Raw genomic sequence first — 54,537 nt, 5'->3', positions numbered from 1 at the left:
TTGTCGGCGACGAATCCGGCCGGCGGCCCGCCGACGCTGATGAGAATGCCGTGGAAGGCGCCGAACCGCTCCCGCGCGGCGGCGATCAGCCGGGCCGGCGCCTCGGGATCGGCGTTGTCGACGGCGACGCCGACGGCGTCCGGTCCCAGCTCGGCCGCCGCGGCGACGGCGCGCTTCTCGTCCCGGCCGGTCACGACCACCTTCGCGCCGTCGGCGACGAGCTCGCGCGCGGTGGCGTGGCCCAGCCCGCGCGTGGCACCGGTGACGACGAACACCCGGTCCTTCAGTCCAAGATCCATGGCCCCTATCCTGCCCCCTCCTCCCCGAAGAGGGCGAGGGCGGTGTTCACCAGGCCGATGTGACTGAACGCCTGCGGGAAGTTGCCGAGCTGCCGGCCCGCCACCGGGTCGTACTCCTCGGACAGCAGCCCCACGTCGTTGCAGAGCCCGACGAGCCGTTCGAACAGCTCCCGGGCCTCTTTTGTACGGCCCGTCATGTGCAGGGCGTCCGCGAGCCAGAACGAGCACACCAGGAAGGTGCCCTCGCCGCCGGGCAGGCCGTCGACGACCGTCTCCTCGGCGCTGTAGCGGCGCAGGAAGCCGCCGTGGTCCAGTTCGTCGCGGATCGCGTCCACGGTGCCGACCACCCGGGGGTCGTCCGGCGGCAGGAAGCCCACGCGCGGGATGACCAGCAGCGCCGCGTCGATTTCGCGGGAGCCGTAGTACTGCGTGAACGTGTTGCGCTCGGGGTCGTAGCCGCGCTCGCACACCTCGCGGTGCACCTCGTCGCGCAGGGCGCGCCAGGCGTCCAGGTCGCCGTCCAGTTCCGGGTAGTGCTCCGCCGCGCGTACCGCCCGGTCCGCGGCCACCCACACCATCACCTTGGAGTGGACGAACTGACGGCGGCCCCCGCGCATCTCCCACAACCCCTCGTCCGGCTGCCGCCACGCCGTGCACAGGAAGTCCATGAGGGCGACCTGGAGCGCCCACATGTCCGGCTGGGAGGGCAGGCCCGAACTCCGAGCCAGTGACAGCGAGTCCATGACCTCGCCGTACACGTCCAGCTGAAGCTGCCGCACGGCGTCGTTGCCGATCCGTACGGGGCCGGTGCCGGCGAAGCCGGACAGCCACGGCAGCTCGATCTCCGGCAGCCGCCGCTCGCCCGCCAGGCCGTACATGATCTGCAGGTCGGACGGGTCGCCCGCGACCGCGCGCAGCAGCCAGTTGCGCCAGGACTCGGCCTCCTCCTGGTATCCGGCCGCCAGGAGCGCGCCGAGGGTGAGGGTGGAGTCGCGCAGCCAGCAGTAGCGGTAGTCCCAGTTGCGCACCCCGCCCAGCTCCTCGGGGAGGGAGGTGGTGGCGGAGGCGACGATGCCGCCGGTGGGGGCGTAGGTGAGCGCCTTCAGGGTGATCAGGGAGCGCACGACGGTGTCCCGGTAGGGGCCGTCGTAACGGCAGCGGGAGGCCCAGGCCCGCCAGTCCGAGAGGCTGGCGTGCAGCGACTCGTACGGGTCGACGAGCGGCGGGCGCGGCTCGTGGGAGGGGTGCCAGGTGAGCACGAACGCCACCTTCTCGCCCTCGGCGACGGTGAACTCCGCGTACGTGCAGTGGTCCTCGCCCCAGGTGCGCACCTCCGGTTCGCTGCGCAGCCACACCGAGTCCGGGCCCGCCACGGCGACCCGATGGCCGTCCGTGCGGCGCATCCACGGGGTGATCGAGCCGTAGTCGAAGCGCAGCCGGAGCGTGCTGCGCACGGTCACCTCGCCGCGCAGGCCCTCGACGATGCGGACGAGGTCGGGGGCGCGGTCCCGCTGCGGCATCAGGTCGGTGACGCGCACCGCGCCCTCGTCGGTCTCCCACTCGGTGTCCAGGACGAGGGTGTCGGTCCGGTAGGCGCGCCGGGTGCAGCGGTCGGCGCCCGCGGGGGCGATGCGCCAGTGACCGTTCTCCTCGTCGCCGAGCAGCCTGGCGAAGCAGGCGGCCGAGTCGAAGCGGGGCAGGCACAGCCAGTCGACGGAGCCGTCCGTGCCGATCAGGGCAGCGGTCTGCTCGTCGCCGATGAGCGCGTAGTCCTCGATACGGGGGTGCACGCAAGTGCGGGTTCCCCCGGGGCCGGTGGGGCAATCAGGGCTGGGGCCGGGGGAGTGACGCGCCCGCCGTGGGCCCGGTCTCGGAGAAGATCACGCCGGGGTCGGCCGGAGCCTGGTTGAGGACCCACAGGCCGATCAGGGTGGCCAGGGCGAACACGACCATGACGAGGACGGCGAGGACGAGCCGGCGCCGGCGCTCCCGGCGCAGCCATTCGCCGCGCGCCGTGCGATAGGCGTCGGGCGCCGCCTGCACCCCGTCGGCGAGTGCGGAGAGCGCCTCGCGCAGCTCCCGCTCCGTGCGGTCGGGACCGGTACCACGCGACCCGGTCGCGTCTCGATGGGTCATCGCCGGGCCTCCATCGCCTGGGTCAGGGCGGCGAGGCCGCGTGCCGTATGGGTCTTGACGGATCCGCAGGAGATGCCCATCGCCGCGGCGATCTCGCTCTCCTTCAGTCCGAGCCAGTGCCGCAGCACCAGCGCCTCGCGCTGCCGGGCGGGCAACTGCTGGAGCGCGTCGATCAGGACGCGCTGGTCGTCGTGGAGCAGCGCGGTGCTCTCGGCGGAGGCGACGAGCTCCTCCGCGGGCTTCTCCACGTGCTTGCGGGCCACTTGGAGGTGCCGTATCCGCATCCGCGTCAGATTGCACACCGTGGAGCGCAGATACGCCTCCGCCGCCTCGATGTCCCGCAGGCGCCGCCACTTCCGGTAGATCTGGTAGTAGGCCTCCGCGACCACGTTCTCGGGGTCGTCGGCGCCGAGCAGGACGGCGAGACGCAGCATCGAGGAGTAGTGCAGCTCGAACAGACGGGCCAGTGCGGCCTCGCGCTCCAGGTCGGCCGGGTCGCTCACCGCGGGGGCCAGGGGCGGCACGGCCGGTACCGGAGCCTCTGTTTCGCGTCTCAGGTGCTGTCTCACGGGTTGTTCGCTCCCGTCTCGGGGCGCCGCCTGACGCTCAGGCGTGACGGCAGGTCGGTGAGGTCGGCGCCGCGCGGGACGCCGAGGCGTTGGAGCACCGCGGTCCCGGCCACGGCGACGGTCAGGTTGAGGAGCAGGGCGGCGAGCCCGGCGTAGATCTCCGGCCCGGAGCCGAGGGCCACGATCGACGAGAATCCCTCCCGTACGACCATGTAGGTCCCCGCCACCATGCCCACCGCCCACCCGGCGAGCAGTGCCCGCGGATGCAGCCGCCCGGTGAACAGCCCCACGGCGACGGCCGGGAAGATCTGCAGGATCCAGACTCCGCCGAGCAGTTGGAGGTTGATGGCGTCCTGGTCGCGCAGCCCGAACACGAACGCCACCGCGCCCACCTTCGCGGTCAGCGACACCGCCTTGGCGATGCGCACCTGCCGCTTGGGCGTGGCCGTCGGATGGACGTACTCGACGTACACGTTGCGCACGAAGCTCGTGGCGGCCGCGATCGACATCACCGCCGCCGGTACCAGCGCGCCGACGGTGATCGCCCCGAAGACCAGCCCGGCCAGCGGGCCCGGCATCAGCCGGTCGACCAGCATCGGTACGGCGGCCTCGGCGCCGCCCGCCGGGGCGCGTACGCCGGTCGCCAGGGCCGCGATGCCGAGGAAGCCGAACAGGGCGAGCAGCCCGGTCCAGGCCGGCAGCGCCACGGAGACCTTGCGCAGGGTCTGCGGGCTGTCGGCGGCGAAACCGGCGGTGAGCACGTGCGGGTACATCAGCAGGGCGAGCGCCGAGCCGAGGGCGAGGGTGGCGTAGGCGGGCTGCTGCTCGGGGGTGAGGAGCAGGGCCGGGCCGCCGAGGCGTTCGGCCGCACCGTCGAAGACGGCGCCCGGGCCGCCGAGCCGGTAGAGGACCAGCCAGGTCACCGCGGTCAGCGAGACGAAGACGGCCACGGCCTTGAGCGCGGAGATGACGGTGGGGGCGCGCAACCCGTGTCGGTAGGTGGCGACGGCCAGCCCCGCGAACAGCGCCACCATCACCAGATCACCGGCCGCGCCCCGCGGATACACGCCCCCCGCCGCCAGCACCGCCCGTATGCCGAGCAGTTGCAGCGCGAGATAGGGCATCGTCGCGAGGATCCCGGTCAGCGCGACCACCAGGGCCAGCGGCGCCGAGCCGTACCGGCCCCGCACGAAGTCGGCCGCGGTGACGTAGCCGTGCGTGCGGGCCACGGTCCACAGGCGGCTCAGCAGCACGAAGGCGATCGGGCAGACGATCACGGTGTACGGCACCGCGAAGAAGGCGGGCGCGCCGCTGCCGTAGGCCAGGCCCGGTATGGCGGCGAAGGTGTACGCGGTGAAGATCGTGCCGCCGAGCAGCAGCCAGGTCCACACCGGGCCGAGGCTGCGGTCGGCCAGCGCCCAGCCCTCCAGGGACGGCAGCCGGTCGCTCGGGTGCAGGCGCCGCGCCGTGACGGCGAGCAGCGACGCTCCGCCGATCACGGCGAGAAACGTCGCTGTCATGGCGCCATCGGCCATGGGTCACCGTCCTTGGTGTGCCTGTGCCTGTGCCTGTGCCCTCGCGCGAGAGTTGCGCGAGCGGCCGGAAAGGATGACACGGAACCGGCGGGAAATTTCCTGGAAACTCGCTGTCAACCGGATCCCGTGGATGGGCAACTCTTGCACGAACCCACAGCGAGCGGGAGAGGAGCACAGGTCATGGCACGGACCGGTCATCACCGGCTACGGCGCGTCGCGATCGCCGTACTGCTTCTCGCGCCCGCCGCAGGTCTGCTGTGGGTTCCCTGGTACGCCGGTGCCGAGCCGCGGCTGGCCGGGACGCCGTTCTTCTACTGGTACCAGCTCGCCTGGGTGCCGGGGTGCGGCCTCTGCCTGCTCGCCGCTTACGCGCTGTCGGACCGGCGTCGAGATCGACATCGACATCGACACAGCTGAGCCGCACGCCCCGTTCCGTCGCACGCCTGTTCAGATCAGGAGCCGTCATGCCCACGTCAGCCACGCCCGAAAGCGGCCGCAGTACGCCCGAGAGACCGCGCATGTCCCCGAAGTCGGTGGCGATCTGGACCACCGTGGCCCTGGCCGGCGCCCTCGGCTGGGCCGTGCTCGCCCTGTCCCGGGGCGAGGAGATCTCCGCCGTCTGGCTGGTCGTGGCGGCCCTCGGCTCGTATGCGATCGCCTACCGCTTCTACTCCCGGTTCATCGCCCGCCGTGTCCTCCAGGTCGACGACACCCGTGCCACCCCGGCCGAACGTCTTGAGGACGGCGTCGACTACCACCCCACCGACAAGCGGGTGCTGTTCGGCCACCACTTCGCGGCGATCGCCGGCGCCGGACCGCTGGTCGGCCCGGTCCTCGCCGCGCAGATGGGCTATCTGCCGGGCACGATCTGGATCGTCGTGGGCGTGATCTTCGCCGGCGCGGTGCAGGACATGATCGTCCTGTTCCTCTCGATGCGCCGGGACGGAAAGAGCCTCGGCCAGATGGCCCGGGACGAGATCGGCAAGGTGGGTGGAGCGGCCGCGCTGATCGGCGTCTTCGCCATCATGATCATCCTGCTGGCGGTCCTGGCGATGGTCGTCGTCAACGCGCTGGCGGAGTCAGCGTGGGGCACCTTCTCGGTCTCCATGACCATCCCCATCGCCCTCTTCATGGGCTTCTACCTGCGCTACCTGCGCCCCGGCCGGGTCGTGGAGACCAGCTTCATCGGCGTGGGCCTGCTGCTGCTCGCGATCCTCGGCGGCGGCTGGATCCAGGACTCCTCGCTCGCCGAGTACTTCGTCTGGAGCCCGGAGACCCTGGTGTTCTGCCTGGTGGGCTACGGCTTCTTCGCGTCCGTGCTGCCGGTGTGGATGCTGCTGGCCCCGCGTGACTACCTCTCCACCTTCATGAAGGTCGGCACCATTGCCCTGATGGCCGTCGGCGTGGTGATCGCCGCCCCGAACCTCAAGGCCGAGCCCGTCACCGAGTTCGCCTCGACCGGCGCCGGACCGGTCTTCGCCGGTTCCCTCTTCCCCTTCCTCTTCATCACCATCGCCTGCGGCGCCCTGTCCGGCTTCCACGCCCTGGTCTCCTCCGGCACCACGCCGAAGCTGATCCAGAAGGAGTCCCAGGTCCGGATGATCGGCTACGGCTCCATGCTCACGGAGTCCTTCGTCGCCGTCATGGCCCTGATCGCCGCCTGCGTCCTGGAACCGGGCCTGTTCTACGCCATGAACTCCCCGGCCGCCCTGCTCGGCCCGACCGTGGAAACCGCCTCCGAAGCGGTGAAGAACCTCGGCTTCACCATCACCCCCGAACAGCTCACCGCAGCCGCCAAGGCGGTCGAGGAGGAGACGCTGGTCGGCCGCACCGGCGGCGCCCCCACCCTCGCCGTGGGCATGTCGGAGATCTTCGCCGCGGTGTTCGGCGGCGCCGGGATGAAGGCCTTCTGGTACCACTTCGCGATCATGTTCGAGGCGCTGTTCATCCTCACCACCGTGGACGCCGGCACCCGCGTCGGCCGCTTCATGCTCCAGGACATGCTCGGAAACGTCTGGAAGCCGATCGGCCGCGTCACCTGGAAGCCGGGCATCTGGATCACCAGCGCCCTGGTCGTCGGTGCCTGGGGGTACTTCCTCTACGCCGGTGTCACCGACCCCCTCGGCGGCATCAAGCAGCTGTTCCCGCTGTTCGGCATCGCCAACCAACTGCTGGCCGCCGTCGCCCTCGCCGTCACCACCACCGTCCTGATCAAGTCCGGCAAACTGCGCTGGGCGTGGGTCACCGGCATCCCGCTGGCCTGGGACGTGGCCGTCACCTACACCGCGGGCTGGCAGAAGATCTTCTCGGACAACCCGGCGATCGGCTTCTTCGCCCTGCGGGACAAGTACGCGCAGGCGATCGAGGAGGGGCAGTTGCTGCCGGGCGCCACGAACATGGACGACATGCACACCATCGTCCTCAACAACACGGTCGACGGCGTGATCATGGCCGTCTTCCTCCTGCTGGTCCTCACGGTCCTGGTCAACTGCGCCGTGGTCTGCGTCCGCGCCGTCCGCGCCCCCGAGCCCCTGCCGACGACCGAGGCGCCGTACGTCGAGTCCCGCATCGACGTGCCCGAGCGGGAGGACGAGCCGCTGGCGGGGGCCCGGTCATGAGGGCGGTGCGGTGGGTGCGGTGGTACGTGCGGGAGCTGATGCGCGTACTGAGCCTCCTGCACCGGGAGGACCACCCCGAGGGCCGCTGCTGCTGACGCCCGCGGGCAGACGCGGGAGGCGCGTGCAGCGGACGTACCCGCGGGGCGCGGGCAACCGCGCGACCGGCCACCTGCTTCCCGCGGCCACGCTACACAGGGGCCGGTGTCGTCTCCGTCTCCTGCGCTGCCGCCGCCTGAGCCCGCTCCCGGGCCTCGCGGCGGGCCAGGACGAACCAGCCGACCGGGACGCCGACTGCGAACAGCCACCACTGGACGGCGTACGCGTAGTTCAGCGCCGCGTCCTCGTTGCCGGGCCTGCCGAGCTGCTCCGGGGTGCCGCCCTTGGGCTCGGGCTCCGTCTGCACGAGGTAGCCGCCGAGCACGCGGGCGTCCAGGCGGCGCGCCTCCTGCTCGCTGTTGATCAGCATGATCTGGCGGTCCGGCAGGCCTTCGAGGTTCTTGATGCCGCTGGCCGAGGTCGTCTCGTCGGGCATCAGCCGACCGGTGACGGTGATCTCGCCGCTCGGCGGTGCGGGAATCTTCGGGAACGCCGTCTGGCTCGGGCCGTCCGCGGGGATCCAGCCCCGGTTGACCAGCAGCACCCTGCCGTCGGTGAGGACGAACGGGGTCAGGACGTGGAAGCCCACCTCGTCGTCGGAGTTGGTGCGACGCCGGACGACGACCTCGTCGTCGGTGTCGAAGTGCCCCTGGGCGGTGACGGTGCGGTACCGCTCGGCGCTGGTGACGGTGTGGCCCGGCGAGGTCAGCTTCTCCACGGGGACCGGCGGTGCGGCGAGCGCCTCGGAGACCAGCTGGTTGCGGGCGGTGCGCTCCTCGTAGCGGTGCATCTGCCAGAAGCCCAGCCTGATCATCGTGGGGATGAGGAGGAGGGCGACCAGCGTGAGGATCACCCACTGCCGGGACAACAGGAAGCGGTACACCCCACGACCGTACAACTCGGACCGTGGGGTGTTCGCACAGGGGTGTGGTCAGACGCGGTCGACGATGCCCACCTTTCCCTCCGCGCGGGCGCAGTGGGCGCCGCAGTACCAGTGGCCCTCGACCTCGACGCCCTGGCCGATGATCTGCACCCGGCAGTGCTCGCAGATGGGGGCCATGCGGTGGATCGCGCAGGAGAAGCAGTCGAAGACATGCACCGCGCCCTGCGCGTGCACCTCGAAGGTCATGCCGTAGTTGTTGCCGCATACTTCGCAAGTCGCCATGCGCCACAGGGTGAGGTGTCCGCGCGGTGCGGGCGCGGCGCGGGCGGGCGAGTCGCGGCGCAAATCACCCGTCCGTACGGTCATCCCTCCGACGCCGGCTCCACATCGCGCAGGAGCTGCCCGAAGGCCGCCTCGTCGACGACCGGGGTGCCGTACTGCCGGGCCTTGACCACCTTGGAGGTGCCGGAGTCGGGGTCGTTGGTGACGAGCAGGCTGGTCAGCCGGGAGATGCTGGTCGCGACATGCAGCCCGGCCTCGGTCGCCCGGTCCTCCAGGAGGTCGCGCTCCACCGAGGTGTCGCCGGAGAACGCGACCCGCATGCCCTGCTTGAGTCGTTTGCCCTCTTCGTACCGGCCCGGGTTGGGATAGGGGCAGGCGGGGCGTTTGCGGGAGGGGCGCCAACTGGTCGGCCGGTAGCCGCCGTAGCCTCCCTGCTGCCGGGGCACGGCCAGGTCCGTCCACTCGGTCAGCGGCCGGCACTCGTGCAGCGGCAGCCGGACGCTCCGCGCGGCCGCGGCGTGCAGACTGGGCCGGAACGCCTCCGCCAGCACGCGCGCGTCGTCCAGCGCGTGGTGCGCCCGCTGCTGTACGACGCCGAAGTGCGCCGCCAGCGACTCCAGCTTGTGGTTGGGCAGCGGCAGGCCCAGCTCCTTGGAGAGCGCGATGGTGCACAGCCGCTGCCGCACCGGGGCCTCGCGCTTCGCGCGCGCGTACTCGCGGGCGATCATCTGCCAGTCGAAGACGGCGTTGTGCGCGACGAGCACCCGGTCCGCCAGGCGGGCGGAGAACTCCTCGGCGATGTCCGCGAAGAGGGGCGCGCCCTCCAGGACGTCGCTCGTCAGACCGTGGATCCACACCGGGCCCGGGTCGCGCTCCGGGTTGACCGTCGTGTACCAGTGGTCCTCGACCTCGCCGTGCGCGTCCAGCCGGTAGACGGCCGCGGAGATGATCCGGTCGTCCCGGGCCAGTCCGGTGGTCTCCACGTCAACGACCGCGTATCCCTCCGGATACGCGGTCGGCCACCCGGTGGGGGAGGGCGCTGCGGTCGTGTGGTCATCGAGCATGGTCCATGAGGATACGGGCCGGGACTGACAGCCCTGTCCCGTGGGCCCGGGTCGGTGTTCCGTCAGGTACCCTGCCGCGCCCGTCCGTTCGAGTGTCTGTGGGACCCGCACGTCAAGTTCCTTCCCGCGCGGGCGGGTACGCGGTGCGATCCTCCGGGGTGTGACGGAACCTGCGCATGACGAGACGCACGGCGGCGCGCTGGGGGAGCGGCTGAACTGGCTGCGGGCGGCCGTGCTCGGCGCGAACGACGGCATCGTGTCCACCGCCGGACTGGTCGTCGGCGTGGCGGGCGCGACCGGCGAACGCTCGGCCCTGCTGACGGCGGGCCTCGCCGGGCTGCTCGCCGGATCGATGTCGATGGCGGTGGGCGAGTACGTCTCCGTCTCCACCCAGCGCGACTCGGAGAAGGCCGCCCTGGCGCTGGAGAAGCGGGAGTTGAGCGAGCGGCCGGAGGCGGAGCTGGCGGAGCTCGTCGAACTCCTCCACGGGCGCGGCCTGTCCCGGGACATCGCCCGGGAGGCGGCCGAGCAGCTCACCGCGCGGGACGCGCTCAGGGCGCACGCGCGCGTGGAGCTCGGCATCGACCCGGACGCACTGACGAACCCGTGGCACGCGGCGTGGGCGAGCTTTCTGGCGTTCACGGCGGGCGCCCTGCTGCCGCTGCTGGCGATCGTCCTGCCCCCGGTCTCGGCCCGCGTCCCCGTCACGGTCGCCTCGGTCCTGGCGGCCCTCGTCCTGACGGGCTGGTCCGGCGCCCGCCTGGGAGCCGCCGCCCCGGGGCGCGCGGTGCTGCGGAACGTGGCCGGCGGGGCGCTGGCCATGGCGGTCACGTACGGTGTGGGGTCCTTGCTGGGGGCGGTGGGCGTTTAGTCGGCGGCGGTTGGTGGAGATCGCCAACAAGTAAGCGCGTACCGCCGGTAATACTTGTGAGTAACAACGTCTAGCCGCAGCCGACCAGCGGTTCTACGGTGCCCCCATGCCGAACCTGCCCGATGTCGTGCTGTGGTCGATACCCGCCTTCGTCCTGCTCACCGTGATCGAGATGATCAGCGTCCGTCTCCATCCCGACGAGGAGGCAGCGGGCTACGAGGCGAAGGACGCCGCGACCAGCGTCGGCATGGGGCTCGGAAGTCTCGCCTTCGACCTTCTCTGGAAGATCCCCATCGTCGCGATCTACACGGCGATCTACGAACTCACGCCCCTGCGGGTGCCCGTCCTGTGGTGGACCATCCCGCTGATGCTCCTCGCGCAGGACTTCTTCTACTACTGGTCCCACCGCGGCCACCACGTCATCCGCCTCCTGTGGGCCTGCCACGTAGTCCACCACTCCAGCCGGAAGTTCAACCTCACCACCGCGCTGCGCCAGCCCTGGACGTCCCTGACCGTCTGGCCGTTCTACGTCCCCCTCATCGCCTGCGGCGTGCACCCGGCAGCCCTCGCGTTCTGCTCCTCGGCCAACCTCGTCTACCAGTTCTGGATCCACACCGAGCGCATCGACAGGATGCCGCGCTGGTTCGAGTTCGTCCTCAACACGCCCTCCCACCACCGCGTCCACCACGCCTCCCAGGGCGGCTACCTCGACCGCAACTTCGGCGGCATCCTCATCGTCTGGGACCGGCTCTTCCGCTCCTTCGTCGCCGAGACCGAGCGTCCGGTCTTCGGACTGACCAAGAACATCGACACGTACAACCCGCTGAAGGTCGCCACCCACGAATACGTCTCCCTCGCCAAGGACCTGAAGAAAGCGCGCGGTTGGCGCCAGTGGGCCGGGCACCTCTTCCGCGGGCCGGGCTGGCAGCCCGCGCCGGAGCCGGTGAAGGAGACTCTGTCGGCGTGACCACCAGACGCGCTCTGCTCCTCGCCCTCGGCCTCGCCACCGCCGTCGACCTCGGCTGCCTCGCGGCCGACTACGACCCCGGGCACTTCGTCGCCAAGCCGCTGCTGATGCCGCTGCTGGCCGCCTGGGCTGCCCTGTCCGGCGCGCCCCGACTCCTCGTCGTCGCCCTCCTGTTCGGCTGGGGCGGCGACACCCTGCTGCTGTTCGACGCCGAGCCCGCCTTCCTCGCCGGGATGGCCTCCTTCGCGGCCGGGCACGTCTGCTACCTCGCCCTCGTCCGCACGCGCGGCCGGGCCGACGCGCACCACAGCTTCCTCCTCACCCTCTACTGCGCCGTACTGACCACCACCCTGCTCAGCCTGTGGACGGACCTGCCCGGCGACCTGCGCATCCCGGTCGTCGCCTACAGCATCCTGCTGACGGCCATGGCCTACGGCGTCGGCAGCCGCTTCGGCAAGGTCGCCGGGACCGGCGCCGCGCTCTTCGTGCTCTCCGACACCCTCATAGCGACGGACGTCGCCGAGTGGCCCCCGCTGCCCCTGCAGGACTTCTGGATCATGCTCACCTATGTCGCGGCGCAGTTCCTGATCGTCACCGGCATGCTCAAGGCGCTCGAAGCGCGTCCCGCCCCGGAGGAGACGTTCGGCGAGGTGCGCTCGGCCACGCCCTGAGCGCGCGGCTCCAGCAGGTGCCGGTCAGTCACCATCTGATCGGCACCGGCAGCGCCGTGAGCAGGCCCGAGACCGCCACGACGAACCCCAGCGCGACGACCTCCGCGCGCGCGGGGGAGCAGGCGGTCAGCGGGTCCGCCGCGCGGCGCAGCCGGAACCGCGCCCACAGGGCCAGCGCGGCGACGGCGACCACGAGCAGCACCTTGGCCAGCAGCACCCGCCCGTACGCCGTCGTCGTCAGCTGCTCCAGGATCGTCTCCGGCGGCATGCGGCGCAGCGAACTGCACACCCCCGTCGCCGTGATGGCGGCCAGCAGAACGACCGCCACGCGCGCGTAGAGCCCCAGCAGCGCCGCTCCCGTCGGCGTGCCGCCCCAGCCCCGCAGGGTCCGCAGCACGTGCAGCAGCCCGCCCGTCCACAGCGCCGCGCAGGTCAGGTGCACGAGCGTCAGGCCGGAGCCGAGCAGCGGGCTGTACTCCGTCGGGGGATGCGCGCGCAGCGCCTCGGCGACGACCACCGCGGCCAGCGGCCAGATCTGGGTGCCCGGCCGCCGGGAGAACGCGCACAGCCCGGCCGCCGCGAAGGCGTTGACCTCCAGCAGCGCGAGCTTGCCGTCCCGGGTCTCGTACAGGCCGCCGACATCGAGGTCGGCGAGACTGCCCGGCACCAGGTTGCCGGTCGACACGACGGAGGCGAGTCCGAGGGCGGCGACGAAACCGGCGGCGGCCGCGTGCGGCGCCCAACTCCGGGGTGCGACCGGGGGAGCACCGGGCACGGCACGGGCCAGCCGGTTCACGAACAGCTCGCCCACCGGCACGCACAACGCCGCGAACAGGACCGTCCGCAGCAGTGCGATGGCGCCGTCGCCGGGCGCGGCCGCCTCTCCGGTGCCGTGCAGCGCGGCCGACGGCCCGAGCAGCGGGATCAGCGCCCCGAGCAGCACCAGGACGAGTACGGCGACAGCCCGGCGGACTCCGCGCCGCGCCACGGGCCCGCCCGCGTCGGCCGCCCCGGACGTGGGTCTTGTCAAGGTCACCCCAGGATCTTCACCAGCCGTCCCAGAACAGGGCAAGTCCAGGAAAACAACTGGCGGTACGCCATTCCGCCCATGGTTACGTTTTCAGGCGCCCCGCGACTCAGGCCCACCGCGCGGAATCCGCCCCCCACACACCGGGCGGCCGCGCCCAGTCCACCGGCCCGCCCGCGAAGGACACGGGCGGCAGCGCATACCGCAGCCGCCCGAGGGCACTGTCACTCTCGGCCAGCCAGGGATCCGGCGCCTCGTACGCGGCTCCGCCCACCTCACCTCCGCCCCCCACCGCGCCTGCGGCGCCGGCCGTGTCTGTGGTGCCTGCCTCAGCTGGGGTGTCTGCCGCGCCTGCGGCGCCCACCTTGCTTCCGGCGCCCACCTCGCTTCCGGCGTCCGTCTCACGTGCGGTGCCCGCCTCACTCCCGGTGCCCGCCTCTCCCGCGGCGGACCCGCTGGTCAGCCAGAGTGCCGTGCGCGCCAGCGCCAGCCGTACGACCCTGCTGCCGCCCTCGTCGTACTGCTCGCTCAGGGCCCGCAGCACCGCAGCCGCCAGCAGGCAGCCGGTTCCGTGGTCGAGTGCCTGCGCGGGCAGCGTGCCCGGCCGCTCCCGCGACCCCTCGGTGACGGCGATCCCGGTGGCCACCTGCACCAGGCTGTCGAAGCCGCGCCGCCCGCCCCACGGCCCGTACGCGCCCCAGGCCGACACCTGCGCCACGACCACGCCGGGACGGCGCTCCGCCAGCGCCTCGGGGGAGAGCCCGAAGCGGTCCAGGGAGCCGGGCCGGTAGCCGGTGACGACCACGTCCGCGCTCGCCAGCAGCTCCTCGAAGGCACGCCGGTCCGCCCTCAGATCCAGGACGGCGGACCGCTTCCCGAAGCCGGTGTCCGCGTGTTGGTCGGGCAGTTCGGGGTGGTGCGGCGGATCCACGCGCAGCACGTCCGCACCCAGCAGGGCGAGCGTGCGGGTGGCGACCGGGCCCGCGATGACACGGGTCAGGTCCAGGACGCGCAGCCCGGCGGCGGGCAGCAGGGGAGTGGCGTCGATCGGCGCGAGCACGCGCGCGGGGGCGGTGTCGATGCGGTCGCGCTCGACCAGGGGGCGCTCGGCGATCGCCGCGGCCTGCGCGTGGGCCGCCCACTCCTCGGGCGTCCGCAGGGCGACGGCGAGGCCCCCCGCCGCGTACACGGCCTCCTCGACCTCCAGGGCGGAGCGCTCGGCGAACGCGGCCTCAAGGCGGTCCGCCCGCCCCAGCACCTTGAGCAACCGCTCCCGATGATGCGGATAGTTCGCATGCGTACGCACCCACCCGTCCGCGGTCCGCCAGAACCGGGACAGCGGAGCGAAGTTGACCGGCGCCCGGCCATTGATCAACAGATGCCGCTCACTCGTGAACGCCGTCGCCACCGCCCCGTCGTCCACCCGCACCCCCGGCACCTCGCCGAGCCCGGCCCGCCGCGCCCCCAACTCGGCACCCGCGAGCGCAGCAGCCCCCACACAGGCCCGCCCCAACTCCCGCACAGGAAGCCGCGCCCGCAACACCCCCTCCCGCGCCACCCAGGTCACCCGACCCGGAAGAGCACCATCCCCACCCACCGCCGACCAGGCCGACTCGATCGATGTCATGACTCAACTATGCAGTATTGACTCAATCAATATGAGTGGCAGCGCCCCACCGCAGCCGCACCCCTTTGCCCACGGTGCCGCACCACGACAAAGGGCCGGACGGTGGATCCGTCCGGCCCTTCGCGCGCGTGGGTGCTACTTGGTCACCGCGTCCAGCGCGTCCGCGATGCCCCAGCCGTAGAAGCCGTTGCGGTTCTTGGAGCCCTCGCACACCGCGTCGACCTTGCCGTCGCCGTCGATGTCGTAGGGGTCCGTGCAGGCGGTGGCGTCGGCCTCGGCGTAGAGGAGGGCCTTCACCGCGGTGGGCGGGAGGTAGGGGTGGGTGGACTTGATGAGGGCGGCGACGCCGGCGACATGGGGCGACGCCATGGACGTACCGGCCATGTAGCCGTACCCGCCGCCCGGCATGGTGCCCAGGATCAGGCCGCTGGTGGCCGGCGGGGCCGGGGTCTGGTAGCGGGTCGCGTCGCCGCCGGGTGCGGCGATGTCGACCACGCCCAGACCGTGGTTGGAGAAGGAGGACTTGATGCCCTTGGCGCCGGTCGAGGCGACCGTCACGATCCCCGGCAACTGCGTCGGGATGTCCAGGCACTCGGACGGGTCGATCACCCGCTCCACCGGCGTGGCGTCGTTCGGCGAGACCGGGTCGGTGATCTCGTCGGCCGCGAGGTCGTAGTTCTCGTTGCCGGCCGCCGCGACGTTGACCGCGCCCTTCTTCTCCGCGTACCGCGAGGCCCGGGTGAGGGCGTCGACGAGCGCCTTCTGGTCCGGGTCGTTCTTGCAGTTGAAGTACCACGGGTCGGTGTAATAGCTGTTGTTCGTCACGTCGACGCCGTGCTCGGCCGCCCACATGAAGCCGCACACCACGGCCTCCGTGTAGAAGTACCCCTCGGTCGTGGACACCTTGATGCCCGAGACCTTCACGCCGGGCGCGACGCCCGTCATGCCGATGCCGTTCTTGGCGGCCGCGATCTCACCGGCCACGTGCGTGCCGTGCGGGCTCTCGCCCGCCCCGGGCCGCCACGCGCCCTCGGTGGTGTCCGGCTTGCCCGTCACGCAGTTGACCGACGCGTCGCGGTCGAAGTTCGCCGCGAGGTCGGGGTGCGTGTCGTCGACCCCGGTGTCGATCACCGCGACGGTGACGTCCGGGCTGCCCAGCGACACCTTGTGCGCCTTGTCCGCCTTGATGGCGGGCAGGTCCCACTGGAGCGGCTCCAACGGGTCCTGCCCGTCGGCGGCCTCGACGGCCGCCGCCTCGGCGGCACTGAGCACCTTCGGCGTGCCCACGTCGGTGGTCGACTGGGCGGGCAGCGGCGCGTGGCGGGTGTTGCCCGCCGAGTCCACCCCGGGCACCTTCCGCACGACCTTGGCGAAGTCGGGGTTCGCCGAGTGGACGACGACCACGCCGATCCGGTCGTAGGAGGTCACGATCGTGCCGCCGGCCCGGGCGATGGCCCGCTCCACCCGGGGCGAAGGACCGTGCCCCGGACGGACGTTGACGACATAACTGAGAGAGGAGGCCTCGGCCTCGGAGGCGTCCGCGGCGGACGCCGGCACATTCGGCAGGAACGCGAGCGCCGTCGCCACGGCCATCCCGGCGGGGACGGCGAGCGCACGACGATAGCGCGGGTGAGGCGCTGTCATGGTGTCAGAGTCTCCAGTCTTGGGTGTCCTCGGGCCTTCGGTCACTTCACCGCACGCAGCGCGTTGACGATCCCGAACCCGTAGAAGCCGTTCACGCGCGGGCCGCCCTCGCACACTGCGTCCGGGGTGCCGTCACCGTTCTGGTCGTAGGACTCCGGGCAGCCCGGGTTGTCCGCCTGCGCCTTGAGCAGCGCCTGGATCTGGGCCCCGTTCGCCCACGGGTGCTTGGACTTCAGCAGCGCCGCCACACCCGCGGCGTGCGGCGCGGCCATCGAGGTGCCCTGCAGGAAGGCGTACTCGCCGTTCGGCATCGTCGACAGGACACGGCCGTTCTTCGAGGGCGTGTCCGGTATCTGGTACAGCCGGTCGCCGCCCGGCGCCGCGACGTCGACGACGCCCTTGCCGTAGGAGGAGTAGTACGACTTGAGGTTGTTCACGCCCGTCGCGCTGACCGTGACGACACCGGGCAGCTGCGTGGGCAGGTCGTAGCACTCATGCGGGTCGATCGTGCGCTCTACGGGCGTGGTGTCGTCGGGGCTGCTGGTGTCGACGATCGCGTCCGCGTCCAGGTCGTGGTTGGAGTTGCCCGCCGAGGCCAGGTGGATCAGGCCCTTCTTCTGGGCGTACAGCTGGGCCCGGTTGACCGCGTCGACGATCGCCTTCTGGTCGGGGTCGTCCATGCAGTTGTACAGCCACGGGTCGACGTAGTAGCTGTTGTTCGTGATCTCCACGCCGTGGTCGGCGGCGAACACGAACGCGCACACCACGCTCTCCGGGTAGAAGAGGCTGGTGTCCGGCTCGCTCACCTTGATCGAGGAGACCTTGACACCGGGCGCCACACCCGCGACACCGATCCCGTTGCGCGCGGCGGCGATCGAACCGGCCACGTGCGTGCCGTGGTAGTCGTCCGCCGTGTACGGCCGCCAGGCGCCCTCGCTGGTGTCCGCGACGCCGCCGACGCAGTTGGCCGACTGGGACTTGGAGAAGTTCGCGGTCAGGTCCGGGTGGGTGTCGTCGACGCCGGTGTCGATCACCGCGACGGTCACCCTGCTGCTGCCCGGGTTGATCTTCGCGGCCTTGTCGGCGCCGATCGCCCGCAGGTCCCACTGGTCGGCCTCGAGCGGCTCGCTCCCCGGGACGGACGCGCTCGCGGTCTTCGCGGCCTGCTCCTGGGTGAGGAGCTGCACCGCGTCCTTCTCCGTCGTGCCCGCGGCGGTCAGCGGTGCCGTACGCGTCGCACCCGCCGACCTGACCCCGCGCACCTTGCGCATCTGCTTGCCGAAGTCCGGGTTCGCGGAGTGGGCGACGATCACACCGATCTTGTCGTACGTCACCACGACGGTTCCGCCGGCCGCCGCGATCGCCTTCTTCACCGACCCGATCGTCCGGCGGTCCGTCGTCGTGTTGACGACGTAGGCCAGCTTCGGCGCGTCCGCCGCCTGCACGGTGGTCTCCGTGAGCGGGGTGGCCGTCGCTGCGGTCGGCAGAAAGCCCAGGGAGGCGGTCAGCGACAGCACGACGGGGACGGCCAGAGCGAGACGGCGCCTGGAAGGCAGATGAGCCATGGGATCTCCACATCATCCGGAAAAGAAACCGGCCCGAGACACAGGTGGTGCTCGGGCAGGTACATGACGGGCGTGCAGGCCTGAAGCTATCTCGCGATCTCCCTGGCCAGCAATGACTTCCCGGAACTGACTTTCGGAAAGAAGCAGACCGAGTTGAACCGGTCCTCGCGTGGCGCCGTGACCTTGGTCAGGGAGCCCGAGCACGATCGAGCCCCCTGACCACCGCGAGGAACAGAGCCGTCACATGTCCGTCGTACCGAACCCGTCCCCGAACCCCGATCCGCCCCCGTCCACCGTCGCAACAGCGCCCGCAACGCGAGGAGACTCCGTGGCCACCGACGCACCGCCCCCCTCGACAGAGCAACACAAACTCCCCACCACCGAGGAGTTCACCGAGGTGCAGGAGAGCGCGGAGTTCGGTGAACTGCGCCGCTCCTACCGCTCCTTCGCCTTCCCGCTGACCGTCGCCTTCATCGCCTGGTACCTGCTGTACGTCCTGCTGTCCATCTACGCCGGCGACTTCATGGGCACCCAGCTGTTCGGCAACTTCAACGTGGCGCTGGCCCTCGGCCTCGCCCAGTTCGTCACCACGTTCCTCATCGCCTGGTGGTACGCGCGGCATGCCGCGGCCAAGCTCGACCCCAAGGCCGAGGCGATCAAGTCCCGGATGGAGGGCGGCGCATGAGCACCGCGCACACGATTCTTGCGAGTGACACGGCCGTGGTGCTGGCGGCCGACGCGGCGAGCGAGCACCGCGGGCTGATCATCAGCCTGTTCTCGGCCTTCGTCATCGGGACCCTTTTCATCACCGTATGGGCGGGCCGGCAGACCAAGGACGCCGCCGACTTCTATGCGGGCGGACGCCAGTTCACCGGATTCCAGAACGGCCTCGCCGTCGCCGGTGACTACATGTCCGCCGCTTCCTTCCTCGGTATCGCGGGCGCCATCGCCCTGTTCGGCTACGACGGCTTCCTCTACTCCATCGGCTTCCTGGTCGCCTGGCTCATCGCGCTGCTCCTGGTCGCCGAGCCGCTGCGCAACTCCGGCCGGTACACGATGGGCGACGTCCTCGCCTACCGCATGCGCCAGCGTCCGGTCCGCACGGCGGCCGGCACCTCCACGATCGTCGTGTCGATCTTCTACCTGCTGGCCCAGATGGCCGGTGCCGGTGTCCTGGTCTCCCTGCTGATGGGCATCACCAGCGACGCGGGCAAGATCGGCATCGTCGCCCTGGTCGGCGTACTGATGATCATGTACGTCACGATCGGCGGCATGAAGGGCACCACCTGGGTGCAGATGGTCAAGGCCGTGCTGCTGATGAGCGGCGCCCTGCTGCTGACCTTCCTGGTCCTGCTCAAGTTCGACTTCAACGTCTCCGACCTGCTCGGCGCCGCCTCCGACCAGAGCGGCAAGGGCGCGGCGTTCCTGGAGCCCGGCCTGAAGTACGGCGCCAGCGGCACCAGCCAGCTGGACTTCATCTCGCTCGGCATCGCGCTGATCCTGGGCACCGCCGGTCTGCCGCACATCCTGATCCGCTTCTACACCGTGCCCACCGCCAAGGCCGCCCGTAAGTCCGTGATCTGGGCGATCGGCCTGATCGGCTCCTTCTACCTGATGACCCTCGCGCTCGGCTTCGGCGCCGCCGCGCTCATCTCGCAGGAGGAGATCACCAACTCCAACAAGGCGGGCAATACCGCGGCACCCCTGCTGGCGCTCCATCTGGGCGGCGTCGACTCCAACTGGGGCGCCATCCTGCTCGCCAGCATCTCCGCGGTCGCCTTCGCCACCATCCTCGCGGTGGTCGCGGGCCTGACGCTGGCCTCGTCCTCGTCCTTCGCCCACGACATCTACGCCAACGTCATCAAGAAGGGGAAGGCCACCGAGAAGGAGGAGGTCCGCGCCGCCCGCTGGGCGACCGTCGGCATCGGCGTCGTCTCCATCGTCCTGGGCGCCCTGGCCCGTGACCTGAACGTCGCCGGCCTCGTCGCCCTGGCCTTCGCGGTCGCCGCCTCCGCCAACCTGCCGACGATCCTCTACAGCCTCTTCTGGAAGCGGTTCACCACCCAGGGAGCCCTGTGGTCGATCTACGGCGGTCTGATCACCGCCGTCGGCCTGGTGCTGTTCTCGCCGGTGGTCTCCGGCAAGCCGTCGTCGATGTTCCCGGACGTCGACTTCCACTGGTTCCCGCTGGAGAACCCCGGCCTCATCTCGATCCCGGTGGGCTTCCTGATGGGCATCATCGGCACCTACCTCTCCAAGGAGGAGCCGAACAAGGGCAAGTTCGCCGAGCTGGAGGTCCGGTCCCTGACCGGCACCGGCGCCCACTGAGCACACCCCTCCCCCGACCGGCCGCGTCGTAGGTCCCTACGACGCGGCCGCGTCTTACCTCGTGGGATCGGGCTCTGTCGTTGTCAGTGCGTTCGCGTAGGCTCGCAGGTGTCGGAAAACCGTTGATCCGCTACGAGGGAGGGGGCCCACGTGCTCATCGACACCTACGGCCGGGTGGCCACCGACCTGAGAGTCTCACTGACGGACCGGTGCAACCTGCGCTGTACGTACTGCATGCCCGAGGAGGGTCTGCAGTGGCTGGCCAAGCCCGACCTGCTCACCGATGACGAGATCGTCCGCCTGATCGACATCGCGGTCACCTCCCTCGGCATCGAGGAGGTCCGCTTCACCGGCGGCGAGCCGCTGCTGCGCCCCGGCCTGGTCGGCATCGTCGAGCGCGTCGCCGCCCTCGAACCCCGCCCCCAGATGTCCCTGACCACCAACGGCATCGGGCTCAAGCGCACCGCGCCGGCCCTGAAGGCGGCGGGCCTGGACCGGGTCAACGTCTCGCTGGACACCCTGCGCCCGGACGTCTTCAAGACCCTCACCCGCCGCGACCGCCACAAGGACGTCATCGAGGGCCTGTACGCCGCCCGTGAGGCGGGCCTGACCCCGGTCAAGGTCAACTCGGTCCTGATGCCGGGTCTGAACGAGGACGAGGCCCCCGACCTGCTGGCCTGGGCCGTCGAGCACGACTACGAACTGCGCTTCATCGAGCAGATGCCGCTGGACGCCCAGCACGGCTGGAAGCGCGAGGGCATGATCACCGCCGGGGACATCCTGGCCTCCCTGCGCACCCGCTTCGAACTGACCGAGGAGGGCGCGGAGAAGCGCGGCTCGGCCCCGGCGGAGCGCTGGCTGGTCGACGGCGGTCCGCACGTGGTGGGTGTCATCGCCTCGGTCACCCGCCCGTTCTGCGCGGCCTGCGACCGCACCCGTCTGACCGCCGACGGTCAGGTCCGCACCTGCCTGTTCGCCCGCGAGGAGACCGACCTGCGCGCCGCCCTGCGCTCGGGCGCACCCGACGAGGAGATCGCCCGCATATGGCGGCTGGCGATGTGGGGCAAGAAGGCGGGCGCGGGCCTGGACGACCCGACCTTCGTCCAGCCGGACCGGCCGATGTCGGCGATCGGCGGTTAGGGCCCGGTCAGGCCCTTTCCGGCGCTTCCCAGTCCTCGAACCTCACGACGTCCTTCAGGAATCCCCGAACCCCAAGGAACTGGGACAGATGCTCCCGGTGCTCCTCGCACGCGAGCCACGTCTTGCGCCGCTCCGGCGTATGGATCTTGGGGTTGTTCCAGGCAAGCACCCACACCGCTGCGGTGCGGCAGCCCTTGGCGGAACAGATCGGCGTCTCGTCAGTCACGGGGTTCGTCTCACAGAGGTTCACAGGGTCCGCAGAGGTGCAAACATGGCGACGCCGAGCAGCCACGGGGGGAGCTGCCCGGCGTCGGTCCGTCGCTCCGACGGGGGATGCGGAGCGCTTACGAAGTATGTCATGGGTCACCCGCAGCCCGGCACCGGAACAACACTATTGATCTGAGCTTTTCTTGAGCTTGGTGCGGAGGTGGATTCCGTTTGCCCGGCGTCCGCCGAGCTCACATACGCTCCCGCGCCGCGCCGTCCGCACCCCGCCCGGGGTCGGCCGCGACATCTTCCGGGACGGGTTCCGCGAAGGACCCTTCCGGTCGCGGCGGGAGCATCGGAGGAGTCGGCGCGGTCACGAAGGTCGACGGCAGCGACGGTGCGTTCTCCCGCCCGGCGTTGGCGATCACCACGGCGACGTACGGCAGGATCGCGCCGAGGACCAGGGCCACGACGGCGACGTGCCGTTCGACGTTCCACAGCGTCGCCGCCAGGATCACCGACAGCGTGCGGACCGACATCGAGATGATGTACCGGCGCTGCCGCCCGCGCACATCCTCCTGGAGCCCCGCCCGGGCTCCCGTGATCCGGAAAACCTGGGCGCTGCCGCCTTCGCGCTGCTTCCGCATCACATTCCACCATCCGCCAGCATCGGACTCTCCCCTGCCCGCACCCGGACCGCCCCCGCTCGGGGCACCGGGTCCGGACCCCTTCCACGTTACGCCTGGCCTGCGTCGCCTACGAGACCGGGGCGCCTTCCGCTCGGGTGACCGGCCTGCGCCGTCCCCGATACGGCCGTATCCGACATGCGGCGTACGGAGAGCGGGTCGAGACTGGGCGCAAAGCTCACGTCGAGCCGTACAAGGAGGCAGCCATGGGCTGGTTGTGGGCGATCATCGTCGGATTCGTGCTGGGCCTCATCGCCAAGGCGATCCTGCCGGGCAAGCAGCACAGCCCGCTCTGGCTGACCACCATCTTCGGCATGATCGGTGCCATCATCGGCAATTCCATCGCCCGAGCGGCCGGAGTCGACGAGACCTCCGGCATCGACTGGAGCCGACACGCCTTCCAGCTCATCGCGGCGGTCGTCGTCGTGGGCGTCGGCGACATGCTGTACATGGCGACGCTCGGCAAGAAGAAACAGCAGACCTGAGAACCGGTACGCCGAAGGGGGCGGCCCTCCGCGTGGAGAGCCGCCCCCTTCGGAACGCCTACCCGCCCGTGACCTCGACCGCGGCCAGGTTCTTCTTGCCCCGGCGCAGCACCAGCCAGCGCCCGTGCAGCAGGTCCTCCTTCGCCGGTACGGAGTCCTCCGCGGCGACCTTCACGTTGTTCACGTAGGCGCCGCCCTCCTTCACCGTGCGCCGCGCGGCGGACTTGCTCGCCACCAGGCCGACCTCGGCGAACAGGTCGACCGTCGGGGCCAGCTCCGCGACCTGGATGTGCGGCACCTCGGAGAGCGCCGCGGTCAGCGTCTTCTCGTCCAGCTCCGCCAGCTCGCCCTGCCCGAAGAGGGCACGGCTCGCGGCGATCACGGCGGCCGTCTGGTCGGCGCCGTGCACCAGCGTCGTCAGCTCCTCGGCCAGCGCCCGCTGCGCCGCACGGGCCTGCGGACGCTCCTCCGTCTGCTTCTCCAGCTCCTCCAGCTCCTCGCGGGACCGGAAGGACAGGATGCGCATGTACGTCGAGATGTCCCGGTCGTCCACGTTCAGCCAGAACTGGTAGAACGCGTACGGCGTCGTCATCTCGGGGTCGAGCCAGACGGCACCGCCCTCGGTCTTGCCGAACTTGGTGCCGTCCGCCTTGACCATGAGCGGCGTCGCCACGCAGTGCACCGAGGCATCCGGCTCCAGCCGGTGGATCAGGTCCAGGCCCGCCGTGAGGTTGCCCCACTGGTCGCTGCCGCCCTGCTGGAGCGTGCAGCCGTAGCGGCGGTACAGCTCCAGGAAGTCCATGCCCTGGAGCAACTGGTAGCTGAACTCGGTGTAGCTGATGCCCTCCTGGGACTCCAGGCGCCGGGCCACCGAGTCCTTGGTCAGCATCTTGTTGACGCGGAAGTGCTTGCCGATGTCCCGCAGGAACTCGATGGCCGACATCCCGGCCGTCCAGTCCAGGTTGTTGACCATCACCGCGGCGTTCTCGCCCTCGAAGGACAGGAACGGCTCGATCTGCGCGCGCAGCCGGGTCACCCAGTTCGCGACCGTCTCCGGGTCGTTCAGCGTGCGCTCGGCCGTCGGGCGCGGGTCCCCGATCTGGCCGGTCGCGCCGCCGACGAGGGCCAGCGGGCGCAGACCCGCCTGCTGGAGCCGGCGCATGGTGAGGACCTGCACCAGGTGACCGACGTGCAGGCTGGCCGCGGTCGGGTCGAACCCGCAATAGAACGTGACGGGACCGTCCGCGAGCGCCTTGCGCAAAGCGTCCTCGTCAGTGGACAGGGCCCACAGGCCGCGCCACTTCAGCTCGTCGACGATGTCCGTCACGGTTCTCGTATCTCCTTCGGAGGGCTCGTATGCAGGTACGAGGTTATACGCCCTGGCTGACAGAGCTCATATTGAAGTCCGGCACCCGCAGGGCCGGCATCGCAGCCCTAGTGAACCAGTCGCTCCACTCCCGCGGCAGCGTCTTCTCCGTGCGCCCGGCCTCCGTGGCCCGGCCCAGCAGGTCCACCGGCGACTCGTTGAACCGGAAGTTGTTCACCTCGCCGATGACCTCGCCGTTCTCGACGAGATAGACGCCGTCCCGGGTCAGGCCGGTGAGCAGCAGCGTCGCCGGGTCGACCTCGCGGATGTACCACAGGCAGGTCAGCAGCAGCCCGCGCGCGGTGTTCGCGACCATCTCCTCCAGGGAGCGGTCCTCGCCGCCGTCCAGGATCAGGTTGCCGATGCCCGGCGCCACCGGCAGCCCGGTCAGCTCCGCGGTGTGCCGGCTGGTCAGCAGGTGCCGCAGCTCGCCCTCGCCGATCCACTCGGTGGCGGTGAGCGGCAGACCGTTGTCGAACACCGACGCGTCGTCCCCGGAGGAGTGCGCCAGCACGAAGGGCGCGGACTCCAGACCCGGCTCGTTCGGGTCGCTGCGCAGGGACAGCGGCAGCTCGGTCAGCTTCTCGCCGATCCGGGTGCCGCCGCCCGGCTTGGAGAACACCGTGCGGCCCTCGACCGCGTCCCGGCCCGACGCCGACCACATCTGGTAGATCAGCAGGTCCGCGACGGCGGTCGGCGGCAGCAGCGTCTCGTACCGGCCCGCGGGCAGCGCGACCTTCCGCTCGGCCCAGCCCAGCCGTACGGCCAGCTCGGCGTCGAGCGCCGCCGGGTCGACGTCCTTGAAGTCGCGCGTGGAGCGGCCCGCCCACGCCGAGCGGGTACGGTCCGGGGACTTGGCGTTCAGCTCCAGCGTGCCGTTGGGCTGGTCGTGCCGCAGCCGCAGTCCCGTCGACGTGCCCACGTAGGACGAGGTCAGCTCGTGGTTGGCGAAGCCGTACAGCTCGCGTCCGCCCGCACGCGCGCGTGCGAACGACTCGCCCAGCGCCGGCGCGAAGTCGGCGAACACCGCGGACGAGGTCTCGGCGGGCGCGTCCGTGAAGTCCGGCGACGCCGGTACGTCGGTGACCAGCGGCCGGGCGTCCTCGGCGGGCCCCGCTCCGCGCGCGGCGGCCTCGGCGGCCCGTACCAGGGGCTCCAGCTCGTCCGCGGTCACCGCGGAGCGCGACACGACACCGGAGGCCGTGCCCTCCTTGCCGTCCACGGTGGCGATCACCGTCAGCGTGCGCCCGCGCGTGACGCCGTTGGTGGTCAGCGCGTTGCCCGCCCAGCGGAGGTTGGCGGTGGAGTGCTCGTCGGCGATCACGACACAGCCGTCCGCGCGGGACAGCTCCAGGGCCCGCTCGACGATCTCGTGCGGCTTGTTCGTACGAGGGCTCATCGACCGGCCTCCTGGGTGGTGTTCAGAATGTTGACGCCCCGGAAGAGGGCGGACGGGCAGCCGTGCGACACCGCGGCGACCTGGCCCGGCTGGGCCTTGCCGCAGTTGAAGGCGCCGCCCAGGACATAGGTCTGGGGGCCGCCGACGGCCGCCATGGACCCCCAGAAGTCGGTGGTCGTGGCCTGGTAGGCGACGTCCCGCAGCTGGCCGGTGATCCGCCCGTTCTCGATCTTGAAGAACCGCTGCCCGGTGAACTGGAAGTTGTAGCGCTGCATGTCGATGGACCAGGACCGGTCCCCGACGACGTAGATCCCGCGCTCGACCCCGCCGATCAGGTCCTCGGTCGACATCCCGGCCGGATCCGGCTGCAGCGAGACGTTCGCCATGCGCTGCACGGGCACGTGACCGGGGGAGTCGGCGAACGCGCAGCCGTTGGACCGCTCGAATCCGGTCAGCTTCGCGATCCGCCGGTCCAGCTGGTAGCCGACCAGCGTGCCGTCCTTGACCAGGTCCCAGGACTGGCCCTCGACGCCCTCGTCGTCGTAGCCGATGGTGGCCAGGCCGTGCTCGGCGGTGCGGTCGCCCGTGACGTTCATCAGCTCGGAGCCGTACCGGAGCTTGCCGAGCTGGTCGAAGGTGGCGAAGGAGGTACCGGCGTAGGCGGCCTCGTAGCCGAGCGCGCGGTCCAGTTCGGTGGCGTGGCCGATGGACTCGTGGATGGTCAGCCACAGGTTGGACGGGTCGACGACCAGGTCGTACACCCCCGCCTCCACGCTCGGCGCGCGCATCTTCTCGGCGAGCAGCTCGGGGATCCGCGCCAGCTCGTCGTCCCAGTCCCAGCCCGTGCCCGTGAGGTACTCCCAGCCGCGCCCGACGGGCGGCGCGATGGTCCGCATCGAGTCGAACTCACCGCTGGACTCGTCGACCGACACCGCGGTCAGCGACGGGTGCAGCCGCACCCGCTGCTGCGTGGTCACGGTCCCGGCGGTGTCGGCGTAGAACTTGTTCTCGTGCACGGTGAGCAGCGAGGCGTCGACGTGGTTCACCCCGTCCGCCGCCAGCAGCCGCGCGCTCCACTCCGCCAGCAGCCCCGACTTCTCCTCGTCGGGCACGCTGAACGGATCGATCTCGTACGACGACACCCACGTCCTGTCCGCGTGCACGGGCTCGTCGGCCAGCTCCACCCGCTCGTCCGACCCGGCGGCCTTGATGACCTGCGCGGACAGCTTCGCCATCGCCACGGCCTGACTCGCCACCCTGGCGGCGGCATCCATGCTCAGGTCCACCCCGGAGGCGAACCCCCAGGTGCCCCCGTGCACCACCCGCACCGCGTACCCGAGGTCGGTGGTGTCCGACGACCCGGAGGGCTTGGCGTCCCGCAGCCGCCAGGAGGCGCTGCGCACCCGCTCGAACCGGAAGTCGGCATGCTCCGCCCCGAGCGCCCGCGCGCGTGCGAGAGCGGCGTCCGCGAGGGCGCGTAGGGGTAGTGCCGTGAAGGACTCGTCGATGGTATGAGGCACCTGGGTCTCTTCCTGTCGCCGTAACCGTGGTCGCTCCGATCATGTCGCGACCACCGGTTCACGGGCCACACGATTGCCAGGCGCGGCGCCTTCCTACGACACCGAACCGGCCGCGAGCACGGTGAAGGCGGCCCAGGTGGCGGGGGTGACGACGAGGGGACGGAGGTCCTTGTTCTTGGAGTCGCGGATGTGGATTGCTTCGGGACGCACGGCGACTTCGACGCAGTTGTCCGCCTCGCTACCGCTGTAACTGCTCTTGAACCAGTGCGGTACATCGGTCGTGCTCATAGCGCTCCTCGCATCTGTTCCAGCAGCTTCACGGTAGCCCCGCAGTCCAGGGCCTGTGAACGCAGCTTGCCATAGCGCTGAAGCAGGACGCTCACGTCTTTGGGAGCGGAGATCAGATTGCTTGACCGCTGTCCCTCGGTGTACCCGATCCACTGGTGAGTTGGCGTCTCGGCCAAGTACATATGACCGTCGATGCCACAGTGGTCCTCCTGGACGCTGGGCATGATCTGGATCTCGACATTGCGTCGGTTGCCCACGTCAAGAAGGTGGTTGATGACGTGCAGGGTGACCTCTCGCCCGCCCATGCGCCGCGCCAGGACGCTCTGCTCGATGACGAAACTGAACGCGGTGTTCTGCCTGGTCGAAATGAGCTGCTGCCGGTCCAGTCGAGCCGTGACCTCGCGTTCGATCTGCTCCTCGGATGCCGGCGGCAACCGCCGGTCGAAGATTGCCCGAATGTACCCCTCCGGCTGCAACAGCCCCGGCACCGCCCGGCATTCATACGCGTAGAGCGAGATCGCCTCCTCCTCGATCCCCGCCCACTGCCGGAACCACGACGCCAGCCCGGCCCGCCGCGTCAGACTCTTTGCCGCCGCGGTGAGCACTTTGACCCCCACCGGCCCGACCACCACCTCCGCCCGATTCGGCAGATCCCCCGGAGGGAACCGCTTCCCCTGCTCGATCTTGGCGATGTAGGCGGCGGAGTAGCGCACGCGCAGGGCGAACTCCTCCTGCGTCAGCCCGGATTCCTCGCGCAGCGCCTTCAGAACGGAACCGAAGGTCTTGAGACTGTCGGAGAGTTCCGCTTCGGTGTGGTGGTTCGTGCCGCCTCCGCCATGGTCCGCAGTCATCGCCCAACGCCTCCCGCGTCTCGCCGTCTCACCGAACCCCGCCCAACCCACCCAGGGTCACGGACAGTTACTCACCCAGTCCAGAGTGTGCACTGATACAGCCGCGACTGTATGGGTGTCGTACCTGTTGGGAGGCCGAACGCGACCGGAACGCTGGGTTCATGCCAGCACCACGGGCCCAAGAGGCCGTCACCGTAAGTGTGTTCGCCCAGCGCTTCTCCGCCACGCGGCGCGGGGCGCGTCTGGCCCGTCGCCTAGCGACCCACCGGATGCACCTCTGGGGCGTTCCCTACGGCAGCCCCGGCTCCGACACCGTCACCCTCGTCGTCGCCGAACTCGCGGCCAACGCCTTCCTGCACGGCCGCGTCCCGGGACGCGACTTCGAACTGCGCCTGCGCTACGACCGGGTCGTGGGCACCGTACGAGTGGAGGTGTCCGACACTCACCCGGGCCGCCCCGAACTCCCGGATCCGCTCCCCGAGGCCGCGTACGCCGAGGACGGCCGGGGCCTGCTGCTCGTACAGGCGGTCGCCGCGCGCTGGGGCGTCGCCGCCCGTACGGGACCGGGCAAGACGGTATGGGCGGAGTGCGTGCTGGGGTGACGCGGGCGCCGACGTACTCCACGCACACCGTCAGCGGGGCCTGCCGCCGTCCCGCATCCGGGCGGGGGCGCTCGGCGTAGGTACCATTAATGATATGTAGGCACATTGTTCTGTCGTGCGAGGGAGCCTGCCATGAGCGCCATCTCCGTCCGTGAGTTCTCGTACAACCCGAGCGCCGTCTTCGCGCGCGTGGAGAAGGGGGAGACCGTCGAGGTCACCCGCCACGGCAACGTCATCGCCATAGTGACCCCGGCGGAAAGCCCCCTTCAGCGGTACGCGCACCTGGTGGCGGAGGGCAGGATCAGGCTGCCCGAGTACACGGCGGCCGACCGCGGCAGCATGCCGCGCTACGACGTGTCCGACGACGTCGATCCGCTTGCCGTTCTCCTCGCGGAGCGCGAGGAGGACTATCGGTGATCTACATGGATTCCTCGGCGCTGGTGACGTGGATGTCGCAGCGGAACTACTGGACCTCGCTGGACGCCTTTCTGGAAGGCCAGGGGAGCCGTCCCATGGCCACCAGCAGCCTGGGCTTTGTCGAGACGACTCGCACGCTCGACCTCATGGGGACGTTCCCCGACGTCATGGTCGAGCTGGAGCGAAGAGTCGGGGAGATTCTGCTGACTCCGGAGGTGCGTCGGGCGGCTGCCGCGCTGACCGGCCGCCTGCGCACGCTGGACGCCGTTCATGTGGCCAGCGCACTCACTCTGGGAGAGAACCTCACGGCGCTGGTGACCTACGACAAGCGCATGCTGGACACGGCCCTCGCGGCAGGCCTGCCCGCCCACGCCCCCGGAATGGCGGACTGAGCCCGCCGGGCACGTGTCCGTGCGGGGATGCTGTCTGTCGAAACCCTACAGAGAGCATCCCCTCGCCCTGTCACCCCCGGCTTCGGCGCACGATCCCCCGGCCCGATAGGTTTCGGAGGAAGCCGCCTGTCATCCAGGTGTTCGGGCGGGTGTCAGAGACCGCTATCGAAAGGGTGATCCGTTGAGCCGCTCGGTTCTCGTCACCGGAGGAAACCGGGGCATCGGCCTCGCCATCGCCCGTGCGTTCGCCGACGCCGGCGACAAGGTCGCGATCACGTACCGCTCGGGGGAGCCGCCGTCCGGCTTCCTCGCCGTCAAGTGCGACATCACCGACCCCGAGCAGGTGGAGCAGGCCTACAAGGAGATCGAGGCCGAGCACGGCCCGGTCGAGGTGCTGATCGCCAACGCGGGCGTCACCAAGGACCAGCTCCTGATGCGCATGTCCGAGGAGGACTTCACCTCGGTCATCGACACCAACCTCACCGGCACCTTCCGCGTCGTCAAGCGTGCCAACCGCGGCATGCTGCGCGCCAAGAAGGGCCGCGTCGTCCTCATCTCCTCCGTCGTCGGGCTGCTCGGCTCCGCGGGGCAGGCGAACTACGCCGCCTCCAAGGCCGCCCTGGTCGGCTTCGCGCGCTCCCTCGCCCGCGAGCTGGGCTCGCGCAACATCACCTTCAACGTCGTCGCGCCCGGCTTCGTCGACACGGACATGACCAAGGCGCTCACCGACGAGCAGCGCGCGGGGATCGTGTCCCAGGTGCCGCTCGGCCGGTACGCGCAGCCGGAGGAGGTCGCCGCGACGGTGCGGTTCCTCGCCTCGGACGACGCCTCGTACATCACTGGAGCCGTCATCCCCGTTGACGGCGGACTGGGAATGGGTCACTGATCACCATGAGCGGAATTCTTGAGGGCAAGCGCATCCTCATCACCGGTGTGCTGATGGAGTCCTCCATCGCCTTCCACACCGCCAAGCTGGCCCAGGAGCAGGGTGCCGAGATCATCCTGACCGCCTTCCCGCGGCCCACGCTGACCGAGCGCATCGCCCGGAAGCTCCCGAAGCCCACGAAGGTCATCGAGCTCGACGTCACCAACGACGAGCACCTGGGCCGCCTGGCCGACATCGTCGGCGAGGAGCTCGGCGGCCTCGACGGTGTCGTGCACTCCATCGGCTTCGCCCCGCAGGACGCGCTCGGCGGCAACTTCCTGAACACGCCCTTCGAGTCGGTCGCCACGGCGATGCACGTCTCGGCGTACTCCCTGAAGTCGCTCACCATGGCCTGCCTGCCGCTGATGCAGAACGGCGGCTCGGTCGTCGGCCTCACCTTCGACGCGCAGTACGCGTGGCCGCAGTACGACTGGATGGGCCCGGCCAAGGCCGCCCTGGAGGCCACCAGCCGTTACGTGGCCCGTGACCTGGGCAAGCAGAACATCCGCTGCAACCTGATCTCCGCGGGCCCGCTCGCCTCCATGGCCGCCAAGTCCATCCCGGGCTTCGCCGACCTGGCCGCCGTGTGGGACTCCCGCTCCCCGCTGGAATGGGACCTGAAGGACCCCGAGCCGGCCGGCCGCGGCGTCGTCGCGCTGCTCAGCGACTGGTTCCCGAAGACCACGGGCGAGATCATCCACGTCGACGGCGGTCTGCACGCCATCGGCGCCTGACCTCCCCTCGGTGAGGGCCCGCGTCCTTCGGGGCGCGGGCCCTCACCCGTTCGGCCCACCCGGCCGGGCGGTGACGGCCGACGACCGCGCACTCTGGGCCTAGGCGTTCCTCACGCCGCTTTCCTCCCCAGCACGGCCGAGGAGGTCCCCCTTGTGCGTCCGCCCCGCAGCCTGGTGCCTCTGTCCCGCAGCCTCACCCCAGTGACCGTCGCCGCCGCCGTCGCCCTCGTGCTGTCCCTGCCGTACGAGGCGACCCCGCACGCGCGCGAGGAGACCCCCGCGGCCGAGCCGTTCGGCGCGGAGTGCCGCACGAGCGTCCACGGCTCCCGTGTGACCGCCTACTGCCACAACGCCTACGTCGGTGTCGACCGCGTACGCCTGCACATCGAGTGCGACCGCTGGTGGGACCTGGACACCGACAGCTCCCCGGTCGACACCGGACCGGCCGCGACCGTACGGCTCACCGGCCGCTGCTGGAAGGAAGTCCGCTCGGCGTGGGTCAGTCACCAGGAGCGGTGAACCGCCCCGGACGGCACTGGAACGGATAACCGGCCGCCTCCTCGGCAGCCGCCGCAGCGTCGCCCGCCCGGATCGCGTCGACCAGCCGCGCGTGGTCCATGTACGTCTCCGGGGTCAGCTCCTCGCCGACGTCCTCGCGCAGCCAGTCCCGCAGCACCTCGCCCAGGTCCGCGTACATCGCCGTCATCGCGTCGTTGTGGGACGCGGCCACCACCGCCAGGTGGAAGGTGGCGTCCGCCGCCACGAACCGCTCCGCGTCCCCCGAGGCCCAGGCCTCCTCCCGCCGCGCCAGCAGCACGTCGAGCTGCTTGAGGTCCTTCTCGGTGCGCCGCTCGGCGGCCAGCTTCGCGGCGGCCGACTCCAGCGTGGAACGCAGCTCGGCGATGTGCCGGGGGTCGGCGTCGGCGAAGCGGCGGTGCATCACCCCGGCCAGCTCACTGGTCGCCACGACATAGGTGCCGGAGCCCTGGCGGATGTCCAGCAGACCGTTGTGGGCGAGGGCGCGGACGGCCTCACGGACCGTGTTGCGGGCCACGCCCAGCTGCTCGACCAGCTCCGGTTCGGTGGGGATGCGGGAACCGACCGGCCACTCGCCCGCGGTGATCTGGTTCCGCAGCGCGGCGATGACCTGCTCGGACAGCGCCGACCGGCGCGGGTGGCTCAGGGGCATGGCACACCTTCGCACGGGACGGGCGGCCGGAGGGCGCCGGGGGATGGACAACCAATCATCCCATGATTCTATGATGGGGCTCATGGTGAGCGAGGAAACCCGGACGGAGAAGTCCACGACCGTACGCAGTTCGGCCCCAGGCGGACCCACACCCGCACGCACGCGCGCGTGGGCGACGCGTCTGGTCGTCCTCGGCATCGTGCTGTCCGCCCTGAACCTCCGGCCCGCCATCACCAGCCTCGGCGCCCTCCTGGAAGAGGTCCGCGACGGCCTCGGCATGAGCGGCAGCATGGCCGGGCTGCTCACCTCCGTGCCCCCGCTCTGCTTCGCCGTCTTCGGTGTCATGGCACCCCGGCTGGCCCGCCGCTTCGGACCGGCCGCCGTGGTGTGCGCGGGCATGGTCGCGATCACGGCCGGTCTGCTGATCCGCCCCTACGCGGGCAGCACCCCGGCGTTCCTGGCCGCCAGCGCCCTCGCCCTGATGGGCATCGCGGTCAGCAACGTCCTGATGCCGGTCATCGTCAAGCGCTGGTTCCCCGACCGGGTCGGCTCGATGACCGGCCTGTACTCCATGGCCCTCGCCCTCGGCACCGCCACCGCGGCGGCCGTCACCGTGCCGATGACCAACCTGCTCGGCGGCAACTGGCAGACCGGACTCGCCGTGTGGGCGGCCCTGGCCGCGGCGGCCGTACTGCCCTGGGTCCCGCTCGTACGGGACCGGGGGAGGGGCTCGGCGGAACCGGCGGAACCGGCCCCCGCGCGCGAGCAGCCGCCCGCCCTGCGCATCACCCGCAGCCGCACCGCTTGGGCGCTCGCCGTCTTCTTCGGGCTCCAGGCCACGGCCGCCTACATCACCATGGGCTGGATGGCGCAGATCTTCCGGGACGCGGGCGTGCCCGCCTCCACGGCCGGTCTGCTGCTCGCCGTGACGATGGTGATGGGCGTACCGCTGGCCTTCGTCATCCCGCGCGTGGCCACCCGGCTGCCGCACCAGGGCCCCATCGTGCTGGTGCTCGGCGTCTGCGGCCTCGCGGGCTACGCCGGTCTGTACTTCGCGCCCGCCGGCGGCGCCTGGGCCTGGGCCGTCCTCCTCGGCGTCTCCAACTGCGCCTTCCCGCTGGCCCTGACGATGGTCGGGATGCGGGCCAGGACCGGCGCGGGCGTCGCCCAGCTGTCGGCCTTCGCGCAGAGCACCGGCTATCTGATCTCCATCCCCGGCCCCCTCCTGGTGGGCGTGCTCTACCAGCACAGCGGCGGCTGGGGCCTGCCGATCGCCCTCATGACCGGTCTGATGATCCCGCAGATGGCCGTCGGCTTCCTGGCCGGACGCAACCGCACGGTCGAGGAGGAGGCCGCCCGCTGATCGGGCCCCCGGAGGGCCGGGTCACGGCGATCGGGCCTCCGGAGGGTCGGGTCACGGCGATCGGGCCCCCGGAGGGCCGGGTCACGGCGATCGGGCCCCCGGAGGGTCGGGTCACGGCAGCGGGTGCGAGACTTGCCGTATGTCGCCAGTGCTCGACCCGAACCCGCAGAACGGCCAGAAGAAGATGCTGCTCGTCTTCGGCTCGTTCTTCGCCATCTTCGTGATCATCGCCATCGTCGCGACGATCGCCTCGCCGTGACCCGTGCCGCCCGGCGGGGGTGGGGTTATCCCCCCATCCCCTAGGGGGCGAGTGTCAGGGTCAACTGGGTGGATCACCGGATGGGTTGAGGGCCGCGGATTCCGTAGCTTCGAGATGTGACCGCGAGACGCGGACCACGGAGCAGGAAGACGGCCCACTCGAAGACCCGCGGAGGCACCCATGTCGGCCCCCACGCACATCCGGCCCCGCCCGGCCTCCCGGGGCGGCGTCGACAGCAGGCTGCCCTGGTGGGCCCTCGCGCTGCCCGTGCTCGCCTTCGTCGCGCTGCTGGCCCTGATACTCAAGCCCTCCGAGGCGCAGGCCGCGACGGCCGACCCCGCGATCACCCAGCTCTTCGAGCGCGTCCAGCACCTGCTGAACCGCTGAAGACCCGTGGAGCCGGCCGTCAACTCCCTGCGCCCCATGGCGTGTTTCGTGCGAAGCTGGGACGCATGAGCGTCGCAGAACCCCGCAGGATTGTCCTCTTCCGGCATGCGAAAGCCGACTGGCCACAGGTGACCGACCACGAACGGCCGCTCGCTGAGCGGGGCCGCATGGACGCCGCCGTCGCCGGACGCAAGCTCGCCGACACCGGTGTCACCTTCGACCTGGCCCTGTGCTCCACCGCGACCCGGACCCGCGAGACCTGGAAGCTCGCCGTCCACGAGCTCCCACACCGGCCGAAAACCGTCTACGAGGAGCGGATCTACGAGGCCTCGCCCGGCGAGCTGATCGCCGTGCTCAACGAGACCCCCGACGACGTGCAGAACGCCGTCCTCATCGGCCACAACCCGGGCGTCCAGGGCCTCGCCGAGGTGCTGTCCGGCTCCGCCGAGGACGACGCCCGCGAGCGCATGAGCCGCCGCGGCTTCCCGGCCGCCGCCTTCGCCGTCCTGACCTTCAACGGCTCCTGGAAGGCCCTGGAGCCCGGCGCGGCCACCCTGCTCGACTACTGGGCGCCGTCGGACTGACCCGACCCGAGCGAAGGGGCCCGTCGCCGTCACGGCACGGGCCCTCGTTCTTGCTCGTCGTACGACCGTCCCGGTCAGTCCTCGTCGTGGTGCATGTCCGCCGCCTCGACCTCTTCGCGGGTGACACCCAGCAGGTACAGGACGGTGTCGAGGAACGGCACGTTCACCGCGGTGTGCGCGGCCTCCCGCACCACCGGCTTGGCGTTGAAGGCGACGCCGAGACCGGCCGCGTTCAGCATGTCCAGGTCGTTGGCGCCGTCGCCGATCGCCACCGTCTGCGCCAGCGGTACGCCCGCCTCCGCGGCGAACCGGCGCAGCAGCCGCGCCTTGCCCGCCCGGTCCACGATCTCGCCGGTGACCTTGCCCGTCAGCTTGCCGTCGACGATCTCCAGGGTGTTGGCCTGGGCGAAGTCCAGCCCCAGCCGCTCCTTCAGATCGTCGGTGACCTGGGTGAACCCGCCCGAGACCACGCCGACTTGGTAGCCCAGCCGCTTCAGCGTACGCACCAGCGTGCGCGCGCCCGGCGTCAGCCGCACCTCGCTGCGCACCTTGTCCACGACGGAGGCGTCCAGCCCCTCCAGCAGCGCCACGCGCGCGTGCAGCGACTGCTCGAAGTCCAGCTCCCCGCGCATCGCCGCCGCGGTCACCTCGGCGACCTCGGCCTCGCAACCGGCGTGCGCCGCGAAGAGCTCGATCACCTCGTCCTGGATGAGCGTGGAGTCCACGTCCATCACGACCAGGCGCTGGGCCCGCCGGTGCAGCCCCGCGGCGACGACCGCGACGTCGACACCGAGCTTGGCCGCGTCCGTCACCAGGGCGGTGCGCAGAGGTTCCGTCTCCACACCGGAGACGGCGAACTCGACCGCCGTCACGGGGTACTTGGCGAGCCGGAAGATACGGTCGATGTTGGCGCCGGTCCCGGCGATCTTCGCGGCGATCGCGGCGGTCGCCTCCGCGGTGAGCGGATGGCCGAGCACGGTCACCAGGGACCGGCCGTGGCCGCGCGGACGGTTGTCGCCGAGGCCGGAGATGATCTCCGCCTGCATCTTCATCGACTCCGCCCAGCTGTGGACGGTCGCGCGCAGCTCGCCCTCGACACCGCGCGGCGGCTCGGTCACGAGCGCGCACAGCACCATTCGGCCACGGGTGACGACCTGCTCGATGTCGACCACGTCGACGGAGTAGGCGGCGAGGGTGTCGAAGAGTCCGGCCGTGATGCCCGGCCTGTCCTTCCCGAAGATCTTGACGAGAAGGGTGGGGACGTCAGAGGTCTGCGAAGCGCTCATGATGGTCCCACCGTATCCGGCACCCAGTGCCTTCCGCCCCGGCGGTCCGCCTGGCGGACACGGAACACCGGATGTCACCCCGATGACCCGGACCCTACGCGCCGACCACGACCGCCCCACGGATCATCCCCGCCCCTTGGGTCCCCTCGGTGGCGGCGGGGGAGGCGGCGGAGGCGGAGGCGGGGGCCCCTCACCCCGCTCCCCGGGCTTCCGAGCCCCCCTCCGGGGCGACCGCGTCGGCGGCTCGATCGGCCGCACCACCGTCGGCGCCCCGTACAGATCATCCGGCCCGCCCTCGTCGCCCTGATCCCCATCATCATCCCGCCCCCCGGCCTCACCCGGCGGCCGGGGGTGGTCGGGGGGCTGGGCGCGCCCGGCCGGAGGGACCGCGTGCGACGACCGGCCGGGTCCGGGCGGCGGGGCTGTGTCCGGCGCCTGCGCGTACCCCGGCGGCCGCGCGTCCTCGGGCGGCCGCGCCGCACCCGGCTCGCGCCCACCGTCAGGCGGCGGGCCCGCATCCCAGGGTCGGGCATCTTCCGGCTCCCCCGGCTGCCGGAGCTCGTCCGGCACCCGCAGATACGGATTCGTCTCGGGATTCGGCGGCCGGTACGAGGGCGCACCGGCGGCGTACGGCCCTGCCGCGCCCGCCGACCCCGGACGCCCGGGCCTCGGCTGCCGCGGGTGCCCCGTGTCGGCTCGTTCCTGGTTCCCGGTGCCCGGTTGCTCCGGGTCCTTGGTGTCTGCCGGTCCGGCATACCCGGTGCCGGGTTGCCCCGGATTTTCGGCGCCGGTCGGTCCTGGACGCCCGGGCCTCGGCTGCTGCGGGTGCCCGGCGTCGGCCTGTTGCCAGTACCCGGCGCCGCCCTGCCGTGGGTGCCCGGCGTCGGCGCGGCCCGTGTCCCCCGTGCCTGCTTGCCCCGGATGCCCGGTGCCTGCCTGCTGTGGGTGCCCGGCGTCGGTTTGCTGGTACTCGGCGCCGGGCTGCTGCGGATCCCCGGCACCTGCCCACCCCTCGTACTCGGCGCCTGCCTGCCCTGCATACCCGGCGCCCGCCAGCCCCGCAGACCCGACGTCATCTCGCCCCGGGTCCCCAGTGCCGGCCCGCTGGCCGTACCCCGTACGCGTCTGCCCCGGGTCCCCAGTGCCGGCCCCCTGCCCGTACCCCGTACCCGTCTGCCCCGGAGCCCCGGCGCCGCCCTGCTGCTGGTACCCGGCGCCCGCCAGCCCCGTGTCCCCGGCCGCCGCCTCGGCACCCAGTGCCGACAGTGCCGACAACGCCAACGGCGTGGCCCGCCGCCCCGCCGCCCCGGTCGCCCGCGCGAGCAGAGCCCCCGCCGCGCCCGCGCCCGCGCCCCAGAGGGCCCCGAGCAGCAGTGCCATGCCGAGGCGGCCCTGCAGCTCGACTCCGGCCCCGAAGGCGTCGATGCCGAGGACGGACAGGGAGGCGTCCACGGACACCTCCGTCAGCCAGGCCAGCAGCGGCAGCGTCAACGCCGTGGCGATCCCGAGCCGCAGCGCACACTGCCCGGCGAAACCGACGGCACCGGACCCACGTACACCGGCATCACCGGCACTGCCAGTACCCCCAGCGCCACCTCCCGGTGTCCGCACCGCGGTAAGCACTCCCGCCAGCAGCATCGTCATGGCCGCCGCGATGCCCAGGAGCCAGACGCGGCTGTCCAGCTCGGCGAGGCGGCTCAGGGTGAGGGCGTCGTCGGAGTTGACGAGGAGGTCGTCCACGGGGTGGGGGAGGAACCGCGCGAGCGGGCCCGTGGCCTCGCCGTCCCAGGGGACGAAGAGGCCGACGGGGATGCCGAGCCACACCCCGTTGGGCGCCCCGAGCAGCGCGGCGCCCGCGATCCGCTTCGGATGGTCGTCGCCGATCGCCGCGTACGCCGCCGCCGCCAACCCCGCCACGACGGCCGTCAGCAGCACAGTGGCGAGCGCCGACGCGGCCGGGCGTACGACACGGTGCACGGCCTCCCAGCCGAGCGGCAGCGGAGTGCGCCGCGAGGCCAGCAGGGCGATCAGCAGGATCCCGGCCGACCAGCCCATGCCCCCGAGCAGCGTCGGCGCGGTGTCGACGGTGAAGCCCACCGCCGCCTCCGCGTCGATCAGCTCCCCGATCCGGTCGGGCAGCAGCCCGCCGATGTCACCGACGTCACCGAGCCCGGGGATCTCGATACCGCCGCCCCCGCCACCCCCGCCGGGCAGGTCGTCGAGCCCGAGCGAGCCGCCGTCGATCGTGATGACGTCGTTGCCCGCCCAGGCCAGACCGCCCAGCATCGCCACGAACAGCGCGACGACCGCACCCGCGCGCGCGAGGAGTTCGGCTGGCGCGATCACCACTCCCGCCGACTTCAGGGACCGCAGGAAGAACCACGCCAGCAGCAGCGCGCCGACCAGGCTCACGCCCAGTGGCGTGATCTCGATGGCGGTCGCCGCCTCCGCGCCCGTAAGCCCGAACGCGGACACATCGCCCGACGGCGTCACGGAACCACCGGCCGCGAGCGCCACGACCGCCGCGGTCATCGGCCCCAGCGAGCCGGCCGTGTCGGCCTCCAGCAGGTGCAGGCCGAGCGCCGCCGTGCCCACCATGCCGATCAACGCCCAGCTCACGGCGACTACGGCGGACAGCAGGACGTCACCCCACGGCACCTTGGTGCCGCGGTCCGCGGCACCGACGTTCTTGGACGCACTCATGGCAGATCCCCCGATCCCCCAGATCCGCGACGCGGCGAAGTCGCCGCGCATGTCCCCCTCGCGTGGATTACCACTCTCCGGGTCGGTTTCAACCCCCGTCAACGGAACCAGTCGATGCGTAGAAGCGTGGTCTTCACAAGGCCCGACTTTCGGTCAGGGGGCCGAGCCTGAAATAGTTCCCGACGATGTTCGACATCCCTAGACTCCCTGTGATGGGGGTAACTCGGGGGACTACTCAGTGGGGCATGGAGTGCCGGAACTCGTACTGGAATTCAACGGACAAACCTGGACGCTCGATCCGTCCAGGACATACACCCTCGGACGCGATCCGCAGGGCGACGTCGTGCTGGACGACGCCAGGGTCTCCTGGCGCCACGCCACGATCAGCTGGACCGGCCGCAGTTGGGCCATCGAGGACCACGGCAGCACCAACGGCACGTTCGTGCAGGGCCAGCGGATCCACCAGCTGGAGATCGGCGCGGGCACGTCGGTGCACCTGGGCAACGCGACCGACGGGCCGCGCCTGAGCCTGTCCGGCGCCGCCCAGGGCGTGGCCGTACCGCAGGCGCAGCCGCAGCAGCCGTACGCCGCCCAGGGCGCGAACCCGGGCTGGTCGCAGACACCGCAGCCGCAGCAGCAGGCCCCGCAGGCCGGCTGGCAGCAGCCCCAGCAGGCCGCGCCGAACATCCCGCAGCAGCAGGGTCCCGGCGTCGGCGCGGGGGCGCCGCCGGTCTACGGCGACCGCAGCCCCACCACGTTCCACCAGTTCTCCATCGGCCGCGTCATGCGCATCGGCCGTGCCCTGGAGAACGAGCTGGTCGTCTCCGACCTCCAGGTCTCCCGTCACCACGCCGAGTTCCACTCGACGCCCGACGGCCGCATGGAGATCCGCGACCTCGGCTCGCACAACGGCACGTACGTCAACGGCCAGCCGATCCCCAAGGGCGGCTCGCAGTTGCTGGGACCGGCCGACATCGTCGGCGTCGGCCACTCCACGTTCCGTATCGTCGGCGACCGTCTCGAGGAGTTCGTCGACACCGGTGAGGTCTCCTTCTCGGCCCGCCACCTGACCGTCACGGTCGACGGCGGCAAGCAGATCCTCAAGGACGTCTCCTTCGGCGTGCCCGAGAAGTCGCTGATCGCGGTCATCGGCCCGTCCGGCTCGGGCAAGTCGACCCTGCTCAAGGCGCTCACCGGCTACCGCCCCGCCAACCAGGGCGATGTCCTCTACGACAACCGGAACCTGTACAAGCAGTTCGCCGAGCTGCGGCAGCGCATCGGTCTGGTCCCGCAGGACGACATCCTGCACAAGGAACTGACCGTCAAGAAGGCCCTCAAGTACGCGGCCAAGCTCCGCTTCCCCGCCGACACCACGGCGGCCGAGCGCGAGGCCCGCATAGACGAGGTGCTGCGCGAGCTGAAGCTGGACATCCACAAGGAGAAGAAGGTCACCTCCCTCTCCGGTGGCCAGCGCAAGCGCGTCTCCGTGGCCCTGGAGCTGCTCACCAAGCCGTCGCTGATCTTCCTGGACGAGCCGACCTCCGGCCTCGACCCGGGCATGGACCGCGACGTCATGCAGCTGCTGCGCGGCCTCGCCGACGACGGCCGTACGGTCCTCGTCGTCACCCACTCGGTGGCCGAGCTGGCGATCTGCGACAAGCTGCTGGTGATGGCACCGGGCGGCGCCGTGGCGTACTTCGGCCCGCCCGAGGAGGCGCTGAACTTCTTCGGCTACGACACCTGGGCCGACGTCTTCTCCGCCTTCGAGAACTACCGCGACTACGACTGGGCCGGTCGCTGGAAGGGCTCGCAGCACTACCAGATGTACGCCGCGGACATCGACGCGATTGCTCCGCAGTCCGTACAGATGCCGCCGATGCAGGCGATGAGGCCGCCCAAGCCACAGGGCTGGATGTCGCAGCTGGGGACGCTGGTCCGCCGCTATGTCTCGGTGATCGCCTCCGACAAGGGCTTCCTGGCGCTGACGGTGATCCTGCCCGCCGTGCTCGGCGCGGTCAGCCTGCTCATCGACCCGGACAAGGACCTGCTGGTCAGACCGGTGAGCCCGCAGACCGGTATGCCGATCCCGAACGGTACGGCGACCACGGTGCTGCTGATCCTCGCGGTCGGCGCCTGCTTCGCGGGCGCCGCCAACTCCGTCCGTGAGCTGATCAAGGAACGGGTGATCTACGAGCGGGAGCGGGCCACCGGTCTGTCGCGCTCGGCGTACCTGATGTCCAAGGTGATCGTGCTCGGCGCCGTCACCGTGTTCCAGGGCGCCATGGTCGGCGCGATCGGCTTCTCCAGCCGGACGATCCCGGACAAGGCCCTGATCTTCGGCGAGGGCAAGTTCGCCGTCATGCTCGAACTCTCCATCCCGATCATGGGACTCGGGTTCACCTCGATGATGTTCGGCCTGGTCATCTCCTCGCTGGTGAAGACCGCCGAGAAGACCATGCCGCTGCTGGTGATGTTCGCGATCGTCCAGGTCGTCTTCACCGGCTGCCTCTTCGCCCTGCACGGCAGCGTCGGCGTCAACCAGTTCTCGTACCTGATGCCGTCCCGCTGGGCGGTCGCCGCCGCGGGCGCCACGCTGGACTTCAACAACATCAGCCCGCCCAAGGAGAAGGGCGACACCGACCCGCTGTGGGACCACACGGTCGGCGCCTACACCCTCGACATGATCGCCCTGATCGCGCTCGGCGTGCTCTGCGGCTTCCTCGTGGCCCGCTTCCTGCGCCGCCACGAGCCCGAGGTCATGCGCAAGTAGCAGGCACCCGGCCGGTTCCCGTACGACGCCGAAGGGCGGCACCCGTCAGGAGGTGCCGCCCTTCGGCGTTCCGTACTGAGGCCCGCGCTGGCCTCAGTACGCGCCGTTGACGTTGTCGATCGAGCCGTACCGGTCGGCCGCGTAGTTGGCGGCGGCCGTGAGGTTGGCGACCGGGTCGTACTGGCTCCAGGCCGTGCCCGGCACGTGGTAGGCGTCGAAGGTCGGCTTGATGATCTGGAGCAGACCGATCGACGGGGTGCCGTTGACGGCGTTGATGTCCCAGTTGTTGATGGCGTTCGGGTTGCCCGAGGACTCCCGCATGATGTTGCGGTACAGACCGTTGTACGTACCCGGGATGTTGTGCTTGTCCATGATGTCGAGCGCGTGCTTGATCCAGCCGTCGAGGTTGTTCGCGTAGGTCTTCGCGGCGACCGGCTTGACCTGGGGGCGGGCGGCGGACCGGCTCGCGGCCTCCTTCGCCTTGCGCTCCGCTTCGGCCTTCTTCCGGGCGGCCTCGGCCGCGGCCTTCTTCTTCGCGGCGGCCTCGGAGGCCTTCTTCTTCGCGGCCGCCTCGGCCTCGGCCTTCTTCTTGGCCGCGATGGCCTCGGCCTTCAGGCTGGCGCCGGCCAGCTGGTCGGTGAGGCTGGCCTTGACGTCCTGGATCTTCTCGGAGCTGTACGCCACCGCGGCCGTGGGGGCCTCGGCCGTGGTCGTGGTCTGCGCGTTGCCCGGAACCGCGGAGAACGCGAGAGCGGCGGCGCCGAGCGTGGCGACACCGGCGATCGCGATCTTGTGCCGCCCGGTCAGCGCACGGCTGTGACCAGGGGTGGAGGTGTTCTGGGGCATGGCGGATGGACCTCTTCGAATAGCGCGGAGGTCGCTCGCTGTCCGGTGGGGGACACGGGTGCTTCCGGCACAAACGCCGCGGGCGGAACCCGCGGCGTTGAGCGACGGCAGCCATTCTTAGCGGCCGCAAAATTGCCAGGCAAAGAGGTGACCTACGACCCCGGGTAGTGGATCAGGGAAGGGCAAAACGGGACAGACGGGAAGGTCCTTCCCGCTCACATGGGGACTCTTTATCTCCTATGTGCCTTCGTACGTGATCTGGGTCCTATGCGCGGCCTCACATCGGCCGGGCGACGCTCTCACCGGCAGTTGCGGGCGCAATGCTCTGTGTGAGGAGCCTCCGCCGGCAGGAGGAGATGCACGTCCCCGAACTCGTGCCAGAGGTAGAGCCCGCGCAGCGCCTCCTCGTACCCGCGGTCGATCGCCGCCCGCCCCGCGACCGCCTCCAGCATCAGCAGATGCGAGGCCTCCGGCTCGTGCAGCCCGGTCAGCAGCCCGTCCACCACCCGCACCCCGCGCTCCGGAGTGACGACGAGATCGGTCCACCCCGCACGCGCGCGTACGACCCCGTCGGCGCCCGCCGCCGACTCCACGGCCCGTACGGCCGTCGTCCCCACCGCGATCACCCGCCCGTCACCGGCCCGCACGGCGTTGATCAGCCGCGCCGACGCCTCCGGCACCGAGAACCGCTCCGGATACGGCGGCTCGTGCGCCTCCGCCGAGGCCACCCCCGTATGCAGCGTGATCGGCGCGAACTGCACCCCACGGCTCACCAGCTCCGCCACCATCCGCGCGGTGAAGGGCCGGGCGGCACTGGGCATCTCCGCGCTGCCCGACCCGTCGGGCGAGGGCAGCGCGAACACCGTCTGGTACGCGGACAGCGGCTGGTCGCGCTCCGTATAGGAGTAGCGAATGGGCCGCCCGTACTCCCGGAGCAGCCCCGCAACCTCGCCGCCGAGCACCCGGGCCCACCACAGCCGGTCGCTCACGGCCTCCTCCAGAACCAGCCGCACCCCGCCCGGCAGCCGCACCTCGGCCCCCACGGGCCCGCCCGCACGCGCGCGCGTGGTCCCCCTGCCGTCGGGATCCCGCAGCTCCACGGTCCACCGGCCGTCGTCCCCGCGCGTGGAGAAGTGCACCACCACGCGCGCGTGCCCCACTTCCCCGTCCACCGCGGCGGCCAGCGTCCGCGACGTGTTGACCACCAGCAGATCCCCGGCCCGCAACAGCCCCGGCAGCTCCACGAACGCGTGATGCGACACCTCGGCACCCCGCGACACGAGCAGCCGCACGGCATCCCGGTCCAGCCCCGGCCTCCGCTGCTCCACCGGCACCCGCGCCGACAACTCCGGGGGCACCCGCACGGTGAGTGTCATCGCCCCTCCACCAAGACAGCCGTGCTGCGGCATCCGCAGGCAGGCCGGCCCGCGAGCGCTCGTACGGTGTGCCGGTCCTGTCCCGGGCCGTGCCGCCCGGCTAGTGCTAGTGCTAGTGCGGATGGCTGTTCCGGGGCTCGCACGGTGAGTGTCATCGCGCCTCCGCCGAGGGTGCTGTGCTGTGGCGTCCGCTGGTCGGCCGGTCCGCGTGCGGTCGTACGGCGTGCCGGGTCGTGCCGGTCGGCCTGTGCTTGTGTCGACCGCTCCTCCGGGACCCGCTGAGTCACGGTCACCGTGCCTCCAGTAGCGCGGTCGCCGTGTACCGGCCACTCGCCGGGCGCCGGTCCAGCAGCCGCAGGAAGGCAGGGGCGATCTCGTCGGGGACCGGCGTGCGCGAGAGGTCCTCGCCGGGCTCGGCAGCGGCCAGCATGTCCGTCCGCATACTGCCCGGGTCGACCCACCACACGCGCAGCGCGGGTTCCTCGACGGCGAGGACCGCCGACAGCTGGTCCAGAGCCGCCTTGGTGGCCCCGTACCCGCCCCAGGTGCGGTACGCCTCCACGGCCGCGTCGGAGCTCATGTTCACCACCGCCCCGTCCGAGGCCGCGCGCAGGAGCGGCAGCGCCTCCTGCAGCAACGCCAGCGGCGCCACCACATTCGTCTCCAGCGCGGCCCGCAGGGCGTCCAGGGGATGAGCGTCCAGCGGTACCAGCGGCTCGGTCCCCAGGATCCCCGCGTTGTTCACCAGCAGATCGACGCCGCCCAGCCGCCGCGCACCGGCCACCAGCTCCGAACGGTGCCGGGCGTCCGTGACGTCCCCGGGCACGCCCTCCACGCGCGTGCCGTACGTCGTGAGCGCTTCCGTCGCCTCCTTCAGCCGGGCGGCGTTCCTGGCGTCCAGCACCAGGTCCCACCCGCGCGCGGCCAGCGCCTCGGCGAGCGCCCGCCCCAGCCCTTTCGAGGCCCCCGTGATGATCGCTACCGGCATGACACGTCCCCTCGTCGCCAAGCGAGTCGATGTGCCCTCACCGTAGGAACGGGCCCGCCCGCGGCGCCTCGGGCGGGAGCCGCACCGGCGCGGGGTCTTTCGGCCGGGGACCGCCGCCCTAGGCCCACGGACCTAGGCGAACGCGGTCACAGGCCCGATCCGCTCTGTCACACCCCGCCGGTACGGTGAGGGCATGAATCAAGGTCCCGGGTCCGGCCTCGCCGCGGTGAGTTCCGCGCTGCTGGCCATGAGCAGGCATCTGGAGGTGCGCGACGTCCTCAAGACGATCGTCGCCTCGGCCCGCGAACTGCTGGACGCGCAGTACGCCGCGCTCGGCGTACCGGACGACCACGGCGGCTTCGCCCAGTTCGTGGTCGACGGCGTCAGCGACGCGCAGTGGAAGGCCATCGGCCCCCTCCCGCGCCAGCACGGCATCCTCGCGGCGATGCTCCACGAGGCCAGGCCGGAGCGCCTCGCCGACGTCCGCAAGGACCCCCGCTTCGAGGGCTGGCCGTCCGCCCACCCGGACATGTCCGACTTCCTCGGCCTGCCGATCCGCGACGGCGACGAGACCATCGGCGCGCTGTTCCTCGCCAACAAGCGCTGCCCCAAGCCGGAGGGCAGCTGCGGCTTCACCGAGGAGGACGAGGAACTCCTCTCCATCCTCGCCCAGCACGCCGCCATCGCCCTCACCAACGCCCGCCTGTACGAGCGCAGCCGTGAACTGACCATCGCCGAGGAACGCTCGCGCCTCGCCCACGAACTGCACGACGCCGTCAGCCAGAAGCTGTTCTCCCTGCGCCTGACCGCACAGGCCGCCGCCCGCCTCGTCGACCGCGACCCGTCCCGCGCCAAGGGCGAGCTGCAGCAGGTGGCCGCGCTGGCCGCGGAGGCCGCCGACGAACTGCGGGCCGCCGTCGTCGAACTGCGCCCCGCCGCTCTCGACGAGGACGGCCTCGTCGCCACCCTGCGCACCCACGTCCAGGTGCTCGACCGCGCCCACTCCGCAAGCGTCTCCTTCGCCGGGCAGGGCGTCCGCGCCCTGCCCGCGGCCCAGGAGGAAGCCCTGCTGCGCGTCGCCCAGGAGGCCCTGCACAACGCCCTGCGCCACTCGGGCGCGCAGACCGTCGACGTGACGCTGGACCGGCGCGGCGGCGGAGCCGTACTGCGGGTCACGGACGACGGCAGCGGCTTCGACCCGCAGACGGTCCGCAGGGCAGGCCGCCACCTCGGCCTGGTCTCCATGCGGGACCGCGCGAGCGGGGTCGGCGGCACACTGACGGTGGAATCGGCGCCCGGCAAGGGCACCACGATCGAGATGGAGGTCCCCGGTGGCTGACCCAATCAAGGTGCTGCTGGTCGACGATCACCAGGTGGTCCGCCGGGGCCTGCGGACCTTCCTCGAAGTGCAGGACGACATCGAGGTCGTCGGCGAGGCCGCGGACGGCGCCGAGGGAGTCGCCCGCGCCGAGGAACTGAAGCCCGACGTCGTCCTCATGGACGTCAAGATGCCGGGCATGGACGGCGTCGACGCGCTGCGCAAGCTCCGCGAGCTGAACAACCCCGCGCGCGTGCTGATCGTCACCAGCTTCACCGAGCAGCGCACGGTGGTCCCGGCCCTGCGGGCGGGCGCCGCCGGTTACGTCTACAAGGACGTCGACCCCGATGCGCTGGCCGGCGCCATCCGCTCGGTCCACGCCGGGCACATCCTGCTCCAGCCCGAGGTCGCCGGCGCGCTGCTGTCCCAGGAGGACACGGGCCCCGGCCAGGGCAGAGCGGGTTCCCTCACGGAGCGGGAGCGCGAGGTGCTCGGTCTGATAGCCGACGGCCGCTCCAACCGGGAGATCGCCCGTGCGCTCGTGCTGTCCGAGAAGACGGTCAAGACGCACGTCTCGAACATCCTGATGAAACTCGACCTGGCGGACCGCACCCAGGCGGCACTGTGGGCCGTACGCCATGGCGTGACCGGCTGACACGCCCTCCGCACGGCAATACGGAGGGTTCCGCTCCGGAGTGAGATTCATACCGTCGTGGGAATGTCCCCCGGATGGCGCATCCTTCGTGGATCTCCGGCGTTCTCCAAGACGTGCTGCGGCGCCTGTCGCGGCAATCGCTAGGAGGGCTCAGAAGTGAAGAACCTGAAGAAGGTAGCGGCCGTGACGATGGTGGCCGGCGGGCTGGTCGCCGCGGGTGCCGGGATGGCCTCCGCCACCGACGGCGGTTCCTACGCCGACGGCAAGGCCGTGGGCTCCCCGGGTGTCGGCTCGGGCAACGTCGTCCAGGCCCCGGTGCACATCCCGGTGAACGCGGTCGGCAACAGCGTGAACGTCATCGGCGTGCTGAACCCGGCCTTCGGCAACCTCGGCGTCAACCACTGACCCCGGTCAGCTTGTCCGCTCAATGATCCGAACGGGCAGTTCACGGCGGCTTTCCGTGCCGTTCAGGGAGTACCGCGCGTTGATCAGCGCACGACCCGCGGCCGGGTCGGACACGCAAACGCAGGAGGAACGCTTCCCATGAACATCGCCAAGAAGGCCGCCGTGGCCCTCGCCGTCGCAGGTGCCGCCGCCGGTGCTTCCGCCGGTGCCGCTGTCGCTGACGCCGGCGCCGACGGCGCGGCCGTGAAGTCGCCGGGCGTCGGCTCGGGCAACCTCATCCAGGTTCCCGTCCACGTCCCCGTCAACGTCGTCGGCAACACGGTCAACGGCATCGCCGGCCTGAACCCCGCGTTCGGCAACTCCGGCGCGAACGACTGACGTCGGGTCCAAGCCGACCCAGGGCCCCGCAAGTCAACGGTGACTTGCGGGGCCCTGGGCATGCCTGCCGATCCCTCGTCCGCGGCCCGGCGAGGGCTGGCCGCGCAGTTCCCCGCGCCCCTTCGGGGCGCTCAGCCTGCGGGCATGCGCGTCGCCTGGCGCGGCGCCCGCCCACCCCGCTCAGCCTCTAGGCAGTCGTGCCGCCTGGCGCGGCGCCCGCCCATCCCGCTCAGCCTGCGGGCAGTCGTGCCGCTGGGGCGGCACGGGTGGGCGCAGGCGGCAACCCGTCAGCGCCGGGCCGCGCGACCCACCCGCGGACCCCGGCTCAGCGCAGCCCCCGCTCCCGTTCCTCCACGTACGCGTTGTACGCGGCGACCTGCGCCCGCCGAGCCACCCGCTCCACCGGCCGCAACGCCTCGGCCCGCGCCACGATCTCCCCGGCGGTCACCGCGGCCCCGTGCCCGTTCTCGGACGCCACGGAGATCAGCACCCCCACCCGCTGCGCCAACTCCAGCACCCGCACCGCCCGCGCCGGATACCCCGGCGCCAAGACCGACCGCCCACGCTCGGCCCGCGCCCGATACGCGTCGATCGCCGCCTCGGCCACCGGCCCCGACCCGGCGACGTCCAACCGCGACAACACCTCCGTCGCCTCCCGCAACGCCTCCGCCAACTCCCGCTCGGCCTCACCCAGCGACGGCACATCCGCGGGCGGAGCCTCCCGCACCGGCAGCACATGCCACACCACCTCGACATGCACATCGCCCTCGGGCCCGGCCTCGTACACCTCCGGCACCAGCCCGAACGCGACTCCGTGGCACACCACCGCCTCCTCGGCCTCCAACGCCCGCGCGTTGAACTCCGGCGGCCCGCTCAGCCCCAGCGGATGCCCCGGCGCGGGCAGCGCGACCCGCAGCCCGGTCACCCCGAGCGTCCGCAGCCGCCCCAGGGCCAGCGTCAGCCCGACGGGCGCGGACTCGCCCGGCAGACCCTCCACCCGGTGCACGGCGTCGTCGCCGACGATCGCGAGCACGGCGTCATCCGGAGAGACAAGTCCGGCCAAAAGGGCATTTCCCCAGGAGGCAAGGCGTCCTGAACGTGGTTCCGAGAGCATGCCCTCACCTTAAGGACCGGACCGATGGAATGGACCGGGTAACCGGTGGCGTAGATTTCCTAGAGGGCTGCGCCCACAGGCGCACGCGCCAGCCGAGACGCCGAGACCGGTCACACTGCAAGGGGAGACAACGCGCTCATGAGCGATGTTCTGGAGCTTCAGGACGTATCCGTGGTCCGCGAGGGCCGGGCTCTGGTGGACCAGGTCTCCTGGTCGGTCAAGGAGGGCGAGCGCTGGGTGATCCTCGGCCCCAACGGCGCCGGCAAGACCACCCTCCTCAATATCGCGTCCAGCTACCTCTTCCCCAGCAAGGGCACCGCCACCATCCTCGGCGACACCCTCGGCAAGGTCGACGTCTTCGACCTCCGCCCCCGCATCGGCATGGCCGGCATCGCCATGGCCGACAAGCTCCCCAAGCGCCAGACCGTCCTGGAGACGGTGCTCACCGCCGCCTACGGCATGACCGCGACCTGGCACGAGGACTACGACGAGATCGACGAGCAGCGCGCCCGCGCCTTCCTCGACCGCCTCGGCATGAGCGACTACCTGGACCGGAAGTTCGGCACCCTCTCCGAGGGCGAGCGCAAGCGCACCCTGATCGCCCGCGCCCTGATGACCGACCCCGAACTGCTCCTCCTCGACGAGCCCGCCGCCGGCCTCGACCTCGGCGGCCGCGAGGACCTCGTACGCCGCCTCGGCCGCCTCGCCCGCGACCCGATCGCCCCCTCCATGATCATGGTGACCCACCACGTCGAGGAGATCGCCCCCGGCTTCACCCACGTCCTGATGATCCGTCAGGGCAAGGTGCTCGCCGCCGGCCCGCTGGAGCTCGAACTCACCTCCCGCAACCTCTCCCTCTGCTTCGGCCTCCCGCTCGTCGTCGAGCAGGTCGGCGACCGCTGGACCGCCCAGGGCCTCCCGCTGACCTGAACCCTCGTGCCACGCGTGTGAACTCCCTGCGAAAACAAGGCGAAGAAGGCTACGGCAACCCGATCTGCGCCCTGTCCGCGGCAGGTTGTGCGGTCCTACCATGACCATGTGAACGACATCGACGCATGGGTGTGGTGGCTCATCGGCGCGGCCGCGCTCGGAATTCCGCTCGTGATCACTGCGATGCCCGAACTCGGCATGCTCGCCCTCGGCGCGGTCGCCGCCGCGGTCGTGGCCGGCCTCGGCGGCGGCATCGTCCTTCAGGTCGTCGTCTTCGTCGCCGTTTCCGTGGCCCTGGCCGCCGCCGTGCGACCGCTCGCCGCCCGGCACCGCAGCCAACGACCCGAACTCGTCTCCGGAGTCGAGGCATTGAAGGGCAAACAGGCCGTCGTACTGGAACGGGTCGACGCCTCCGGCGGCCGGATCAAGCTCGCCGGGGAGGTCTGGTCGGCCCGCGCCCTCGACGGCGAACGCGCCTACGAGGCAGGGCAGGAAGTGGACGTCGTGGACATCGACGGAGCCACGGCGATCATCATGTGACCTCCTGCGACGCAACAGGGGAGAACACCCCCCGGATCACACGACGGTCTGTCAGACTCGACCGGCAAGATCTTCAACAAGCATAAGATCTGCACCAATTAGGATCCGCAGGATCTGCGACAGCGCGCCGAGGCGGAGAAGGGTACGGGGAGCCGACGATGGAACCGGTCATCATCGTCTTGATCATTCTGGTGGTGTTGGTCTTCATCGCCCTGATCAAGACGATCCAAGTCATCCCACAGGCCAGCGCCGCCATCGTCGAGCGCTTCGGCCGCTACACGCGGACGCTGAACGCGGGACTCAACATCGTCGTCCCGTTCATCGACACCATCCGCAACCGCATCGACCTGCGCGAACAGGTCGTACCGTTCCCGCCGCAGCCGGTGATCACCCAGGACAACCTGGTCGTCAACATCGACACCGTCATCTACTACCAGGTGACCGACGCCCGCGCCGCCACCTACGAAGTCGCCAGCTACATCCAGGCGATCGAGCAGCTCACCGTCACCACGCTGCGCAACATCATCGGCGGCATGGACCTGGAACGCACCCTGACCTCCCGCGAGGAGATCAACGCGGCCCTGCGCGGCGTACTCGACGAGGCCACCGGCAAATGGGGCATCCGCGTCAACCGCGTCGAGCTGAAGGCGATCGAACCCCCCACCTCCATCCAGGACTCGATGGAGAAGCAGATGCGCGCCGACCGTGACAAGCGCGCCGCGATCCTCACCGCCGAAGGTACGCGCCAGGCCGCCATCCTCACCGCGGAGGGCGAGAAGCAGTCCCAGATCCTGCGCGCCGAGGGCGAGGCCAAGGCCGCGGCCCTGCGCGCCGAGGGCGAGGCCCAGGCCGTCCGCACGGTCTTCGAGGCCATCCACGCCGGTGACCCCGACCAGAAGCTCCTCTCCTACCAGTACCTCCAGATGCTCCCGAAGATCGCCGAGGGCGACGCCAACAAGCTCTGGATCGTCCCCAGCGAGATCGGCGACGCCCTCAAAGGCCTCTCCGGCGCCATGGGCAACTTCGGCCCCCTGGGCGGCGGTTCGGGCGGCGGCGGCAACTCCGGCACCGGCACGGAACGCCGAGAGAAGCCGTCCATCGACTGACAGCGGCACCGCCTACGACAACGGGGCCCGCCTTCCCAAGAAGGCGGGCCCCGACGCATCCGGGGACGCGGGGAAATGGTCAGGCAGCGTCCCGGGCAAGCCACTCAGGCAGCGCGTGAAACTCCTCGGCCCCCAAGGACAACAGCATCGCGTCCGCCGGAGTCGGCTCGAACGGCTGCCGCAGCAACGGCATCCCCGCCTCCTCCGGAGTCCGGTTGGCCTTGCGATGGTTGTCCTCCGCGCACGAGGCCACCGTGTTCAGCCAGGTGTCCTGACCACCCTGCGACCGCGGCACCACGTGGTCCACGGTCGTCGCCCGCCTGCCGCAGTACGCGCACCTGTGCCGGTCACGTACCAGAACACCCCGCCTGGACCACGGCGCTTGTCTTCGGAACGGCACCCGTACGTACCTGCACAGCCTGATCACCCGGGGCGCCGGTATGTCGACCGCGGCTCCGCGCATGCGCAGTTCGGGGTGGGACTGCTCGACAACGGCCTTGTCCTGAAGCACCAGAACGACGGCACGGTTCAACGTCACCGTCGACAGCGGCTCGAAGCTCGCGTTCAGTACCAGCGTGTCCCGCATACCAGCCCACCTCCTGTGTGCACCGGCCCACCCCCTGGCGGGCTGGGATCAACTCTGGCCGGGCACGCCGAGATGGACAACGAAATAAAAAATGCCCGCCTCTGATCACTTCCAAGACCAGAGGCGGGCAAACGTTCCGTGAACGTCAGTCTTCGGCGGGCACCTCGTACTCACCGATGAGCTGGGCGCGCGCGATCGTGTGGAACCGCAGGTTGAAGCCCACGACAGCGGGCGAGGCGTCCGCGTCGGGACCGAGCTTCTCCTGGTCCACGGCGTACACCGTGAACACGTACCGGTGCGGCCCGTCCCCGGCCGGGGGCGCCGCACCGCCGAAGTCCTTCGACCCGTAGTCGTTACGGGCCTGCACCGCACCCTCGGGCAGCCCCTCGAACTTGCCGCTGCCCGCACCCGCCGGCAGCTCGGTCACCGAGGCCGGAATGTCGAACACGACCCAGTGCCAGAACCCGCTCCCCGTAGGGGCGTCGGGGTCGTAACAGGTCACGGCGAAGCTCTTGGTCTCGGGCGGGAAGCCCTCCCACCGCAGCTGCGGCGAGGTGTTGCCGGCCGCGTAGACCTGAGCGTCCTTGAGGGTCGCCCCCTCCTCGACATCCTCGCTCGTCACCGCGAACGACGGCACGGGCGGATGAAAGTCGTGGGGGAGCGGCCGCCTCTTGAGCTCGGTCACCTCGGATACCTCCTGATCGGACGGTTCAGTGGGTTCCGAGCCTAGAACCAGTTGCGCTTGCTGCCGACCTCGGACAGCCACTGGTTGAGGTACGCCGCCCAGTCGGTGCCCTGGAAGTCGTTCAGACCCACCTGGAAGGACCGGTAGGTGTCGCTGCCCTCGCTGAACAGCCCCGGCTTCTTGTCCATCTCCAGCACGACGTCCATCGCGTCCTGATCCGCGACGAAGCTCAACTCGACCTGGTTGATGCCCCGGTACTGCTGCGGCGGGAAGAACTCGATCTCCTGGTAGAACGGCAGCCGCTGCCGCGTACCCCGGATGTGACCGCGCTCCATGTCCGCGTTCTTGAACCGGAAGCCCAGCTGGATGAAGGCGTCGAGGATCGCCTTCTGCGCCGGCAGCGGGTGCACGTTGATCGGGTCCAGGTCGCCGGAGTCCACCGCACGGGCGATCGCCAGCTCCGTGCTCACCCCGATGTCCATCCCGCGCAGCGACTGCCCGTCGATCATCGTGATCGGCGTCTCCCAGGGGATCTCAAGACCGAACGGAACCGCGTGCACCGCATTGGCCTGGAGCTCGAAGGCACCGCCGAGCTGCACCTTGGTGAACTCGATGTCCTGCTTGTACTCCTGATCGCCGCTCTCGACCTCGACCTTGGCCCGCAGACCGACCGACAGCCCCTCGATCTGCTGGTTGACGGAACCGCCCTGGATCCGCACCTCACCCTGCACCACACCGCCCGGCACGACGTTGACCTCGGTCAGCACCGTCTCGACCGAGGCGCCGCCGGCACCCAGACTCGCGAGCAGCTTCTTGAACGCCATGTCTCTCCCTTTACGACTGGATCCTCGATCCCTACAAACGCGATCCGGCGGTGACCGGTTCCGCGCCCTCACCCTTGCAAGGCAGGGGACCGCTGACCACCCTTGGACCGCCACCCGTCTGCACTACCCTCGGACGGCATGATCGCGACCCCCGACCGTACGCCCCTGCCCAGGAACTTCTTCGACCGGCCCGTACTCGAAGTCGCCCCCGACCTCCTCGGCCGCATCCTCGTGCGCTCCACCCCGGACGGTCCGATCTCCCTCCGCCTCACAGAGGTGGAGGCCTACGACGGCCGCAACGACCCCGGCTCCCACGCCTATCGCGGCCGCACGCCCCGCAACGACGTGATGTTCGGTCCCCCCGGCCATGTGTACGTCTACTTCACCTACGGCATGTGGCACTGCATGAACCTGGTGTGCGGCCCGGACGGCACCGCGAGCGCGGTCCTGCTGCGCGCCGGCGAGATCATCGAAGGCGCCGAGCTCGCCCGCAAACGTCGACTCTCGGCCCGAAATGACAAGGAACTGGCCAAAGGCCCCGCCCGCCTGGCAACCGCCCTCGGCGTGGACCGAGCCCTCGACGGCACGGACGCCTGCGCCACCGACGAGACCCCGCTCAGGATGCTGACCGGCACCCCTGTCCCCTCTGACCAGGTACGGAACGGACCGCGCACCGGCGTGGCCGGCGACGGGGGCAACGGGGACATCCACCCCTGGCGTTACTGGATCGCCAACGACCCGACGGTGAGCCCCTACAGGGCCCACGTCCCGAGGCGCCGCCGAAGTTGACTCGCCCTGGGGAGGCGCGTAACGTAGCCCGAGCCGCTGAACCGGGTACGGCAATCGCCAGCAGCCGGAGCGGCCAACCCACTACCTACGACTTCCCCTTCGCGGGGTCGAATTCGGTGTGCCCGCATGCCTGAATTCAGAACCGCAGGGCTCGATTATGAGCTGGCCGGGGAATCGGCTAACGTAGTGAATGTCGAAAGGCCGACGAGCGAAAGCCAAAGCCTTCCGGCGAATCTCGCCGACAGGGAATCGGGCCCGAAAG

57 protein-coding genes (1 of these 57 only partly in view) are annotated in these 54,537 nt (G+C 70.9%); 28 read left to right on the top strand and 29 right to left on the bottom strand.

The genetic code is table 11. From position 1 onward, the window contains the following. The 5 genes in view from ICC28_RS27630 to ICC28_RS27610 are tightly spaced (at most 34 nt apart) and all read right to left on the bottom strand, a layout consistent with a single transcriptional unit that may run on beyond the window. Window positions 1–299, bottom strand: partial view of an SDR family oxidoreductase gene (locus tag ICC28_RS27630; RefSeq protein ID WP_188291443.1) — the beginning only. Its footprint begins 457 nt before the window's first position; 299 of the gene's 756 nt are visible here — the first part of the coding sequence; it begins with the start codon at window positions 297–299; its stop codon lies off the left edge, out of view. Between the two features lie 5 nt (window positions 300–304). Further along, entirely contained in the window at window positions 305–2,089 is a 1,785-nt protein-coding gene (locus ICC28_RS27625) for a glycoside hydrolase family 15 protein (RefSeq protein WP_188291442.1), read from the bottom strand. 34 nt (window positions 2,090–2,123) lie between these two features. Then, window positions 2,124–2,435 (bottom strand): hypothetical protein, encoded by a 312-nt coding sequence (locus ICC28_RS27620; protein ID WP_188291441.1) that lies wholly within the window; start codon window positions 2,433–2,435, stop codon window positions 2,124–2,126. Continuing rightward, the gene (locus ICC28_RS27615; protein ID WP_188291440.1) at window positions 2,432–3,004 is read right to left on the bottom strand and encodes a sigma-70 family RNA polymerase sigma factor; all 573 of its coding nucleotides are present in this window, start codon (window positions 3,002–3,004) and stop codon (window positions 2,432–2,434) included. The genes ICC28_RS27620 and ICC28_RS27615 overlap by 4 nt, the downstream gene beginning before the upstream one ends. Continuing rightward, complete coding sequence (locus ICC28_RS27610) at window positions 3,001–4,539, bottom strand: sodium:solute symporter (protein ID WP_188291439.1); 1,539 nt, start codon at window positions 4,537–4,539, stop codon at window positions 3,001–3,003. Before ICC28_RS27610 ends, ICC28_RS27615 begins: the two co-directional genes overlap by 4 nt. A 180-nt stretch (window positions 4,540–4,719) precedes the next feature. Here ICC28_RS27610 and ICC28_RS27605 point away from each other — a divergent pair, with 180 nt between their 5' ends. Both ICC28_RS27605 and ICC28_RS27600 read left to right on the top strand, forming a co-directional pair. Then, window positions 4,720–4,956, top strand: a complete 237-nt coding sequence (locus ICC28_RS27605; RefSeq protein ID WP_188291438.1) for a DUF3311 domain-containing protein — start codon at window positions 4,720–4,722, stop codon at window positions 4,954–4,956. 47 nt (window positions 4,957–5,003) lie between these two features. Beyond that, window positions 5,004–7,157 (top strand): carbon starvation CstA family protein, encoded by a 2,154-nt coding sequence (locus ICC28_RS27600; RefSeq protein WP_188291437.1) that lies wholly within the window; start codon window positions 5,004–5,006, stop codon window positions 7,155–7,157. 187 nt (window positions 7,158–7,344) lie between these two features. Here ICC28_RS27600 and ICC28_RS27595 read toward each other — a convergent pair whose 3' ends face one another. The 3 genes from ICC28_RS27595 to ICC28_RS27585 form a co-directional block, all read right to left on the bottom strand. Next, entirely contained in the window at window positions 7,345–8,136 is a 792-nt protein-coding gene (locus ICC28_RS27595; RefSeq protein ID WP_188291436.1) for an SURF1 family protein, read from the bottom strand. A gap of 48 nt (window positions 8,137–8,184) precedes the next feature. Continuing rightward, window positions 8,185–8,418, bottom strand: coding sequence for a hypothetical protein (locus tag ICC28_RS27590; RefSeq protein WP_188291435.1), 234 nt, complete (start codon window positions 8,416–8,418; stop codon window positions 8,185–8,187). Window positions 8,419–8,498: 80 nt separating this feature from the next. Continuing rightward, window positions 8,499–9,482: a DEDDh family exonuclease gene (locus tag ICC28_RS27585; protein WP_188291434.1), complete on the bottom strand. Its 984-nt coding sequence runs from the start codon at window positions 9,480–9,482 to the stop codon at window positions 8,499–8,501. A gap of 160 nt (window positions 9,483–9,642) precedes the next feature. On the opposite strand from ICC28_RS27585, the gene ICC28_RS27580 reads away from it, so the two are divergent. The 3 genes from ICC28_RS27580 to ICC28_RS27570 all read left to right on the top strand — a co-directional run bounded on the left by ICC28_RS27580 (window position 9,643) and on the right by ICC28_RS27570 (window position 11,991). Further along, window positions 9,643–10,353, top strand: a complete 711-nt coding sequence (locus tag ICC28_RS27580; protein ID WP_188291433.1) for a VIT family protein — start codon at window positions 9,643–9,645, stop codon at window positions 10,351–10,353. 106 nt (window positions 10,354–10,459) lie between these two features. Continuing rightward, window positions 10,460–11,320 carry a sterol desaturase family protein gene (locus ICC28_RS27575; protein WP_188291432.1) on the top strand — a complete coding sequence of 287 codons (861 nt, stop codon included), beginning with the start codon at window positions 10,460–10,462 and terminating at the stop codon, window positions 11,318–11,320. Continuing rightward, window positions 11,317–11,991 carry a lysoplasmalogenase gene (locus ICC28_RS27570; RefSeq protein WP_188291431.1) on the top strand — a complete coding sequence of 225 codons (675 nt, stop codon included), beginning with the start codon at window positions 11,317–11,319 and terminating at the stop codon, window positions 11,989–11,991. The genes ICC28_RS27575 and ICC28_RS27570 overlap by 4 nt, the downstream gene beginning before the upstream one ends. A gap of 28 nt (window positions 11,992–12,019) precedes the next feature. On the opposite strand, the gene ICC28_RS27565 is transcribed toward ICC28_RS27570, so the two are convergent. The 4 genes from ICC28_RS27565 to ICC28_RS27550 form a co-directional block, all read right to left on the bottom strand. Continuing rightward, window positions 12,020–13,027, bottom strand: coding sequence for a CopD family protein (locus ICC28_RS27565; RefSeq protein ID WP_188291430.1), 1,008 nt, complete (start codon window positions 13,025–13,027; stop codon window positions 12,020–12,022). A 100-nt stretch (window positions 13,028–13,127) separates the two neighbouring features. Beyond that, a complete protein-coding gene (locus ICC28_RS27560; protein ID WP_188291429.1) occupies window positions 13,128–14,645 on the bottom strand; it encodes a CoA transferase in 1,518 nt (505 codons plus the stop codon). 135 nt (window positions 14,646–14,780) lie between these two features. Next, entirely contained in the window at window positions 14,781–16,289 is a 1,509-nt protein-coding gene (locus ICC28_RS27555) for a S8 family peptidase (RefSeq protein WP_188291428.1), read from the bottom strand. Window positions 16,290–16,330: 41 nt separating this feature from the next. Further along, window positions 16,331–17,854, bottom strand: a complete 1,524-nt coding sequence (locus ICC28_RS27550; protein WP_188291427.1) for a S8 family serine peptidase — start codon at window positions 17,852–17,854, stop codon at window positions 16,331–16,333. 328 nt (window positions 17,855–18,182) lie between these two features. Between ICC28_RS27550 and ICC28_RS27545 the strand changes: the two genes are divergently transcribed. The 3 genes from ICC28_RS27545 (at window position 18,183) to moaA (ending at window position 21,322) form a co-directional block, all read left to right on the top strand. Beyond that, window positions 18,183–18,539 (top strand): DUF485 domain-containing protein, encoded by a 357-nt coding sequence (locus tag ICC28_RS27545; RefSeq protein WP_188291426.1) that lies wholly within the window; start codon window positions 18,183–18,185, stop codon window positions 18,537–18,539. Next, window positions 18,536–20,182 (top strand): cation acetate symporter, encoded by a 1,647-nt coding sequence (locus ICC28_RS27540; protein ID WP_188291425.1) that lies wholly within the window; start codon window positions 18,536–18,538, stop codon window positions 20,180–20,182. Before ICC28_RS27545 ends, ICC28_RS27540 begins: the two co-directional genes overlap by 4 nt. A gap of 150 nt (window positions 20,183–20,332) precedes the next feature. Then, window positions 20,333–21,322, top strand: a complete 990-nt coding sequence (gene moaA, locus ICC28_RS27535) for a GTP 3',8-cyclase MoaA (protein ID WP_188291424.1) — start codon at window positions 20,333–20,335, stop codon at window positions 21,320–21,322. Between the two features lie 7 nt (window positions 21,323–21,329). Here the strand turns inward: moaA and ICC28_RS27530 are convergent, their stop codons facing one another. Together ICC28_RS27530 and ICC28_RS27525 are read right to left on the bottom strand one after the other, a co-directional pair. Beyond that, a complete protein-coding gene (locus tag ICC28_RS27530; RefSeq protein WP_188291423.1) occupies window positions 21,330–21,548 on the bottom strand; it encodes a hypothetical protein in 219 nt (72 codons plus the stop codon). A 232-nt stretch (window positions 21,549–21,780) separates the two neighbouring features. After that, window positions 21,781–22,176, bottom strand: a complete 396-nt coding sequence (locus tag ICC28_RS27525) for a DUF3099 domain-containing protein (protein WP_188291422.1) — start codon at window positions 22,174–22,176, stop codon at window positions 21,781–21,783. A 245-nt stretch (window positions 22,177–22,421) separates the two neighbouring features. On the opposite strand from ICC28_RS27525, the gene ICC28_RS27520 reads away from it, so the two are divergent. Further along, window positions 22,422–22,700, top strand: coding sequence for a GlsB/YeaQ/YmgE family stress response membrane protein (locus ICC28_RS27520; RefSeq protein WP_188291421.1), 279 nt, complete (start codon window positions 22,422–22,424; stop codon window positions 22,698–22,700). Between the two features lie 58 nt (window positions 22,701–22,758). On the opposite strand, the gene tyrS is transcribed toward ICC28_RS27520, so the two are convergent. The 5 genes from tyrS to ICC28_RS27495 form a co-directional block, all read right to left on the bottom strand. After that, a complete protein-coding gene (gene tyrS, locus ICC28_RS27515; protein WP_188291420.1) occupies window positions 22,759–24,027 on the bottom strand; it encodes a tyrosine--tRNA ligase in 1,269 nt (422 codons plus the stop codon). Between the two features lie 43 nt (window positions 24,028–24,070). Then, a complete protein-coding gene (locus ICC28_RS27510) occupies window positions 24,071–25,465 on the bottom strand; it encodes a metallopeptidase TldD-related protein (protein ID WP_188291419.1) in 1,395 nt (464 codons plus the stop codon). After that, entirely contained in the window at window positions 25,462–26,985 is a 1,524-nt protein-coding gene (locus ICC28_RS27505; RefSeq protein ID WP_188291418.1) for a TldD/PmbA family protein, read from the bottom strand. Before ICC28_RS27505 ends, ICC28_RS27510 begins: the two co-directional genes overlap by 4 nt. A 93-nt stretch (window positions 26,986–27,078) precedes the next feature. Then, the gene (locus tag ICC28_RS27500) at window positions 27,079–27,273 is read right to left on the bottom strand and encodes a DUF397 domain-containing protein (protein WP_188291417.1); all 195 of its coding nucleotides are present in this window, start codon (window positions 27,271–27,273) and stop codon (window positions 27,079–27,081) included. Continuing rightward, the gene (locus ICC28_RS27495; protein WP_188291416.1) at window positions 27,270–28,124 is read right to left on the bottom strand and encodes a helix-turn-helix domain-containing protein; all 855 of its coding nucleotides are present in this window, start codon (window positions 28,122–28,124) and stop codon (window positions 27,270–27,272) included. Before ICC28_RS27495 ends, ICC28_RS27500 begins: the two co-directional genes overlap by 4 nt. A gap of 161 nt (window positions 28,125–28,285) precedes the next feature. Here ICC28_RS27495 and ICC28_RS27490 point away from each other — a divergent pair, with 161 nt between their 5' ends. The 6 genes from ICC28_RS27490 (at window position 28,286) to ICC28_RS27465 (ending at window position 31,713) form a co-directional block, all read left to right on the top strand. Then, window positions 28,286–28,726, top strand: coding sequence for an ATP-binding protein (locus ICC28_RS27490; RefSeq protein ID WP_188291415.1), 441 nt, complete (start codon window positions 28,286–28,288; stop codon window positions 28,724–28,726). Window positions 28,727–28,858: 132 nt separating this feature from the next. Further along, a complete protein-coding gene (locus ICC28_RS27485) occupies window positions 28,859–29,143 on the top strand; it encodes a type II toxin-antitoxin system Phd/YefM family antitoxin (protein ID WP_188291414.1) in 285 nt (94 codons plus the stop codon). Between the two features lie 5 nt (window positions 29,144–29,148). Beyond that, window positions 29,149–29,535, top strand: a complete 387-nt coding sequence (locus ICC28_RS27480; RefSeq protein ID WP_223189658.1) for a PIN domain-containing protein — start codon at window positions 29,149–29,151, stop codon at window positions 29,533–29,535. A 181-nt stretch (window positions 29,536–29,716) separates the two neighbouring features. Next, entirely contained in the window at window positions 29,717–30,421 is a 705-nt protein-coding gene (fabG, locus tag ICC28_RS27475; protein WP_188291412.1) for a 3-oxoacyl-[acyl-carrier-protein] reductase, read from the top strand. A gap of 5 nt (window positions 30,422–30,426) precedes the next feature. Next, entirely contained in the window at window positions 30,427–31,194 is a 768-nt protein-coding gene (gene fabI, locus ICC28_RS27470) for an enoyl-ACP reductase FabI (protein ID WP_188291411.1), read from the top strand. A 174-nt stretch (window positions 31,195–31,368) separates the two neighbouring features. Next, window positions 31,369–31,713 carry a hypothetical protein gene (locus ICC28_RS27465; RefSeq protein ID WP_188291567.1) on the top strand — a complete coding sequence of 115 codons (345 nt, stop codon included), beginning with the start codon at window positions 31,369–31,371 and terminating at the stop codon, window positions 31,711–31,713. On the opposite strand, the gene ICC28_RS27460 is transcribed toward ICC28_RS27465, so the two are convergent. Next, on the bottom strand, window positions 31,694–32,383 hold the full coding sequence (locus ICC28_RS27460; RefSeq protein ID WP_188291410.1) for a FadR/GntR family transcriptional regulator: 690 nt from the start codon (window positions 32,381–32,383) through the stop codon (window positions 31,694–31,696). The two genes, ICC28_RS27465 and ICC28_RS27460, sit on opposite strands and share 20 nt — an antisense overlap. A 70-nt stretch (window positions 32,384–32,453) precedes the next feature. Between ICC28_RS27460 and ICC28_RS27455 the strand changes: the two genes are divergently transcribed. The 4 genes from ICC28_RS27455 (at window position 32,454) to ICC28_RS27445 (ending at window position 34,976) form a co-directional block, all read left to right on the top strand. Continuing rightward, entirely contained in the window at window positions 32,454–33,746 is a 1,293-nt protein-coding gene (locus tag ICC28_RS27455; protein ID WP_188291409.1) for a CynX/NimT family MFS transporter, read from the top strand. Window positions 33,747–33,885: 139 nt separating this feature from the next. After that, a complete protein-coding gene (locus ICC28_RS41150; protein ID WP_262928503.1) occupies window positions 33,886–34,005 on the top strand; it encodes an SGM_5486 family transporter-associated protein in 120 nt (39 codons plus the stop codon). 180 nt (window positions 34,006–34,185) lie between these two features. Then, window positions 34,186–34,392 (top strand): hypothetical protein, encoded by a 207-nt coding sequence (locus ICC28_RS27450; protein ID WP_188291408.1) that lies wholly within the window; start codon window positions 34,186–34,188, stop codon window positions 34,390–34,392. A gap of 65 nt (window positions 34,393–34,457) precedes the next feature. After that, window positions 34,458–34,976: a SixA phosphatase family protein gene (locus ICC28_RS27445; protein ID WP_188291407.1), complete on the top strand. Its 519-nt coding sequence runs from the start codon at window positions 34,458–34,460 to the stop codon at window positions 34,974–34,976. 74 nt (window positions 34,977–35,050) lie between these two features. On the opposite strand, the gene serB is transcribed toward ICC28_RS27445, so the two are convergent. Together serB and ICC28_RS40790 are read right to left on the bottom strand one after the other, a co-directional pair. After that, on the bottom strand, window positions 35,051–36,262 hold the full coding sequence (serB, locus tag ICC28_RS27440; protein WP_188291406.1) for a phosphoserine phosphatase SerB: 1,212 nt from the start codon (window positions 36,260–36,262) through the stop codon (window positions 35,051–35,053). 123 nt (window positions 36,263–36,385) lie between these two features. Further along, window positions 36,386–38,965 (bottom strand): streptophobe family protein, encoded by a 2,580-nt coding sequence (locus tag ICC28_RS40790; RefSeq protein WP_223189631.1) that lies wholly within the window; start codon window positions 38,963–38,965, stop codon window positions 36,386–36,388. Between the two features lie 250 nt (window positions 38,966–39,215). Between ICC28_RS40790 and ICC28_RS27430 the strand changes: the two genes are divergently transcribed. Then, window positions 39,216–41,735, top strand: coding sequence for an FHA domain-containing protein (locus tag ICC28_RS27430; protein WP_188291405.1), 2,520 nt, complete (start codon window positions 39,216–39,218; stop codon window positions 41,733–41,735). Between the two features lie 93 nt (window positions 41,736–41,828). On the opposite strand, the gene ICC28_RS27425 is transcribed toward ICC28_RS27430, so the two are convergent. The 3 genes from ICC28_RS27425 to ICC28_RS27415 all read right to left on the bottom strand — a co-directional run bounded on the left by ICC28_RS27425 (window position 41,829) and on the right by ICC28_RS27415 (window position 44,945). Then, entirely contained in the window at window positions 41,829–42,581 is a 753-nt protein-coding gene (locus tag ICC28_RS27425; RefSeq protein WP_188291404.1) for a transglycosylase SLT domain-containing protein, read from the bottom strand. A 299-nt stretch (window positions 42,582–42,880) separates the two neighbouring features. Beyond that, the gene (locus ICC28_RS27420; RefSeq protein ID WP_188291403.1) at window positions 42,881–43,957 is read right to left on the bottom strand and encodes an S-adenosylmethionine:tRNA ribosyltransferase-isomerase; all 1,077 of its coding nucleotides are present in this window, start codon (window positions 43,955–43,957) and stop codon (window positions 42,881–42,883) included. 289 nt (window positions 43,958–44,246) lie between these two features. Continuing rightward, entirely contained in the window at window positions 44,247–44,945 is a 699-nt protein-coding gene (locus tag ICC28_RS27415; RefSeq protein WP_188291402.1) for an SDR family NAD(P)-dependent oxidoreductase, read from the bottom strand. Between the two features lie 193 nt (window positions 44,946–45,138). On the opposite strand from ICC28_RS27415, the gene ICC28_RS27410 reads away from it, so the two are divergent. The 4 genes from ICC28_RS27410 (at window position 45,139) to ICC28_RS27395 (ending at window position 47,701) form a co-directional block, all read left to right on the top strand. Then, the gene (locus ICC28_RS27410) at window positions 45,139–46,284 is read left to right on the top strand and encodes a GAF domain-containing sensor histidine kinase (RefSeq protein WP_188291401.1); all 1,146 of its coding nucleotides are present in this window, start codon (window positions 45,139–45,141) and stop codon (window positions 46,282–46,284) included. Further along, window positions 46,277–46,918, top strand: coding sequence for a response regulator (locus tag ICC28_RS27405; protein ID WP_188291400.1), 642 nt, complete (start codon window positions 46,277–46,279; stop codon window positions 46,916–46,918). The genes ICC28_RS27410 and ICC28_RS27405 overlap by 8 nt, the downstream gene beginning before the upstream one ends. 156 nt (window positions 46,919–47,074) lie before the next feature. Beyond that, a complete protein-coding gene (chpE, locus tag ICC28_RS27400; protein ID WP_188291399.1) occupies window positions 47,075–47,323 on the top strand; it encodes a chaplin ChpE in 249 nt (82 codons plus the stop codon). A 138-nt stretch (window positions 47,324–47,461) separates the two neighbouring features. Continuing rightward, window positions 47,462–47,701 carry a chaplin family protein gene (locus ICC28_RS27395; RefSeq protein ID WP_188291398.1) on the top strand — a complete coding sequence of 80 codons (240 nt, stop codon included), beginning with the start codon at window positions 47,462–47,464 and terminating at the stop codon, window positions 47,699–47,701. A 325-nt stretch (window positions 47,702–48,026) separates the two neighbouring features. On the opposite strand, the gene ICC28_RS27390 is transcribed toward ICC28_RS27395, so the two are convergent. Next, on the bottom strand, window positions 48,027–48,815 hold the full coding sequence (locus tag ICC28_RS27390) for a hypothetical protein (RefSeq protein ID WP_188291397.1): 789 nt from the start codon (window positions 48,813–48,815) through the stop codon (window positions 48,027–48,029). Between the two features lie 138 nt (window positions 48,816–48,953). Here ICC28_RS27390 and ICC28_RS27385 point away from each other — a divergent pair, with 138 nt between their 5' ends. The 3 genes from ICC28_RS27385 to ICC28_RS27375 all read left to right on the top strand — a co-directional run bounded on the left by ICC28_RS27385 (window position 48,954) and on the right by ICC28_RS27375 (window position 51,391). Beyond that, window positions 48,954–49,745 (top strand): ABC transporter ATP-binding protein, encoded by a 792-nt coding sequence (locus tag ICC28_RS27385; RefSeq protein ID WP_188291396.1) that lies wholly within the window; start codon window positions 48,954–48,956, stop codon window positions 49,743–49,745. A 108-nt stretch (window positions 49,746–49,853) separates the two neighbouring features. Further along, a complete protein-coding gene (locus tag ICC28_RS27380; protein WP_188291395.1) occupies window positions 49,854–50,285 on the top strand; it encodes an NfeD family protein in 432 nt (143 codons plus the stop codon). A 158-nt stretch (window positions 50,286–50,443) separates the two neighbouring features. Continuing rightward, a complete protein-coding gene (locus ICC28_RS27375) occupies window positions 50,444–51,391 on the top strand; it encodes an SPFH domain-containing protein (protein ID WP_188291394.1) in 948 nt (315 codons plus the stop codon). A gap of 79 nt (window positions 51,392–51,470) precedes the next feature. Here the strand turns inward: ICC28_RS27375 and ICC28_RS27370 are convergent, their stop codons facing one another. From ICC28_RS27370 to ICC28_RS27360, 3 genes are all read right to left on the bottom strand, one after another. After that, window positions 51,471–51,977 (bottom strand): HNH endonuclease, encoded by a 507-nt coding sequence (locus ICC28_RS27370; RefSeq protein ID WP_188291393.1) that lies wholly within the window; start codon window positions 51,975–51,977, stop codon window positions 51,471–51,473. A 145-nt stretch (window positions 51,978–52,122) separates the two neighbouring features. Continuing rightward, a complete protein-coding gene (locus ICC28_RS27365) occupies window positions 52,123–52,662 on the bottom strand; it encodes a YbhB/YbcL family Raf kinase inhibitor-like protein (RefSeq protein ID WP_188291392.1) in 540 nt (179 codons plus the stop codon). Window positions 52,663–52,703: 41 nt separating this feature from the next. Next, a complete protein-coding gene (locus ICC28_RS27360; protein WP_188291391.1) occupies window positions 52,704–53,486 on the bottom strand; it encodes a sporulation protein in 783 nt (260 codons plus the stop codon). Window positions 53,487–53,624: 138 nt separating this feature from the next. On the opposite strand from ICC28_RS27360, the gene ICC28_RS27355 reads away from it, so the two are divergent. Continuing rightward, the gene (locus ICC28_RS27355; RefSeq protein ID WP_188291390.1) at window positions 53,625–54,275 is read left to right on the top strand and encodes a DNA-3-methyladenine glycosylase; all 651 of its coding nucleotides are present in this window, start codon (window positions 53,625–53,627) and stop codon (window positions 54,273–54,275) included. The last annotated feature ends 262 nt before the right edge of the window (window positions 54,276–54,537 follow it).

Source organism: Streptomyces sp. TRM68416, assembly GCF_014596915.1.
Lineage (GTDB): Bacteria > Actinomycetota > Actinomycetes > Streptomycetales > Streptomycetaceae > Streptomyces.
Note: the sequence above shows the minus strand (reverse complement) of the source record. Positions and strands in the feature narration are given on the sequence as shown.

Excerpts from the sequence above, each read along its gene's own strand:
- ICC28_RS27620 (WP_188291441.1), bottom strand. The coding sequence starts at position 2,435 with ATGACCCATCGAGACGCGACCGGGTCGCGTGGTACCGGTCCCGACCGC.
- ICC28_RS27610 (WP_188291439.1), bottom strand. The coding sequence starts at position 4,539 with ATGGCCGATGGCGCCATGACAGCGACGTTTCTCGCCGTGATCGGCGGA.
- ICC28_RS27605 (WP_188291438.1), top strand. The coding sequence starts at position 4,720 with ATGGCACGGACCGGTCATCACCGGCTACGGCGCGTCGCGATCGCCGTA.
- ICC28_RS27600 (WP_188291437.1), top strand. The coding sequence starts at position 5,004 with ATGCCCACGTCAGCCACGCCCGAAAGCGGCCGCAGTACGCCCGAGAGA.
- ICC28_RS27590 (WP_188291435.1), bottom strand. The coding sequence starts at position 8,418 with ATGGCGACTTGCGAAGTATGCGGCAACAACTACGGCATGACCTTCGAG.
- ICC28_RS27585 (WP_188291434.1), bottom strand. The coding sequence starts at position 9,482 with ATGCTCGATGACCACACGACCGCAGCGCCCTCCCCCACCGGGTGGCCG.
- ICC28_RS27575 (WP_188291432.1), top strand. The coding sequence starts at position 10,460 with ATGCCGAACCTGCCCGATGTCGTGCTGTGGTCGATACCCGCCTTCGTC.
- ICC28_RS27560 (WP_188291429.1), bottom strand. The coding sequence starts at position 14,645 with ATGACATCGATCGAGTCGGCCTGGTCGGCGGTGGGTGGGGATGGTGCT.
- ICC28_RS27555 (WP_188291428.1), bottom strand. The coding sequence starts at position 16,289 with ATGACAGCGCCTCACCCGCGCTATCGTCGTGCGCTCGCCGTCCCCGCC.
- ICC28_RS27550 (WP_188291427.1), bottom strand. The coding sequence starts at position 17,854 with ATGGCTCATCTGCCTTCCAGGCGCCGTCTCGCTCTGGCCGTCCCCGTC.
- ICC28_RS27540 (WP_188291425.1), top strand. The coding sequence starts at position 18,536 with ATGAGCACCGCGCACACGATTCTTGCGAGTGACACGGCCGTGGTGCTG.
- ICC28_RS27525 (WP_188291422.1), bottom strand. The coding sequence starts at position 22,176 with ATGCGGAAGCAGCGCGAAGGCGGCAGCGCCCAGGTTTTCCGGATCACG.
- ICC28_RS27520 (WP_188291421.1), top strand. The coding sequence starts at position 22,422 with ATGGGCTGGTTGTGGGCGATCATCGTCGGATTCGTGCTGGGCCTCATC.
- ICC28_RS27510 (WP_188291419.1), bottom strand. The coding sequence starts at position 25,465 with ATGAGCCCTCGTACGAACAAGCCGCACGAGATCGTCGAGCGGGCCCTG.
- ICC28_RS27500 (WP_188291417.1), bottom strand. The coding sequence starts at position 27,273 with ATGAGCACGACCGATGTACCGCACTGGTTCAAGAGCAGTTACAGCGGT.
- ICC28_RS27495 (WP_188291416.1), bottom strand. The coding sequence starts at position 28,124 with ATGACTGCGGACCATGGCGGAGGCGGCACGAACCACCACACCGAAGCG.
- ICC28_RS27490 (WP_188291415.1), top strand. The coding sequence starts at position 28,286 with ATGCCAGCACCACGGGCCCAAGAGGCCGTCACCGTAAGTGTGTTCGCC.
- ICC28_RS27485 (WP_188291414.1), top strand. The coding sequence starts at position 28,859 with ATGAGCGCCATCTCCGTCCGTGAGTTCTCGTACAACCCGAGCGCCGTC.
- ICC28_RS27480 (WP_223189658.1), top strand. The coding sequence starts at position 29,149 with ATGGATTCCTCGGCGCTGGTGACGTGGATGTCGCAGCGGAACTACTGG.
- fabI (WP_188291411.1), top strand. The coding sequence starts at position 30,427 with ATGAGCGGAATTCTTGAGGGCAAGCGCATCCTCATCACCGGTGTGCTG.
- ICC28_RS27460 (WP_188291410.1), bottom strand. The coding sequence starts at position 32,383 with ATGCCCCTGAGCCACCCGCGCCGGTCGGCGCTGTCCGAGCAGGTCATC.
- ICC28_RS27455 (WP_188291409.1), top strand. The coding sequence starts at position 32,454 with ATGATGGGGCTCATGGTGAGCGAGGAAACCCGGACGGAGAAGTCCACG.
- ICC28_RS41150 (WP_262928503.1), top strand. The coding sequence starts at position 33,886 with ATGTCGCCAGTGCTCGACCCGAACCCGCAGAACGGCCAGAAGAAGATG.
- ICC28_RS27450 (WP_188291408.1), top strand. The coding sequence starts at position 34,186 with ATGTCGGCCCCCACGCACATCCGGCCCCGCCCGGCCTCCCGGGGCGGC.
- ICC28_RS27445 (WP_188291407.1), top strand. The coding sequence starts at position 34,458 with ATGAGCGTCGCAGAACCCCGCAGGATTGTCCTCTTCCGGCATGCGAAA.
- serB (WP_188291406.1), bottom strand. The coding sequence starts at position 36,262 with ATGAGCGCTTCGCAGACCTCTGACGTCCCCACCCTTCTCGTCAAGATC.
- ICC28_RS40790 (WP_223189631.1), bottom strand. The coding sequence starts at position 38,965 with ATGAGTGCGTCCAAGAACGTCGGTGCCGCGGACCGCGGCACCAAGGTG.
- ICC28_RS27425 (WP_188291404.1), bottom strand. The coding sequence starts at position 42,581 with ATGCCCCAGAACACCTCCACCCCTGGTCACAGCCGTGCGCTGACCGGG.
- ICC28_RS27420 (WP_188291403.1), bottom strand. The coding sequence starts at position 43,957 with ATGACACTCACCGTGCGGGTGCCCCCGGAGTTGTCGGCGCGGGTGCCG.
- ICC28_RS27415 (WP_188291402.1), bottom strand. The coding sequence starts at position 44,945 with ATGCCGGTAGCGATCATCACGGGGGCCTCGAAAGGGCTGGGGCGGGCG.
- ICC28_RS27410 (WP_188291401.1), top strand. The coding sequence starts at position 45,139 with ATGAATCAAGGTCCCGGGTCCGGCCTCGCCGCGGTGAGTTCCGCGCTG.
- ICC28_RS27395 (WP_188291398.1), top strand. The coding sequence starts at position 47,462 with ATGAACATCGCCAAGAAGGCCGCCGTGGCCCTCGCCGTCGCAGGTGCC.
- ICC28_RS27390 (WP_188291397.1), bottom strand. The coding sequence starts at position 48,815 with ATGCTCTCGGAACCACGTTCAGGACGCCTTGCCTCCTGGGGAAATGCC.
- ICC28_RS27385 (WP_188291396.1), top strand. The coding sequence starts at position 48,954 with ATGAGCGATGTTCTGGAGCTTCAGGACGTATCCGTGGTCCGCGAGGGC.
- ICC28_RS27375 (WP_188291394.1), top strand. The coding sequence starts at position 50,444 with ATGGAACCGGTCATCATCGTCTTGATCATTCTGGTGGTGTTGGTCTTC.
- ICC28_RS27370 (WP_188291393.1), bottom strand. The coding sequence starts at position 51,977 with ATGCGGGACACGCTGGTACTGAACGCGAGCTTCGAGCCGCTGTCGACG.
- ICC28_RS27360 (WP_188291391.1), bottom strand. The coding sequence starts at position 53,486 with ATGGCGTTCAAGAAGCTGCTCGCGAGTCTGGGTGCCGGCGGCGCCTCG.
- ICC28_RS27355 (WP_188291390.1), top strand. The coding sequence starts at position 53,625 with ATGATCGCGACCCCCGACCGTACGCCCCTGCCCAGGAACTTCTTCGAC.